This is a genomic window from Mesorhizobium sp. EU05-FHT14A09 (assembly GCF_058790995.1).
This window is the reverse complement of record NZ_JBYTDF010000005.1, coordinates 393,197-448,776: the sequence shown is the minus strand read 5'-3', so window position 1 is coordinate 448,776 and position 55,580 is coordinate 393,197. Positions and strand designations below refer to the sequence as shown.

Genomic DNA, 55,580 nt, shown 5'->3' with positions numbered 1-55,580 from the left:
GCCGGAACGACTGACGTCATTTCGCAGCAACGGGCAGACGCTCGACATCGACAATCCGCAACCGCTCGGCAACGGTACCCATGTGCTGAGCTGGCGTGTGATTTCCGCCGACGGGCATCCGGTCAGCGGCTCGGTGCTGTTTTCGATTGGCTCCGCCAGCGTCGCGCCGCCGATTGGCGAGTTGGCCGATCCCTGGCTGCATCGCGCGATCTGGGTGGCCAAGAGCCTGCTCTATCTTGGCCTGTTCCTCGGCGTGGGCGGGGCCTTCGCTCTCTTATGGCTGGCGGGCGAGGGACGTGGTGGCGACCGGTTCGTCATGGCGATGCTGTTCACCGGGCTGATCGCCGCCCCGGTGTCGCTCGGTCTGCTGGGGCTCGATGCGCTGGGGGCACCGTTTGAACAGTTCGCGCAGGCGATTGTCTGGAAGACCGCCTTTGCCACCAGCTTCGCCTGGACCGTACTGATTGCTGCCATCGGGCTGGGACTGGGGCTCCTGGCACTTGTCCTGCCGCGTGCCGATGCCAAGCCGTTCGCTGCCGCTGCACTGATCGCCGTCGGTGTGGCGCTTGGCGCAAGCGGCCACGCCAGTGCCGCCGCGCCGCAGTGGCTGACGCGGCCTATGGTTTTCTTCCACGGCGTCGGCATTGCCTTCTGGGCCGGTGCCCTGGTGCCGCTGGCGGTGACGCTCAAGCGCCAGGCACCTGGCGCCGACATGTTCCTGCGCCGTTTCTCAGCGGCAATCATGCCGGTGGTCGCAGCGCTGGTGGTTGCCGGCACTGTGCTTGCGGTGATCCAGGTCGAGACGTTTTCGGCGCTGATCGATACGGAATACGGCCGGCTGCTGCTGGCAAAGCTTGCGCTCGTGGTCGGGCTGTTCGCGCTCGCCGCTACCAATCGCTGGGCACTGACCCGCCCGGCGCAGGCCGGGCAGACCGCCGCGCGGCATCGGCTGGTTCGTTCAATCGCGGTCGAGGTCTTCATCGTGCTGGCGATCTTCGGCATTGCTGCCGGCTGGCGTTTCACACCGCCGCCACGCGCATTGGCGATTGCCGCTGCCGAGCCTGTCTCGACACATATGATGACGCTGCAGGCGATGGCCGATCTCACCGTGACTCCCGGCCGGGCCGGAACCGTGTCGGCCAGCATCATGCTGATGACCGGTGATTTCGGGCCACTCGATGCGAAGGAAGTGACCTTGGTTCTTTCACAGCCTGAAGCAGGGGTCGAACCGTTGAAACGCGTCGCGACCAAACCTGGCGACGGGACCTGGCTGGTCGACGGTCTGGTCATCCCATTTCCCGGGCGCTGGACGGTTCGGCTCGATATACTGATCTCGGATTTCGAGATGGTGAAACTGGAAGGACCGATCGACATCCGTCCCTGATGCCAGCGTGCAGTTTGTCGGTCGACGGAAGCTTAATCGATTGAAATTTCCGTTGAGTGGTCAACCGCCGCTTGTTGACGAAGCGGGTGCCTGAGGCCAATCATGTCACCTCTACGGCGACAGCCGTTATTCGCAGACAGGAACGACAGCATGGAAAAAGCCGAAATCGGCCTGATCGGCCTCGGTACGATGGGCTCCAACCTCGCCCTCAACATTGCCGAGAAAGGGCACCGCATCGCGGTCTACAACCGGACGCCGTCGAGAACCGACGACTTCGTTGCCAAGGCCGGCGAGCTTGCCAGCCGCGTCGTGCCTTGCGAAAGCCTTGCCGATCTCGCTGCCGCCATTCGCCCGCCGCGGCCGATCATCATCATGGTGCTGGCCGGCAGCCCCGTCGACGAACAGATCGCTGCCCTGCGCGGCGAACTCGCCGCCAACGACATCATCATCGATGCCGGCAACGCCAATTTCCGCGACACGATGCGGCGCTTCAAGGAACTGGAGGGCTCTGGCCTGACCTTCATCGGCATGGGCGTTTCGGGCGGCGAGGAAGGCGCGCGCCATGGTCCGTCGATCATGGTCGGAGGCAAGGAGGAATCCTGGCACCGGGTCGAAAGCGTGCTCACAGCGATCTCCGCCAAATTCAAGGGCGAGCCCTGCGCTGCCTGGCTGGGGCCGGATGGGGCGGGCCATTTCGTCAAGACCATCCACAACGGCATCGAATATGCCGACATGCAGATGATCGCCGAAATCTACGGCATCCTGCGCGACGGGCTCGGCATGGCGCCGAAGGAGATTGCCTCGGTTTTCGCCGAATGGAACAAGGGCCGGCTGAATTCCTACCTGATCGAGATCACCGCCGAGGTGCTAAAGGCTGACGACGTCAAGACCGGCCAGCCGGTGGTCGACATCATCCTCGACCGCGCGGGTCAGAAAGGCACCGGCAAATGGTCGGTGATCGAGGCACAGCAGCTCGGCATTCCTGCGACCGCTATCGAGGCGGCGGTGGCAGCACGCGTGTTGTCGTCGCTCAGGGATGAGCGGCTGGCAGCAGAGAAGGTCTATGGCGGCGGCGTGGCGCGCATCACCGCGCCGCAAGACACGCTGCTCAAGCAGCTGGAACTGGCATTGTTTGCCGGCAAGATCGCGGCCTACGCACAGGGCTTCGCCGTGATGGCCGGAGCTTCGAAGGAATTCGGCTGGAACCTGCCGATGCCGACGATCGCCAAGATCTGGCGCGCCGGTTGCATCATTCGCTCTCAGATGCTGGACACGATGGCTGAAGCCTTTGGATCCGGCGCCGCTTCGATCAATCTTTTGATGGCACCAGACTTCGTGAGGTTGATGCAGGAAGCTCACCCTGGGTTGCGGCGTGTGGTGGCACTGGCCTCGGAAGCCGGCGCGCCGGTACCTGCGCTGTCGTCAGCGCTTGCTTACTTCGACAGCTATCGCCAGGGCCGGGGAACCTCGAACCTCATTCAGGCGCAGCGCGATTTCTTCGGTGCGCATGGCTTCGAACGCATCGACGAGGCCGGCGCGTTCCATGGGCCGTGGGGACAGGGCTGAGGTCTTTCAGATAACGTATGTTCCCCATGCGCGGCGCTCACTGGACAGTGGCGTCGCGCATGCGTTCGTGTTTGGATGACGTCCGCTGGTTCCGGGCTGGAGGGCGCATGCGGGCGAAGTGGCTTCTGTCGGCTGTGGCCGTTGTCTGCTGGGTGATGACCGCGCAGGCTCAGAACAAGGCTGACAAAGAGTCCGTTGCCTACGAGGTGGTGAGCAAAATCAGGGAATTCGTCGAGCGAGATTTCTACAAGTCGGTCGAGTTTCCCTCATTTGCGGAAAGGCACCCGACAAATGCCGATATCGACAAGGCCCTGGCCGATCTGCATGCCTCGCACACACGTCGTTTCATGCCCGGAACCATTGATTATTATGAAGTGGCAGACGTCTATGGCCGTCGGTTGGGGATTAACCGTCGTTTCGTCTTCCCGCCTTACGGCGAAGTCAAATATGAAGGCATCGGCATTGCCTCCGCCATTATCGACGGCAAGCGATTTGTCACTGATGTCTATGATGGGGCGATTGCGCAGACGGCGGGCATACTGGTCGGTGATGAAATATTGGCCGTCGATGGCAGGCCCTTTGACGAGATCCAATCGTTCAAAGGACTTGCTGGAAAGGTTGTGGTTGTCACGATAAGGCGTTCTGCCAAGGCGCGTCCTTTGGACATGCCGGTGATGGTTACTTCCATCTCACCGGTCAGAATGTTTCTCGAAGCGATCAATGCCAGTGCCCGCATCATAGAGAGCCGCAGCCGAAGCATCGGCTACATAAGGCTGTGGACTCTTGCGTCTTCGCTGACCAACGAAACAGTGGAATCGTTGATGCGGGAGGGGATTTTGAGCGACGCTGCCGGTTTGATCCTCGACCTGCGGGGGAGATGGGGCGGCATCTCAAGCGAGCTCCCAGCAATCCTGACAGACGACTTCTCGGACATATCTTTCTCTGCTCAGGGCTGGAGCCGTTCCCAACGAGAAGCGTGGCGTAAACCCATTGTTGTGCTCATTGATGAGGGAACACGCAGCGCAAACGAACTGTTGGCGTGCGCAATGAAGAGGCGAGGTTTTACGCTTATCGGCAAGAAGAGTGCCGGGGCTGTGCTGGGCGGACATGCCTATCTGCTTCCTGACAACAGTCTGCTGATGCTGGCAACAGCGGCGGTGCGGATCGGCGGCGAGGAACTCGAAGGCAAAGGGGTTACGCCAGACAAGATCGTGGATGCGCCTGTTCCCTATGCGATGGGAGCGGATCCTCAGCTCGACGTAGCGCTCGAAGAAATGGTGGCACAGCTACCGAACGCCAGCCCTTGGGGGAGCTCTTCTTCTCTGCGAGACAGCCGTTGCGCGATGGAGAATGCCATCCAGTAGCAGCTGGACACACTACCTTGGCGCGATCACCTCGGTCGGCACCACCAGCTGCTGCATCGGGGCCGCCGATCTGTCGTCGATGCAGCTGAGCACGGCGGTCGCCAGGTCGTGTCCGGCGAGCCGGAAGTCTTCCTCGACGACGTGGATTTCGGGACGCACCAGCTGCAGCAGGTTGAACGGTTCCTTGGCGACGAGGTCGACATCGCGTCCAAGCTTGAAGCCTGCCGCCTCGATACCGGCAATGAGGGCGAAAGTCGGGCCACCGGCACCGCAGACGATGCCGTCGGGGCGGCCATTCCGTCGCATCAGTTCGATGGTGTGGCGGCGGATGTCGTCGATGACATCGTCGCTGCTGACGGCCGAGAAGGGAACCTCGCTCTGGCCATGCCGGTCCATCTCGTCGAGGAAACCACCGCGCATATGCTGGTGGTAGGTCAGGGCCGGCGGCGGCGCCAGAAGCGCCAGGCGCTTGCGGCCGAGCCCTGCCAGCCGCTGCACAGCCAGCCGTGCGAAGCCCTCATTGTCGAAGTCATGATAGGCATGCTCGATCCCCATCGCCGTGCGACCATGGGCGGCAAAGGGAAAGCCACGCTCGGTCAGATAGCGCACGCGCGCGTCGTTCGGTTGAGTGCGCGAGATGATGATGCCGTCGGCGGAGCCGGTTTCCACCACGTAGCGGATCGGCTCCATCGGATCGTTGTTGTGGGAGTAGGGCGCGACGACCAGGTGGTAGGGCGTCGCCGCCAACCGCTCTGAGATGCCGTAGATGAAATCGGACAGGAAGCCGCCAATCTGTTCGGTGGTGTTGAGCACGACGGAGATGACGTTGGTCTTGCCCGTACGCAGGCGCACGCCGGCCCGGTTCGGCCTGTAGCCGATCTGGCGGGCGACGAGCTGAACGCGCTTGCGTGTCTCGGCGCCGATCTCGGGAGCATCCTTCAGCGCACGCGAAACGGTTGTGACGCCGAGCCCCGTCATGAAGGCAAGCGTCTTGAGCGTCGGCCTGCCGGCCTCCGCTTCGTCCTCATCGGTGTTGCGGTTCGATTTTTCCATAACCCTGCCCGCAGCGCGCATACCAGCCTGTCTCGGCGGCGACAATGCGCCAATTCATCAACCCTGCTTGGAAGGCTGATCAAGCAAATATACTGAAACGTTACAGATATGCCAGATGAACCTTGGTCGACAGCTTCCGGGCAGTCGCCGCGATTGTGCCCAATCTGCCCGATTTGCGCTGCAAATGCCTATTTTTGCACTGCGGTATGACAGAATTGCCGGATTTTTTCGCCTATTTTGTCGAGCCTCGAAAAATATTTTGGCCTATCAATCAATAAGGGATTGCCACGAGGAAGCAATTGCCGTATCCAAAATCTGTAACGTTTCAGATTTTGGGAGGAATCGGAATGCGACGCACTTTGACGGCTGCTGCGCTGGCGGCCGGGACGGCTCTCGGTTTTGCCGGCCCTACTTTCGCTACGGATCTGGAAGTCACGCATTGGTGGACATCGGGCGGTGAAGCCGCCGCTGTTGCCGAACTCGCCAAGGCTTTCGACGCGACCGGCAACAAATGGGTGGATGGCGCCATCGCCGGCTCCGGCGGCACAGCCCGACCGATCATGATCTCGCGCATCACAGGCGGCGATCCGATGGGCGCCACGCAATTCAATCATGGCCGCCAGGCCGAGGAACTGGTGCAGGCCGGACTGATGCGCGATCTCACCGATATCGCTGCCAAGGGCAAGTGGACGGAGGTCGTGCGGCCGAAAGGACTGCTCGATTCCTGCACCATCGACGGCAAGATCTACTGCGTGCCCGTCAACATCCATTCCTGGCAATGGCTGTGGTTGTCCAATGACGCCTTCGCCAAGGCGGGCGTAGCGGTGCCGAAGACCTGGGACGAATATGTCGCGGCGGCCCCTGCGCTGGAAAAGGCCGGTATCGTGCCGCTCGCCGTCGGCGGCCAGCCCTGGCAATCTGCCGGCGCCTTCGATGTTCTCATGCTGGCAGTCGGTGGCACGGAAGCCTTCTTGAAGGTCTACAAGGACAAGGACGGCGCCTTCGCCGGCGGGCCGGAAATCGCCAAAGTGTTCAAGGCGGCCGATGACGCCCGCAAGATGTCCAAGGGCACCAATGTGCAGGACTGGAACCAGGCCACCAACATGGTCATCACCGGCAAGGCCGGCGGACAGATCATGGGCGACTGGGCGCAGGGTGAGTTCCAGGTAGCCGGCAAGGTCGCCGGCAAGGATTACACCTGCCTGCCCGGTCTCGGCATGAACAGCGCACTCGCCACCGCCGGCGATGCTTTCTACTTCCCATTGCTGAAGGATGCCGAGAAGGCAAAGGCACAGGAAATACTCGCCGAAACACTGCTCGATCCCAAGACGCAGGTGGCCTTCAACCTGAAGAAGGGTTCACTGCCGGTGCGCGGTGACGTTGATCTCGCTGCCGCCAATGACTGCATGAAGAAGGGGCTCGACATCCTCGCCAAGGGCAATGTGATCCCGTGGACGGATCAGTTGCTGTCGCAGGACACGCAGAAGCAGAAGGAGGACCTGTTCTCCGAATTCTTCGCCAAGCCGGAGCTGAGCGTCGGGGATGCGCAGAAGCGTTTCGCCGACATCATCTCCAGCGCCGACTGATCCTGTTCACCCGATCCTCCCGGGCTCCGGCTTCGCCCAGTGCTTGGCGGGCTGGAGTTCCCGGAGGTCCAGGACTAGAGCGTTTCCGTTTTTACGGAAACGCGGAAACGCTCTAAGTTGTTGTTTTGCCGCATTTTTGCAACGCCAAGTGTATCCACTTGGCTACAAAATGCTCTGGGGACGGCTCCTTCATGAGCACTGTGACCAAGCGACCAAGTCGGCTGTTCCGCAACCTCAGCGCCAAGCTCGCCTCGGTGCCGATGATCCTCACCGCGCTGGTGGTGTTCGTCGGCGGCACGCTGTGGACCGTGCTTTACTCCTTCACCAATTCGCGGCTGCTGCCGCGGCTCAACTTCGTTGGCCTCGACCAGTATGAGCGGTTGTGGGCAGCACCGCGCTGGCTGGTTTCGATCGAGAACCTGGCGATCTACGGCATCCTGTCCTTGATCTTTTCCCTGGTGATCGGTTTTGTGCTGGCGGCATTGCTCGACCAGAAGATCCGGTTCGAGGATACGTTGCGAACGATCTTCCTTTACCCGTTCGCGCTTTCCTTCGTCGTCACCGGCGTGGTCTGGCAATGGTTGCTCAATCCGGATTTCGGGGTGCAGGCCGTGGTGCGCTCGCTGGGTTGGGAAAGCTTCGCCTTTGATCCGCTCTACAATTCCAGCATCGTCATCTATGGCGTGCTGATCGCGGCGCTCTGGCAAGGCACGGGCTTCGTGATGTGCCTGATGCTGGCAGGCTTGCGCGGCATCGACGAGGACATCTGGAAGGCGGCGCGGGTGGACGGCATCCCGGCCTGGAGGACCTATCTCTTCATCGTCCTGCCGATGATGCGACCGGTGCTGGTTACCACACTGGTCATCATCGCCGCAGGTATCGTCAAGGTCTACGACCTCGTCGTGGCACAGACCAGCGGCGGGCCGGGCATCGCGTCCGAAGTGCCCGCCAAATATGTCTACGACTACATGTTCTTCGCACAGAATCTCGGCCAGGGGTTCGCAGCCTCGACGATGATGCTCCTGTCGGTCGCCATCGTCATCGTGCCCTGGGCCTATCTCGAATTCGGGCGGAGGCGCTGACCATGACGATGTCGCAGGCGCATGCCACCGACGGTCCACGGGGACCGAAACCGCACCATGCTTTCTCAAGGCGCAATATCTTCATCTACGGCACGCTGTTCGTGGTGGCCGTCTACTATCTGCTGCCGCTCTATGTGATGGTGGTGACATCGCTGAAAGGCATGCCGGAAATCCGGCTCGGCAACATCTTCTCGCCGCCGATGGAAATCACCTTCGAGCCCTGGGTGAAGGCATGGGCGACCGCCTGCACAGGGCTGAATTGCGACGGGCTGTCGCGCGGCTTCTGGAATTCGGTGCGCATCACCGTGCCTTCGGTGATCCTGTCGATCGCCATTGCATCGGTGAATGGCTACGCCCTCGCCAACTGGCGTTTCAAAGGTTCGGAGCTGTTCTTCACCATCCTGATTGTCGGCGCCTTCATTCCCTATCAGGTGATGCTCTACCCGATCGTCATCATCCTGCGTGAGATTGGGCTCTACGGCAGCCTGAGCGGGCTGGTCGTCGTGCATTCCATCTTCGGCATGCCGATCCTGACGCTGCTGTTCCGCAATTATTTCGCATCGTTGCCGGAGGAGCTGTTCAAGGCGGCGCGCGTCGACGGCGCCGGCTTCTGGAGCATCTATCTGCGCATCATGCTGCCGATGTCGGTGCCGATCTTCGTCGTCGCCGTGATCCTCCAGATCACAGGCATCTGGAACGACTTCCTGTTCGGTGTCGTCTACACGCGCCCCGACACCTATCCGATGACGGTGCAGCTCAACAACATCGTCAATTCGGTGCAGGGCGTGAAGGAATACAACGTCAACATGGCCGCCACGCTGCTGACCGGCCTCGTACCTCTCGTCGTCTACTTCATCTCCGGCAAACTGTTCGTGCGCGGCATCGCCGCCGGTGCGGTGAAAGGGTGAGCATGAACGCAATCGGCAATCCCAGCGTCTCGATCCAGGAACTGAAGCTCAATTTCGGCACGGTTTCGGTGCTGCAGTCGCTCAATCTCGACATTGCCGAGGGCGAGTTCATCGTGCTGCTCGGGCCGTCCGGCTGCGGCAAGTCCACTTTGCTCAACTGCATTGCCGGCCTGCTCGACATTTCCGACGGCCGCATCTTCATCAAGGGCAAAAACGTCACCTGGGAAGAGCCGAAGGATCGCGGCATCGGCATGGTGTTCCAGTCCTATGCGCTCTACCCGCAGATGAGCGTGAAGAAGAACCTGTCCTTCGGTCTGAAGGTGGCGGGAACGCCGAAGGACGAGATCGACAAGCGCATCGCGCGTGCCGCCGAGATCCTGCAGATCGAGCCACTCTTGCAGCGCAAGCCGGCAGCGCTTTCCGGTGGCCAGCGCCAGCGCGTGGCGATCGGGCGGGCGCTGGTGCGCGACGTCGATGTCTTCCTGTTCGACGAACCGTTGTCCAACCTCGATGCCAAGCTGCGTTCGGAGCTACGCGTCGAGATCAAGCGGCTGCATCAGCGGCTCGCCAACACCATGATCTATGTCACCCACGACCAGATCGAAGCGATGACTTTGGCCGACCGCATCGCCGTCATGCGCGGCGGGGTGATCCAGCAGCTGGATGCGCCGCAGGCGATCTACAACCGCCCGGTCAACCGTTTCGTCGCCGGTTTCATCGGGTCACCCGGCATGAACTTCATCGAGGGCAAGATAGAGGGGAGCGATGGCGGCTGGCGCTTCAGCGCCGGCGACCTGAACGTTCCGCTCTCGACCTATGCCTTCGAGCGGCACCCCGTGCCGGGGCAGGCGGTGTTCGGGGTGCGGCCTGAACATATCGGCCTGAATTCCGGCTCCGACTGGCCGTTCTCTGCGAAGGCGACCGTCGACGTCGTCGAGCCGATGGGTTCCGACACGCTGGTCTGGGTGCGGCTCGGGGCGCAAAGCCTCTCGGTGCGCGTGCCCTCCGAGCGGGCTCCGATGACCGGCAGCCAGGTCGAGATCGGCTTCGACCCATCGCGCGCCTCGCTGTTCGACGAAGACGGCAGCCGGCTGTGACAACAACCCCAACGACATCCCCCAAGCAGATGGACAGATAGAATGGACTGGTCATTTCAACTCTACAGTGCCCGCAATTTCCTGCCTTGGGACAAGGTACTGAAATTGCTGGGCAGCCTCGGCTATGCGCAGGTCGAAGGGTATGGCGGCGTCTATGACGATCCGAAAGCCTTCCGCGCCGAACTCGACAAGAACAAGCTTGCCATGCCGACCGGGCATTTTTCGATCGAAGCGCTGGAGAGCGATTTCGACGACGTGCGCAGGATTGCCGATGCGCTCGGCATCAAGCTGCTGATCTGTCCCTATCTCGTTGCCGAAGCGCGCCCTGTCGATGCCGCCGGCTGGCGCGGTTTCGGCGAACGGTTGGCCAAAGTCGGCGAGACGGCGAAGAAAGCGGGATACGGCTTTGCCTGGCACAACCACGATTTCGAGTTCAAGGCACTGCCGGACGGCTCGATCCCGCAGGAACACATCCTGTCGGCGGCCCCGGATATCGCCTGGGAAATGGACGTCGCCTGGGTCGTTCGCGGTGGCGCCGATCCGCTACCCTGGATCGAACGCCACGGCGGCCGCATCGTTGCCGTCCATGTCAAGGATATCGCCAAGCCCGGCCAGGGCCTGGACGAGGACGGCTGGTCGGATGTCGGCCACGGCACCATCGACTGGCCCAAGCTGACCAGGCAACTGCGTGAGCGCAGCAGCGCCAGCTATTTCATCATGGAACAGGACAACCCGAACGACATCGAGCGCTTCGCGCGCCGGTCGATCGAGGCTGCCCAGACTTATTAGGAGAACGACGATGGCAAAGAAACTCGGGATCGGCGTCATCGGCGCCGGCAACATTTCGGCCGCCTATTTCAGGCTGGCGCCGCTGTTTCGCGGCATCGAGATGCGGGCATGCGCCGACATCAACATGGACGCGGCAAGGGCGAGGGCGAAAGAGTTCAAGCTGCGCGCCGAGACGGTGGACGATCTGCTGAAGGCCGACGACATCGACATCGTCGTCAATCTCACCATCCCCGCCGTCCACTACGACGTGTCGAAGCGGGTGCTCGACGCCGGCAAGCATGTCTATTCGGAAAAGCCGTTCGTGCTGTCGCTGCAGGAAGGGCTCGATCTGCGCAAGCGCGCCGAGAAGAAGGGCCTGCGCATCGGCTCGGCACCCGACACCTTCCTCGGCGGCGCGCATCAGCTGGCGCGCCATCTCGTCGATGACGGCAAACTCGGCGCGATCACCGGCGGTACCTGCACGGTAATGAGCCACGGCATGGAACACTGGCATCCGAACCCGGATTTCTTCTTCCAGCCCGGCGCCGGTCCCGTGCTCGACATCGGGCCCTACTACGTCACCAACCTGATCCAGCTGGTCGGGCCGGTGAAGCGCGTCGCAGCCTTTGCCTCGATCCCGGCCAAGGAACGCGTCATCTCCTCGAAGCCGCGCGCCGGTGAAAGGATACCGGTCAACACGCCGACCACCATCCATGGCCTGCTAGAATTCGCCAATGGCGCGGTGGTCACGCTGAACACCAGCTGGGACGTGTGGGCGCATGGCCATGCGCCGATGGAGCTTTATGGCGAGAAGGGCACGCTCTATGTGCCGGATCCCAATTTCTTCGGTGGCGACGTCGCCTATACCAAGGAAAGCAAGCCGGCAAAGGCGCTGCCGAAATGGCCGCATCCGTTCGGCGTGCCCAATGAGAAGCATTCCCAGGGCATGATGGCGAACTATCGCACGGCCGGTCTGGCCGACATGGCGCTGGCGATCATGGAAGGGCGCCCGCATCGTTGTTCGATGGAACTGGCGCTGCATGCGGTGGAAGTGATGACCAGCCTGTTGAAATCGGCGGAAACCGGCAAATTCGTCTCCATGCAGACGACCTGCGAACGCCCGGCAGCGCTCGGCCTCAAGGAGGCAAAAGCGCTGCTTGCGAAAAAGTAGGCCGCCATCGAGCGGTGGTTTGTCTGCGCCGTCTCATCTCTTGCGTTGACGCAATTCCGAACGGAAAACCGCTGCACACTTTTCCTGGAATTGCTCTATAGCTGCGTCCTTCGAGCTTCGCCTCGAAGGACGCATTCGTTTGCGTGAAACCCGCCAAAGGACTGAGATATGCCTTACGCTCCCGCCGCCGACCGTTACCAATCGATGATCTACAACCGCTGCGGCCACTCCGGCCTGAAACTGCCGGCCATCTCGCTGGGGCTGTGGCACAATTTTGGCGAAGACACTCCGCACCGGGTCAAACGCGCCATCTGCCAGAAGGCGTTCGACCTCGGCATTACCCATTTCGACCTGGCCAACAATTACGGTCCGCCACCCGGTTCGGCCGAGATCGCGTTCGGCGAGATCCTGCGCACCGATTTTGCCGGCTATCGCGACGAATTGATCATTTCGAGCAAGGCCGGCTATGACATGTGGCCGGGACCGTATGGCGAGTGGGGCAGCCGCAAATATCTGCTCGCCAGCCTCGACCAGAGCCTCAAGCGCATGGGGCTCGACTATGTCGACATCTTCTACTCGCACCGTTTCGATCCCGACACGCCGCTAGAGGAAACGATGGGCGCGCTGGATCATGCCGTGCGCTCGGGCAAGGCGCTGTATGCCGGCATCTCGTCCTACAATTCGCAGCGCACGCGCGAGGCGGCCGACATTCTCAAACAGCTCGGCACGCCCTGCGTCATCCATCAACCCAGCTATTCGATGCTGAACCGCTGGGTCGAGGACGATGGCCTGCTCGATACGCTGGAAGGGCTCGGTGTCGGCTCGATCGTGTTCTCGCCACTGGCGCAGGGCATGCTCACCGCCAAATATCTGGGTGGCGTGCCGGAAGGCAGCCGTGCTACGCAAGGCAAGTCGCTGCGTCAATCCTTCCTCAATGAGCAGACGATCACCAACATCCAGGCGCTCAACGGCATTGCCGAGAAGCGCGGCCAGACGCTGGCGCAGATGGCGCTGGCCTGGGTTCTGCGCGGCGGCCGCGTCACTTCGGCCCTGATCGGCGCCAGCCGTCCCGAGCAGGTCGAGGATTGCGTCGGCGCACTCAGGAATCTCGACTTCAGCGACGCCGAGCTGGCCGAGATCGACGGTTACGCACGCGAGGCCAACATCAACCTCTGGGCCGCCTCGGCCGAGAGAACCGGGCCGACGCGCAAATAATCGGTGCCGGCCTGAGACAGGACGGTCCGGACGCCCTCCGGACCGTCACGTCACAAGGCAATGGCAAAACCAACGATTCATGCTTATTTCTGAGACGGACGGTCGGTTGCCATGGCCGCCGTCCGATGAGCGCATGAGGCGTGCAGGTATCGAAAGCGGAATCATGACGGCAAGGAATGTGCTGACCAAGAACCAGCAGAGCGTGCTGGAAAAACTGGAAGCGGCCAATGCGCCGCTCAGCGCCTACACGCTGCTCGACCAGCTGCGCGAACGTGGCTTCCGCGCGCCACTGCAGGTCTATCGCGCGCTCGATACGCTGATGAAGGAAGGTTATGTGCACAGGCTGGAAAGCCTGAACGCTTTCGTGGCTTGCTCGGACCCGCACGATCACGGCCATGCGCATGGGCACAGCCATGGCATGACTGCCTTCGCCATCTGCGACACCTGCGGACAGGTCACGGAATTCTGTGATGAGAAGATCGGCGAGCGGCTCGGCGAATGGGTCGGTTCCGCCGGTTTCGTGGCCAAGAAGGCAGTGATCGAATTTCGCGGCACCTGTGCCAAGTGCCGGGCGGAGGCTTAACGAACTCAGAGCAAGCAGAATGGAAACTGTCGCTTCTTCATTCGAGTTCTTATATCACATCTTCTATATCGGATATGGCCTGACCGTGCTGGCGATGCTGGCTGCTTTCTTCGTCCAGCTGTTGCGTGGAAGGATCACCCTTGAGGCCATGCGGAGCGGTCGCTGGAGCTGGTTTTGACCTGGTCTATTGCGGCGGGAAGCTGACGATGAGCGTGACAAGCGCTGTTATCAGGACCGGCCCCAACGCGTAGAGGAAGGTCCTTCTCGCACTATAACGTCCCTTGGCAGGGATCAGCGCCGACACGTTGCGCGCATAAAGCATGCCCATCACGACGCCGGCCGCCGCCATGCCGAATGTCACCAGAATGACCAGGCTGGCGAGACTCTCGCCTGAGGGTGGCGTCGGCGCCAATGCCGACCACAAGGCCACGGCCAGGAAGCCGAAGCCCAGGCCGAAGAAAGCGTGACCAAGGACAATCTCGAAGCGCCTCGTCATAACCACCCAAATCATTTCATGCTTGAAATAGGTCGCGCCTTCTACCAAACGGCAAAATAATTTCTAGTTAAGAGTGTGTGCCGCGGCACGCCACAATCACTCTTGGTGAATACAATATTGATTGGCGGAACCGTTGCACGCTCCGGAGCCATTCAAGGCCGTCGAGGAGCGGGCTCTTTCCCGTTCCGATCAATCGTCAATGCGCCTCATCCCAGTTGTTGGCGGCGCGGGCGTCGACCTGCAGCGGTACCGACAGTGAAACCGCCGGCATGGCTGCATTCTCCATGACTTCGCGCACCACCGGAATGGTCGCCTCGACTTCGTTCTCGACGGTTTCGAAGATCAGTTCGTCGTGGACCTGCAGCAGCATGCGCGCAGAGAGCTTGGCATCTTCCAGCGCCTGATCGACGCGGATCATGGCGCGGCGGATGATGTCGGCGGCCGTGCCCTGCAGACGGGCGTTGGTCGACGCGCGTTCGTTAAAGGCGCGGATGGATGGATTGGACGAACGGATTTCCGGATAGTGGATGCGGCGGCCGAAGATGGTCTCGACATAGCCGAGGTCGCGGGCTGACGCCTTGGTGGATTCGATGTAGTCGCGGATGCCCGGGAAACGCTCGAAGTATTTCCTGATGTAGTCGGACGCCTCTTCGCGCGGGATCGAGAGCTGGTTGGCCAGGCCGAAGGCCGAAATGCCATAGATGATGCCGAAATTGATCGCCTTGGCACGATTGCGGATTTCGCGCGGCATGCCTTCGACCGGCGTGTTGAACATTTCCGAAGCCGTGGCGGCGTGGATGTCGTCGCCATTGGCGAAGGCCTGCTTCAGCTGCGGGATGTCAGCGACGTGGGCGAGCACACGCAGTTCGATCTGGCTGTAGTCGGCCGAGATCAGCTTGTTGCCCTTGTCAGCGATAAAGGCGGTGCGGATCTTGCGTCCTTCGGCCGTGCGGATCGGAATGTTCTGCAGGTTCGGTTCGGAGGACGACAGGCGGCCGGTCGTCGTGGCCGCGAGCGCATAGGAGGTGTGCACGCGCTTGGTCGACGGGTTCACATATTCCGGCAGCGCATCCGTGTAGGTCGACTTGAGCTTGGTGACCTGACGCCAGTCGACTATCTTGCGCGGCAGTTCGTGGCCTTCCGCAGCCAGTTCCTCCAGCACCTGTGCCGTGGTGGACCACTGGCCCGACTTGGTCTTGGTGCCGCCCGGCAGTTTCATCTGGTCGAACAGAATATCGCCCAGCTGCTTGGGTGAGCCGATGGTGAAGCGTTCGCCGGCGATCTGGTAGATTTCGTCCTCAAGCGCCGCAGCACGCTGCGCGAAGTCCCCCGACAGCCGCGACAACATCTGCCGGTCGACGGAGATGCCGCGCTCTTCCATCTTCGCCAGCGTTTCCACCAGCGGCCGCTCGAGCCGCTCATAGACCGATGCGACACGCTTGGCAGGGAGCTGAGGCTTCAGCACCTGCCAGAGCCGCAATGCGACATCGGCGCCTTCGGCGGAATAGGCCGTTGCACGATCCACCTCGACGAACGCAAAGGTCACCAGTTTCTTGCCGGAGCCAACGATATCCTTGTAGGGGGGCATCGTGCGACCGAGCCATTTGTCGGCCAGCGAGGCGATGTCGTGGCCGCCCGCCGTGCCGCCGTCGAGCACATAGGACAACAACATGGCGTCGTCATAGGGCTGGAGCAGCAAGCCATGCCGGCGCAGGACTAGCCAATCGTATTTCACATTGTGGCCGATCTTGAGCACTGACGAATCGGCGAGCAGGGGAGCGATCGCCTGGCGCGCATCCTCGAAAGAGATCTGCTGAGGCGCCATGCCTCCGCCGAGCAAGTCGTCTTCGGCGCTTCGGTGCGTCAGTGGCACATAGGCCGCGCGGCCGGGGCGCGTTGCCAACGAAAAGCCGACCAGATCGGCCTGCATCGGATCGAGCGACGTCGTCTCGGCGCGGAAAGCGACGGTCCCGGCTTCCCTGGCCTCCGCAATCCAGGACTGCAGGGTGGCGACATCGCGAATGCAGGCATAGGCGGCCGGATCGAATTTCGCCACCGCCGCCTGCTGGATGCGGGCCGCGACGAGCCCGGCGACCGTGCCTTCGACATTGCCGCGGCCGAAGTCCGCCGACGTGGCCTGCTCCACGGCGGGCTGCTGCACCCGCGGAACCGCAGGGGCGCCCGCGCCGACATCCGGTCCATGTGCGCTGTCACCCGTCTCGACCGTCAGCGCCGCCGCGTCGATGGCGGCGACATCGGTATCGGTCGCCTCGGCGACGCGCCGTGTCAGCGTGGTGAACTCCATTGCCTTGAGGAAGCCGATCAGCCGCGGACCGTTCGGCGGCTGCAGCACCAGATCGCCCAGCCCCTCGACCACCGGGACGTCGTTCTTCAACGTCACCAGGTCGCGCGAGATGCGGGCCTTGTCGGCATTGTCGACGATCGACTGGCGACGCTTTTCCTGCTTGATCTCGCCGGCGCGGGCCAACAGCGTATCGAGGTCGCCGAACTGCTCCAGAAGCTGGGCGGCCGTCTTCGGGCCGATGCCGGGAACGCCCGGCACATTGTCGACCGAGTCGCCGGTCAGCGCCTGCAGATCGATCATCTTCTCCGGCGGCACGCCCCATTTCTCGATCACTTCGGGGATGCCGATCTGCTTGTCCTTCATCGGGTCGTACATGCCGACGGCAGGTCCGACGAGCTGCATCAGATCCTTGTCGGACGAGATGATGGTGGCGTCGGCACCGGCCTCGCGCGCCAGGCGCGCATAGGTGGCGATGAGGTCGTCGGCCTCGAAGCCTTCCATCTCGATGCAAGGCAGATCGAAGGCGCGGGTGGCTTCGCGGATGAGTCCGAACTGCGGAATCAGGTCTTCCGGCGGGGCCGATCGGTTGGCCTTGTATTCGGCGTAGAGTTCGTTGCGGAAGGTCTTGGACGAATAGTCGAAGATGACGGCGAAATGGGTGGGCGTGATGCCGACATTGGTGTTGCGCGCATCCTGCATCAGCTTCCACACCATGTTGCAGAAGCCGAGCACGGCGTTGGTGGGAAGCCCGTCCGACTTGCGGTTCAGCGGCGGCAGCGCGTGATAGGCCCGGAAGATGTAGCCGGAGCCGTCGACAAGGAAGAGATGATCGCCTTTTTTCATGGCGATACGGGTAGCTCGCCGACAGGCGGCTGTCCATGGTTTAGGCCGCTGTGCCGCCGTCTCCTGACATTCTGCGAACAGCTTTCCGCACGGCCGGTTCAGGCGGTCAGGACAAGCTCTTCGGATGCGACAATCACCTTGGCGGCCCTGCGTTGCTTGAATTTATGGCCGATCTCGATGATCGCCTGGATGGCGGGCATGAATTCGGCACCGAGATCGGTCAGCCCGTATTCGACCGAAGGCGGCGAGGTCGGCATCACGCGCCGCCACAACACGCCTTTCTCTTCCAGGTCGCGCAGCCTGGAGGTCAGCACCTTGGCCGAAACCGCCGGGATGTCGGCTCGCAACTCACCGAAGCGGCGCGGCTCGGCGCTGAGGCACCAGATGATGTTGGGTGTCCAGGCGCCGCCCAGCAGCGACATGCATTCGCTGAGCGGACAGGAGTAGGGCGGCGCGACGGCCTTGTTCTTGCGGACCTTGAGCATGGTCTTTTCCAGTTACCGCCGAGATACCCGATTCAGCCGATCACCTCAAGTTACATGGTATCCATAGGTTACCGTATTTGCTAGCCGTTCGGACGTTCATTCCTGAAAGGGGACCCTTCATGAAACTTTATTACTCTCCCGGTGCCTGTTCGCTGTCTCCGCATATCGTGCTGCGCGAACTTGGTCATGATTTCGAGCTCGAGAAGGTCGATATCCACGCCAAGGTCACCGAAAGCGGCAACGACTTCCGGGCTATCAATCCGAAGGGCTACGTGCCGGCGCTGCAGCTGGCAGACGGAGAGGTGCTGACCGAGGGTGTGGCGATCGTGCAGCATCTGGCCGATGCGGCCACTGCGCGCGAGCTGGCGCCGGAGCCGGGAACCCTGGCGCGGACACGGCTTGTCGAACATCTGAATTTCATTTCCGCGGAACTGCACAAGTCCTTCGGCCCCTTGTTCCAGGGCGCCTCGGACGAGGCCAAGCAAGCGGCCCGGGCAAAAGTGGGCAGCCGCCTCGATCTTCTCGAACAGGTCTTTGCTGACGGGCGCGATTTTCTGATGGGAGAGAATTTCTCGGTCGCCGACGCCTATCTGTTCACCATCGTCAGCTGGGCGCAGCCGACGGGAATCGATCTCGGCAAATGGCCGCGCATCGCCGCTTTCGTGGAACGTGTCGCGCAGCGTCCGGCCGTCCAGGCGGCCATTGCCGCCGAAGGTCTGGGAAAGGCGGCGTGAGCGCCGAGCTTTCCCATGGCTCGGCCCATGCGGTCGTCGCTGCAGCGCTCGCCGATTATTTCGACGGGCTCCATTTCAGCGATACGGCTAAGCTCGGCCGCATCTTCCATCCGCAGGCGATCTACGCCTGCGCGACGGAGGGCAAGCTCCTGCATCTGACGATGCAGGAGTATTTTCCGATCGTCGACAAGCGACCGTCGCCGGCCAGCCGAGGCGAGCCTCGCGCCGACCACATCGTGTCGATCGAGTTCGCCGGCCCGGTCACGGCGTTTGTGCGGCTCAACTGCACGATCGGTCCGAAGTTCTTCACCGACCTTCTGACCCTCATCCATGTCGACGGTCGCTGGCAGATCATCTCCAAGGTCTTTCATTTCGACCTGAAATCCTGAAGCGAGGAACACGGCCATGCCCTATGTCAACATCAAGATCACGCGCGAAGGCGCGACCAGAGAGCAGAAGGCGGCGCTGATCAAAGGCGTCACGGACCTGCTGGTCGATGTGCTGGACAAGAACCCGGCCACCACGGTCGTTGTCATAGACGAGGTCGAGATGGAGCAATGGGGCATTGGCGGGCTTCCGGTCGAGCAGTACCGGCAAAAAATCGCCGGTCCTTCGGCAAAGGGCTGAAACCGCCTGGCAGCGACGGCGATATCGTCGTCACCGGCAAAGGGTGGCCGCCTTTCGAATGGCTAACCCCGGGCGCTCACGGGCATGTTACGAAAGTGTAATGTTTGTGCCCTTGAATCGCCATGTTCGCCTACACAAATACAGGTCATCGGCAGTTTTCGCCGAAAGTCCGGAACAAGGCCCGTCCCCCGCCTATGCCGGACATCTGCGGCAGCCTTTCCCCCTCTCCGGGCTGCCGCATTGTTTCGAGTAGCGCCGCCGTGGTTCCCCCTCCACCACGGCGGCACTTTTTTGGGAGCAGGACCATCACCGAAGCCCAGGAAAAGACGGTCAGCCGCAAGACGCCGAAGCCGCGCAAGCGGCGTGCGCTGCTGCTCATCAATCAGAAGGCACGGCGCGGCGACATGCCGCTCGACGGCATCCTCGCAAGATTGCGGGCCGGCGGACTGGACGTGACGGTTGAACCGTTCTCGGCCTTGCCGGAACTCGCCCGCGACATCACCCGGCTGCGCGAACAGGCAGACTGCATCATCATCAGCGGCGGCGACGGTACGGTTTCCTCAGGCGCCATGGCGGTGATGGAAAGCGGACTGCCGATGGGCATCCTGCCGATGGGCACCGCCAACGATCTCGCCCGCACGCTCGGCCTGCCGATGGACATCATGCAGGCGGTCGACATCATTGTCGGCGGCTATGAGCGGCGCATCGATCTCGGCTCGGTCAACGGACACGCTTTTTTCAATGTCGCCAGCATCGGGCTCTCGACACAATTGGCGCAAGGCTTGCGGCCGGAGATCAAGCGCCGCTGGGGCCGTCTCGGTTATGCGATTGCCGCTTCGCGTGTGCTGTTCAAGGCACGGCCGTTTACAGCCTGGATCAGCGAGAAAGGCGATACTGTAAAGGTAAAGACCTTCCAGATCGCGGTCGGCAACGGTCGCCACTATGGCGGCGGCAACGTTGTCGAGGCAAGTGCCGCGATCGACGATGGCTTCCTTGATCTCTACAGCCTCGAAATGAGCAATGTCTGGAAACTGGCGCTGATGCTGCGCTCCTTCCGTTCCGGCACGCATGGTGCCTGGAACGAGGTGAGGACGGCACGCTGCGTGCAATTCGACGTAACAACCAAGGTGCCGCAACCCGTGAACACCGACGGCGAGATCGTCACGTCGACGCCGGCCTCCTTCCTCGTGCATCCGGAAGCCATCGCCGTCTATGCGCCTCCGGGCACCGACGACTGAAATTGCAGTTGGAGCCATTCTCGTCCGGAATTGCGTAGCGTTGCCGCGTTTCCGTGAAGAACGGAAACGCTCTTGGATTGAATGGTGAGCCAGACGGTCTCCACCGGTTCCCTTCGAAAGCCTCTTCCATTAGGGTCGCCGCGGAATCGCCCTTTCAGATCAGAAGGCCCGCAATGACCGCTCTCAACCCCGTCCTCGACCGTCTCGACAAGAACCTCGACCAGAGTCTCGATCGCCTGTTCGATCTTTTGAAGATCAGGTCGATCTCGACGGACCCGGCTTTCTCGGCCGACTGCCGCAAGGCCGCCGAATGGCTGGTGGTGGACCTGAAGTCGATCGGTTTCGACGCGTCGGTGCGGGATACGCCCGGTCACCCGATGGTGGTTGCGCATCACGAGGGCCCGGCAGGCGCGCCGCATGTGCTGTTCTACGGCCATTACGACGTGCAGCCGGTCGACCCGCTCAATCTCTGGCACGATGATCCGTTCGCGCCGGCGCTGAAGGAGATCGAACTCGGCCGCAAGGTCATCACCGGCCGCGGCTCGTCCGACGACAAGGGGCAGTTGATGACCTTTGTCGAAGCCTGCCGCGCCTGGAAGGCGGAGCATGGCACGCTGCCTTGCCGTGTCACCATCCTGTTCGAGGGCGAGGAGGAGAGCGGTTCGCCATCGCTGAAGCCTTTCCTCGACGCCAACGCCAAAGAACTGAAAGCCGATTTCGCGCTGGTTTGCGACACGGGCATGTGGGATCGCGAGACGCCGGCGATCTCGACCGCCCTGCGCGGTCTCGTCGGCGAGGAAGTCGTCATCAAGGCAGCCGACCGTGACCTGCATTCGGGCGAATTCGGTGGCGCTGCCGCCAACCCGATCCGGATCCTGGCCCGGATCCTGGCCGATATCCACGACGAGAACAGCCATGTGACGATTCCGGGCTTCTACGATGGCGTCGAGGAGACGCCGTCACAGGTGCTGAAATCCTGGGAAGCGCTGGGCGAGACGGCAGAGACCTTCCTCGGCCCGATCGGACTTTCGGTGCCGTCCGGTGAAAAAGGCCGTTCGGTGCTGGAACTGGTCTGGGCGCGCCCGACGGCCGAGTTCAACGGCATCACCGGCGGTTATACCGGCAAGGGCTTCAAGACGGTCATCGCGGCGGAAGCCTCGGCAAAGGTCTCCTTCCGCCTCGTGCACAAGCAGGACCCGGACAAGATCCGGGCGGCTTTCCGCAAGTTCGTCGAGGACAGGCTGCCGGCGGACTGCTCGGTCGAGTTCCATCCGCATGGCGGCTCGCCGGCGATCCAGCTTTCTTACGACTCGCCGTTCCTGACCAAGGCCAAGACCGCGCTGTCGGACGAGTGGCCGAAGCCGGCGGTGATGATCGCCATGGGCGGATCGATCCCGATCGTGGGCGACTTCCAGAACTTCCTCGGCATGGAATCGCTGTTGGTCGGCTACGGCCTGTCGGACGATCGTATCCATTCGCCGAACGAGAAGTACGATCTGAGCTCGTTCCACAAGGGACAGCGCTCCTGGGCGCGCATCCTTGACGCGCTGACCCGCTGAGAGCCTGGCCATGAGCACCATCCGCTTCCACAAGAACGATCTGCCCGATCTCAGCCACTATGATGTCGATGCGGTTGCCATCGACACCGAAACGCTGGGGCTCAACCCGCATCGCGACCGGCTTTGCGTCGTGCAGATCTCGCCCGGCGACGGCACCGCCGACGTGATTCAGATCGCGCCTGGCCAGAAGAAGGCGCCGAACCTGGTCAGCCTGTTGAAAAACCGCAAGGTTACCAAGCTGTTCCATTTCGGCCGTTTCGACCTGGCCGTGCTCTACAACGCTTTCGGCGCCATGCCGGAACCGGTGTTCTGCACCAAGATCGCATCGCGGCTGGTGCGCACCTATACCGACCGCCACGGGTTGAAGGACATCTGCCAGGAACTGCTTGGGGTCAGCCTGTCGAAGCAGCAGCAATCCTCCGACTGGGCCGCGGAGACGCTTTCGCCGGAGCAGCTCGAATATGCCGCCTCCGACGTGCTTTACCTGCATCGGCTGCGCGACGTGCTGGCTGGACGATTGGAGCGCGATGGCCGGGTCAAGGAAGCCGACGCCTGCTTCCGCTTCCTGCCGACCCGTGCCAAACTCGACCTCATGGGCTGGGACGAAGAGGATATTTTTGCCCACAGTTGAGCGCGGCGCTAACTGGGGCCGATGAAGTGTGGTTCCGGTTTTTGGAAAGATCACGCTCAAAACGAGGAGACTGGACCATGGCTGCGAGACAACCGATCGATACCGCTCCCAAGGACGGTTCCAAGGTGACCGTCTACTGGACGGACGGCGATGGCGTGCTGAACGAATCCATCGCGCAATACCGCTCCGCCGAGCGCCTCAAGGCGCTGGGCGGTGACGTCAACCCTGGCGACATCGGCTGGTGGGCGGCGATCGATGGCCACACCCAGAAGAAGATCGAACCGACAAGCTGGCGCCCGGGCTCCGACGACGAGGACGACGACGCCTAGGGCAATTCCAGCAAAAGTGCGTAGCGGTTTTGCGTCCGGAGTTGCGCCAAAACAAGGAGTTGAAGCGTGCCCGCATTTTCGTGAGAAACGGAAACGCTCCAGCGTCGGCCTGCCAGGATCCAATCATGTTCTCTTGCGGAGGGCGGCCCGACAAAGCATGCGCTTGGCTTTTCTCGTCCGGTTGAACTATCGTCGCCGCATTGCAACCGGGGCCTGATTCGCAGCTTCGCCTGGTTTCAGCCCATGTTCGAGAGGGACTGCCATGGGTGTCGAAAGTCTGATTGTCTTCCTCATCATCGGCGCGGTCGCCGGCTGGCTTGCCGGCCTGATCGTCAAGGGCTTTGGCTTCGGCCTGGTCGGTAACATTGTCGTCGGTATCGTCGGCGCCTTCATCGCAGGCTGGCTGTTCCCGGCGCTGGGCATCAGCCTGGGCGCGGGCATCATCGCCTCGATCATTCACGCCGCTATCGGCGCGATCATTCTTCTGGTGCTGATCAGGTTGGTCAAACAGGCCTGAGCGCCCGTTACAGCATTATCCATTCCCAGGGCGTGCCCTGGGAATGGTCTGCACTTCTCTGGAATTGCTCTAAGCGCTTCTGCGCATCGGCCTTTCATGGCTGTGATCAACCACATAGTGGCCAATCCTCTCATCGACGAGCATGCCGCTGATGCGGATGAAGCCGGCAAAGGAGCGGCGTGCATCATCGGTGCTTAGCTGGCCGGCATCGGCGGCGAGACAGCAATTCATGGCGCAATTGAAAACGGGGCCGCGACGCCCTGCAGGCCATTCACGTAAGAACGCAATCGCTTCGACAACGCCTTCGATTTCTTTGATCGGATGGCCTGGTCCACGCGAAAGCCGCACCGGCACGACAAATTGCAGGCGGTTCATTGGCTACCTCCCAGACATTAGAGCGTCGCGTCCAGTTGGACGCGCAAAGGACGCACTAACATTTTGAACCGGCGCAAGACCCTGTTCGCAACTCGATGACAATTCCAAGATCATGCACGGGAGCAATGCACTGTACTCCTTCCGGAGGAGGAGAAACAGGGCTGACACGCAGGATTGATCGTCGGATTCAAAAATTGAACGGCTCGCTGCAGGGGGTGTTGCAGCGAGCCGTTTACAGGACATGGAGGGACATGCCTGACTTCAAGCGGACGAAAATTCCTCAGGAAGTGCCCCTCAACGGGCTGCTCCCGGCAAAGTTCCCTGCAGGACCATCACGAAAGAGTGACGCGGTCTGTTTTTGAAGAGTAATTGACGGGGATGGCGCGCCTGAATGCCGCGACAATTGCATCGAAACTCAGAGACAAGCGGTTCGCCATCCTGACGAGGCCGTGAGCTGTTTTGGACGTATATACCGATACTCATTTCGGGGGAGCAAGCGCGCTCCCGATACTCCGGTTCCTATCTACCAGCCGCAGCTCTTGCCCCGGTTCTGTTCTTTCAGCCAGGTTTGAAGCGGTGCGAAATAAGCGATGATCGCGTCGCCCGAAATCTCGCGCTGGCCGGTGAAGGCTTCCAGCGCATCCGGCCAGGGTTTCGAGGCGCCCATTTCCAGCATTGCGTTGAATTTCTTGCCGACTTCCTTGTTGTTGTAGAATGAGCAGCGATGCAGCGGACCTTTCCAGCCACTTTGCTCGCAAGCGGCCTGATAGAACTGGAACTGCAGCACATTGGCGAGAAAATAACGCAGGTAAGGCGTGGTTGCGGGAATGTGGTACTTCGCGCCAGGGTCGAAAGATGTCTCGCTGCGTTCGACAGGTGGCTGGATACCCTGATACTTCAGGCGCAAATCGTTCCAGGCAGTATTGTAGCGCTCCGGCGTCACCGAGCCGTCAAAAACGCCCCAGCGCCATTTGTCGACCAGCAGGCCAAACGGCATGAAGGCGATCTTTTCCATGGCCTTGCGCAGCAGCAGACCGATGTCCTTGTCGCTGCTCGGCACCTTGTCTTTGGGCAGCAGTCCGATTTGAACGAGATACTCCGGCGTGATCGACAGCGCGATCGTGTCGCCGACCGCCTCGTGGAAACCATCGTTCGCGCCGTTCATATACAGGAAGTCCTGTGTCTTATAAGCGCGCTGATAGAAATTGTGGCCGAGTTCGTGATGGACTGTCACGAAATCCTGGCCGTTGACCTTGATGCACATCTTGATGCGCACGTCGTCCTGATTGTCGATATCCCATGCCGAGGCGTGGCACACGACGTCGCGATCGGCCGGTTTCACGAACATGGAGCGCTTCCAGAACGTTTCCGGCAATTTGGCGAAGCCAAGCGAGGTGAAGAACGCTTCTCCGGTTTCGACCATCTTCCTGTCATCGTAGCCGGCTGACTTCAGCAGTTCCGTCGGGTCGTAGCCGATATCGCCAGTGCCGGTGGGCGCGACGAAGTCATAGATGCCGGTCCAGTCCTGTGCCCACATGTTGCCGAGCAGGTCGGCGCGAATGGGGCCGGTCTTGGGTTGCACGGCATCACCGTATTTTTCGTTGAGCTTGCCGCGCACATAGCAGTGCAGGTCGTCATAGAGCGGCTTGGTGTCCGCCCAGATCTTGTCTGTCAGCCTGGTGACCTCATCGGCGGGCATGTCATATTGCGAGCGCCACATCGCGCCAACATTCGGGTAACCAAGCTCCTTGGCTCCGGCATTGGAGATCTCGACCAGCCGTTGATAGTCGGCGCGCATCGGAGCGCCGACATTGTCGTGCCAACTGGTCCACATCTCCTTCAGCTCTTCGGGATTGCGGTTGAGCGACATCTGCTCTTCGATGTCGGAGCCAGTGATCGTTTTGCCGCGCAGCGTGCCTTCGCCTTTGCCGTAAGCCGACTCCAGCTTGGTGGAGATGTTGTTCAACTGGTCAGCGGCGCCAGCCGTCGTTGGCGCCGGCAGTACGAGGAAGCCCTTCAGGAGGTTGAGTTTGCGTTTGACCTCGTCGCCAAGCCCTTTGACCTTGTCGAACTTCGAGGCTTCAAGGGCAAGACGGACTGAAAGCTCGGTCTGGCGGGCACCGGCTTCGGCGGAAAGCGCGTCGGTGTCTTCGGTGATGAACGTGCTGTTCACCCACTGGATCCGGTTGACCTGAACCGAATCGGCATTCAACACGATCTCAGCTTCCTTGAGGAATTTTTCCGCATCCTCGATGGTCGGGCCGGCCGACTGAGCAAAAGCCGGCGCCTGCAAGAACAGGCTGACCGCTGCCGCGGTCGTAACAACGGCGCATCGCATAGACATGTCCTCTCCTCCACGTCCCGGCCCGCTGCGGCCGAAGCTACGGCAAGCATGAACAGGGTCAAGGGTGCATGCCGCGGTATTTCACGAAATCACCAGCTTGCCTGTGCGCTGGCCGGGTACCTCCCTTAACCCGCCTTTAAACCGCCTTATCTAGTCTTCACCGGAGCGCCATCGGCATCGGGACTATCGGCAGCGCATGGCGGACCGCAGGGACAGACGCATCGAGCCCAGTTTCGACGGGCCGTCGCAGACGGCTTCGTCTTCGGGATTCTCGGTGCGGGAAGAGGACCGCGTCGTGCCGGGAAATCGCAAAACCTCCAGCAAGCGCGGCACGGCCAAGGCGAAGTCGGCCCGTGGCGGCCGGCGCAGGCGCAGCAAGACCGGCCTGTTCGGACGGTTGCTTTACTGGTGCTTCGTGCTCGCCATATGGGGCGGTATCGCCGTTGCCGGCGTCGTCGTCTACTACGGCGCCAAGATGCCGGCGGCCACCACCTGGTCGGTTCCGGACCGGGCGCCCAACATCAAGATCGTTGACGTCGATGACCATCTGATCGCCAACCGCGGCATGAGCGGTGGTGAGGCGGTCGGTCTCAACGAGATGTCGCGCTACATTCCCGAGGCTGTCATCGCCATCGAGGACCGGCGTTTCTACTCGCACTACGGCATCGACCCGATCGGCTTCACCCGCGCGGTGGTGACAAATCTCATAGGCGGTCACCTGCGCCAGGGTGGCTCGACCTTGACCCAGCAGCTTGCCAAGAACCTTTTCCTGAAGCCGGATCGCACCCTGGAGCGCAAGGTGCAGGAGGTGCTGCTCGCCATCTGGCTGGAGCAGAAACACACCAAGGATCAGATTCTGGAGATGTATCTCAACCGGGTCTATTTCGGCTCCGGCGCACATGGCGTCGAAGCGGCGTCGCGCCGCTATTTCGGCAAGAGCGCACGCGATGTGACGCTCTCCGAGGCAGCGTTGCTCGCGGGGCTGTTGAAGGCGCCGTCGCGTTTCTCGCCGGCTCGCGATCCCAAGGCCGCCGAGAGCCGCGCGCAACTGGTGCTGGGGGCCATGCGCGAAGAGGGCATGATCAGCGACAAGGAACTGAAGACGGCGATGGCTGCCCCCGCCGTGCGGGCGCCGTCCTATTGGACCGGTTCGGAAAACTATGTCGCCGACGCCATAGTCGAAGAATTGCCGACCTTGATCGGTGACGTGCGCGGCGACATCGTCGTGGAAACGACGGTCGATCTCACGCTGCAAAAACTGGCCGAGAAGTCGATCCGCGAGTTGATCGATGCGAAGGGCAGCAAGCTCAATGTCACCCAGGGCGCGCTGGTGTCGATCGACAATTCCGGCGCGGTGCGGGCAATGGTCGGCGGCTATGATTACTCGACCAGCCAGTTCAACCGCGCTTCGGAAGCGCGCCGGCAACCTGGCTCCGCATTCAAGCCCTTTGTCTACATGACGGCGCTGGAGGCAGGCCGCACGCCTGACAGCGTGCGCAACGATGCTCCGATCCGCATCGGCAACTGGTCGCCGGACAACTTCAAAGGCAAATATTATGGCAAGGTCACGCTGGCGACGGCGCTGGCCAAGTCGCTCAATTCGGTGGCGGCGCAGCTGACCATGGAAGTCGGGCCCGATGCCGTGGTCGATACCGCGCATCGCATGGGCATCCAGTCGGATTTGCAGAACAACACGGCGATCGCGCTCGGTACGTCGGAAGTGACGCCGCTGGAACTGACTTCGGCCTATGTGCCGTTTGCCAATGGCGGGTTCCGGCCGGAAGTGCATTTCGTGCGCCGCATCACTGATGGCAACGGCAAGGTGCTCTACAAAGCCAAAGAAGGCTCGGTGCCGCGTGTGGCGCGTACCGAGATCATCGGCATGATGAATTCGATGATGTCGGGCACTGTCGAGGTCGGGACCGCGAAGAAGGCGGCTTTCGGCTGGCCTTCAGCGGGCAAGACAGGCACCAGCCAGAATTCGCGTGATGCCTGGTTTGTCGGTTACACCGCCAATCTCACGACCGGGGTGTGGTTCGGTAACGACGACGGCACGGCGATGAAGAACGTTACCGGCGGTGCGCTGCCGGCGCAGGCCTGGCATGAGTTCATGATGGCCGCGCATCAGGGCGTGCCAGTGAAGCCGCTGCCGGGCACCTGGCGCTCGACACCTTCCGATACCATCGTGCAGGACGACGTCCCGTTTGACTTGACGCCGCCGGCACCAGTGCCAGGAGGCGTGCCATCGGCCTCCTCCGACCAGCCGGCGCCACAGCGCGCCGTACGCCAGCAGGTTCAGTACACCAGCCCCGCGATGCCGCGTGACAATGGCAGCACCGCTTCGATCGATCATCCAGTACCACAGGGTGACGTGGGTGGGCCTACCAAGAAGCGCAGCACCTCGATCTTCGATATCCTGAGCGGCGGCTGAGGCGCGCCAGTTTTTCCGACGGTGCCCGGGCTCTATTTCCTTTCGTTGGGAGTGGCGCTCAGCTTCGCCAGAATAGATACCAACTGCGGCGCCATCGAACTGATCTCATCCAGATGGATACTGGACAGCGATTGCAGGCGGTTTTCGCTTTCCGGCGTGAGCGTCAACAGCACGCGACGACCATCCTTCGGATCGGACTGCCGGCGCACAAGGCCTGCCTCCTCCAGCCGGTTGGCCAGTTCCGCGGCCGTATGCTGTCGCACCAATAATCTTGTCGCCAGATCGCCGATAGACAGGCCATTGGCCTCGCCGACGCCCTTGATGGTGAGCAAGGCCTGGTGCTGCTGCGCTGTCAGGCCGGCTTCGCTCGCTGCCGCTTCGCTGAAGGCGAGAAATTTGCGGATCGCATAACGGAATTCTGCAAGGGAACGATAGTCGACGGCCTGCCGGCCACCGGAATGCGGCCGCTGCGAGGCGGCTTTCGGGTTTTTCATCACAGGTCATTTCCTTTTTTGAATTTATATCGTAGTGCGATATAAATTCATCAGCAGCATAGACATCATGCCTACATCGACAGAGACCCACAAACCAGCCAATGCCGGGCAAGGGTACCCGCCTCATGTCTCGTCCAGGCACTCCGTGCCGCAGCCCGGCGACTTCACCGCCGATGCTCGCGTGCTGTTGCTGATGGCAATCGCCGTTATTGTCGGAACCGCTTCCGTGGGCACTGCGTGGATCCTGCTCAGGTTGATCACGCTGTGCACCAACATCGCCTATTACGGCCGTTTCTCTCTGGAAGCCTTGCCGATCGCCGGCTCGCCGCTCGGATGGGGAATGGTCGTCGTTCCGGTCATAGGTTGTCTGATCATCGGCTTGATGGCGCGTTTCGGTTCTGAGAAAATCCGAGGCCACGGCATACCGGAGGCGATTGAGGCGATCCTGATCGGCAAGAGCCGCATCAGTGCCAAGGTCGCCGTGCTCAAACCACTTTCGTCGGCTATCTCGATCGGTACTGGCGGTCCGTTCGGCGCCGAGGGCCCGATCATCATGACGGGCGGTGCGGTTGGGTCGCTGATCGCGCAGACCATCCATCTCAGCTCCAGCGAACGCAAGGCCCTGCTGGTGGCGGGGGCCGCCGCCGGCATGACCGCGATCTTCGGAACGCCGCTTGCCGCAGTGCTGCTTGCCGTCGAGCTGCTGCTGTTTGAATGGAAACCGAGGAGCTTCCTGCCGGTGGTCGTCGCAGCAAGTGTTGCCGCTGCCGAACGCACGATGCTGCTCGATCCGGCACCGCTGTTTGCCTATGCAGGCCAGATGACGCCTTCACTGCCGGCCTTCCTGTCGTGGATGCTGGTTGGGCTTGCAATGGGATTGGGCTCCGGCCTGCTCACCGCCATGGTCTACGGCTCCGAGGACCTGTTCCAGAAACTGCCAATCCACTGGATGTGGTGGCCGATGCTGGGTGGCCTCATGGTCGGCATCGGCGGCCTGATCGAGCCAGCGGCACTGGGGGTTGGCTACGACAACATCCGTCACCTGCTCGCCGGCGATCTGGTTTTCAAAGCCGTGCTGCTGCTGCTTGTGGTGAAGGCGATCATCTGGGCTGTCGCGCTGGGCTCGGGCACATCCGGCGGTGTTCTTGCGCCGTTGCTGATTTTCGGCGGCGCCCTGGGGGCGCTATTGTCGCCGATGTTGCCACAGGCCGACAGCGGTTTCTGGGCACTTCTCGGCATGGCCGCCATGATGGGCGGCACGATGCGCGCGCCACTGACGGCAACCCTCTTCGCAATCGAGCTGACAGGAGACCAGCACGCACTGCTGCCGTTGCTGGTTGCCTGCGCGATCGCCTACGCCACCACGGTGCTTCTGCTCAAGCGTTCCATCCTCACCGAAAAGATCGCTCGCCGTGGTCTTCACATCACGCGCGAATACCAGGCCGATCCCTTCGAACAGGCCTGGGTGAAAGACGTGATGGTGAAGGAGCCGGAGGCGATCGCAGCATCATGGAGTGTGGGCCAGACGATCGACCACTTCATGAGTGCTGAACATCGCCACAAAAGTTATCCCGTCATCGCGCCGGATCGGACCGTTGTGGGCATGGTTTCGCGGGGAGATGTGCTGGCCTGGCTCAGCGAAAACAGCAGCGTCGATCGTGCGGCCAACCTTGGCGATATGCTTGTCGAAGAGCCGCTGTTCGGCTGGCCGGACGAACTGGTCGGCCACCTGGCGGACCGCATGGCGGAAAACGGCATCGGGCGTGTGCCGGTGATCGACGCGTTGGGCAGGCTGGTAGGCCTGGTTGCCCGCAAGGATCTCCTTGCTGCCAGGGCGCGTCGCGTCGCAGAGGAACGCGACCGCACACGCCTGCTTGTGCGGCAGCCGAAGGCTCGCCAAGCCCGGCAGAAGAAGGCGATCAGTTCAAACTAGCTGGAGCCAGGAGCGTTTCGTTGCCTAGGCCGTTGTCGCGGCTTCGGCTGGCTGGTCCTGCCGGTCCGGTGCGGGTTTCAGGACGGCCTCGACAATGCCGCGCGCGATTTCGCGCTCGCCCATGATGACCGTGTTGGCGCCAAGTCCTTCGAGATGCTCGACCTCGGCATCGGAGTGGGCGCGGGCGACGATCTCGATCGTCGGATTGGCAGCGCGGGCGAGCAGTGCGATGCGGCCGGCCTCGAAGGCATTCGGAATGGCCAGGATCAGGCGCTTGGCCAAGGTTGGATTGGCTGCGGCGAAGACATCTTCCTTGGCGGCATTGCCCGTCACGGTTTCGATGCCGTCCGCCTTGAGGCGGGAGATTGTCTTGTCAGCGTCCTCCACGACCAGGAATGGCTCATTGGCCTGTCTAAGAGCGCTGCCCACCAGGCTACCGACACGGCCATAGCCAATCAGGATGGTGTGGTTGGTCAGCGTCGTGGGTGTCGGGGCATCGTCTTCCTCGAGCTTTTCGCCCGTGGTGGCAACCTGCCCGACGGTCGTTGCCGGACCGATCGGAGCAGCTGCGGCCATCGCGCCGTCGCCGCCACGCCGCTGCTCGAGCCACGGTTTCAGCCTGTCGACCAGCAGGAACATCACCGGGTTCAGGATGATGGAAAGGATGGCGCCGACCAGGATCAGGTCGCGGCCTTCTTCAGGCAAAAGTTTCAGGCCGACGCCGAGTTCGGCAAGGATGAAAGAAAATTCGCCGATCTGCGCAAGGCTGGCCGAAATGATCAGCGCCGTCGCGATCGGATAGCCGAACAGCAGCACGATGGCGAATGCCGCCAGCGACTTGCCGATGACGATGATGAACAGCGTGCCGAGCACCGGCCAGATATGCTGCATCACGCTGAACGGGTCGAACATCATGCCAACCGAGACGAAGAACAGCACGGAAAAGGCGTCGCGCAGCGGCAGCGATTCCTCAGCGGCGCGATGACTGAGCTCGGATTCGCTCATCACCATGCCGGCGAAGAAGGCGCCGAGCGCCAGGGAAACCCCGAACAGCTTGGCGGCCCCAAAGGCGACGCCGAGCGCCACGGCCAGCACAGCCAGGCGGAACAGTTCGCGCGAACCCGTGTGAGCGACATAGTGCAGGATCCAGGGGATGACCCTGCGTCCGACCACCAGCATCAGCACAACGAAGGCGACGACCTTGGCGAGGGTGACGCCAACCACCCCCCAGACACCATAGCTGGCAGTCAATCCATAGAGGCCTCCGGGGGGAGGAGCCTGATCCACCCCACCGAGAACGCCAGCCAGCGCCGGCAAAAGCACCAGCGTCAGGACCATGGCCAGGTCTTCGACGATCAGCCAGCCGACGGCAATACGGCCACGTTCAGTCTCGACCAACCGGCGTTCCTGCAGCGCGCGCAGCAGCACCACGGTGCTGGCCACCGAAAGCGCCAGGCCGAATACCAGCCCGGCGCCAAGCGACCAGCCGAGCATCCAGGCCAACCCCCAGCCGAGCAGGGTGGCGAAGCCTATCTGCACCACGGCGCCGGGCAGCGCGATGGCGCGCACTGAAAGCAGGTCCTTCATCGAGAAATGCAGGCCGACGCCGAACATCAGCAGAATGATGCCGATCTCGGCGAGTTCGAGCGCAAGGCCCTGATCGGCAACGAAGCCGGGCGTGTTGGGGCCGACCAGTATGCCGGCCAGCAGATAGCCGACCAGAGGGGGGATGCGGAAACGATTGGCTATGGCGCCAAAGACAAATGCCAACCCCAGACCGACGACGATGGTTGCGATAAGGGGAGTGTCATGCGGCATGGTCGATGGAGCGCCCTTCTGGTCTAATGATGTTGGATGAGCGCCGCCCTGAGCCGTCGCCTTCTAGCACTATGGGGATGGCAACGATGCCGTGCAACCCCGCGAGGTCATTGAAATGCATGCGAAATGCGCGAGCGGAGAAATTCCTCGGCGCCAGCGTGGCCTTCAGCGTTCCGAGGCTTAATTCTACTAAATAGATAGAAATTAGAAAAATGTGGTTTGCTGACGGGCTCGGCGGACGCTAGAAGAGCCGCCATGATAGGAAAGGACTGACCCCGCAGGTCGGCTTTTCGCCGTTGGGAGAAAAATTTTTCTCCGACCTCTCATGCTTTCAGAAAAGAGATTGCCTCCAAAACGAAGGCGCGCGAGTGCGTTCCTTCTGATCTTTGCCGCATGCGCGTAGAAATGCCAGCCTGTTCAGGGTCTTACCGCAATGCCGCATGCCACCCCCAAGCTCAATGCCTTTCCCGTCTTCATGCGGGTGGAGGGCGAAGCCGTGATCATCGTCGGCGGCGGCGAGGAAGCGCTGGCCAAGGCAAGACTGATTGGCCAGTCCAGTGCCCACATCATCATCGTCGCCGAACAGGTGGAGCCGGCGCTACGGGCCTGGATCGCAGAAAACGGCGCCCGCCACATTGCCGAAGCCTATCGCAGCGGGCATCTCGCTGGTGCCGTACTGGTTTTTGCCGCCACCGGCGAGGGAGCTTCAGACCGCCAGGTTTCCGAGGATGCCCGCGCGCTGAACATCCCGGTCAACGCGGTTGACCGGCCGGAGCTGTGCGATTTCTTCACGCCGGCCCTGGTCAATCGTGCGCCCGTCGTCGTTGCCATCGGCACGGAAGGCGCCGGCCCGGTGCTGGCACAGATGATCCGCGCCCGCATCGATCAATTGCTGTCGCCATCGCTTGGGCCGCTGGCTGCCCTTGCCGCAACCTTCCGCGAGGCGGCCGAGCGCATCCTGCCCAAGGGCAACCGCCGCCGTCGGTTCTGGGCCGATTTCTTCGGCGGTTCGCCTGCACGGGCCGTCGAGGCCGGCAATCTGTCGGCAGCGCATGACGCTGCCTCCGGGCTGCTGCTCTCCAACACGGCCTTCAGCGGCCACATCGCATTGGTCGGCGCCGGGCCAGGCGCGGAAGATCTGCTCACCCTGCGCGCCCAGCGTCTGCTGATGGAAGCCGATGTCATCGTTTACGATGCGCTGGTCCCGGAAGCCGTCGTCGCCATGGGCCGCCGCGATGCCGAACGCCTGCCTGTCGGCAAGCGCAAGGGCTGCCATTCCAAATCGCAATCCGAGATCAATGCCCTGCTGGTTTCGCTCGGCCGCGAAGGGCGGCGCGTCGTTCGGCTGAAGAGCGGCGATCCGCTGGTGTTCGGCCGCGCCGGCGAAGAGATGGCCGCATTGCGTGAAGCCGGCATTTCCTATGAAGTCGTACCCGGCGTCACCGCCGCCTTTGCGGCCGCCGCCGATTTCGAACTGCCGCTGACCTTGCGCGGCGTGACCTCTTCCATGGTTTTCACCACCGGCCACGACCTCAAGGGCGGAACGCTGCCGGACTGGGCGAAGCTCGCCATCTCCGGTGCAACCGTCGCCGTCTATATGGGGCGCAGCGTCGCCGCCGACGTCGCCGGTCGCCTGATCGAAGCCGGGCTCTCACCCGATACCGCGGTCGCAGTTGTCGAAAATGCCAGCCTCGCCAACCGGCGCCGGTTCCACGGCACGCTGGCAGACCTGCCTTCGCTCGAGGCACGCAGCGATCTCACCGGTCCGGTCATGACCGTTATCGGCGACGCTGTCGCGGGTGCCAATTTCAGCCACTCCGAGCCGCTCGCGGCAGGCAAGTATCAAGAGGCCGGACAGCCGGTCATCCAGGGAGCCGTATCATGAAGATCCTGACCGCAAACCGTCTCACCGATGGCGAAGCCGTCTGGTATGCCGGTGGCGCCTGGGCCGAAACGATCGACAGCTCGGAACTTGCCACCGACAAGGCGGCCGAGGAGCGGCTGGAAGCGATCGGTGCCGCTTCTTTTGCCGCCAACGAAGTGGTCGACGTCAACCTGATCGATGTCGAAGTCGTCGACGGCGTCATTCATCCGCTGCGCCTGCGCGAGAGAATCCGCGCAGCCGGCCCCACCAATCGCAACGATCTCGGCAAACAGGCACGCCCGACCGCAGCCTGACCACGACAAGCGGATGCTTCGGCGTCCGGAGGACAAGACATGTATCGCTACGACGAGTTCGACCATCAGTTCGTGCAGGCCCGCGTCGCCCAGTTCACCGATCAGGTGGAGCGCCGCCTGGCCGGCGAAATCACCGAGGATCAGTTCCGGCCCCTGCGCCTGATGAACGGCGTTTATCTGCAACTGCATGCCTATATGCTGCGCATCGCCGTTCCCTACGGCACGTTGTCGTCTAAGCAGCTCAGGATGCTCGCCCATATCGCGCGCAAATACGACAAGGGCTACGGCCACTTCACCACGCGCCAGAACATCCAGTTCAACTGGCCCGCATTGTCCGACATCCCGGCGATCCTGTCGGATCTCGCCTCGGTGGAGATGCACGCCATCCAGACCAGCGGCAATTGCATCCGCAACGTGACCGCCGACCATTTTGCAGGCGCTGCAGCCGACGAGGCTGCCGACCCGCGCCCCTACGCTGAAATCCTGCGCCAGTGGTCGTCGGTGCACCCGGAATTCTCCTACCTGCCGCGCAAGTTCAAGATCGCGGTGACCGGTGCCGAACGCGACCGTGCTGCCATCCAGACCCATGACATCGGCCTGCACCTCAAGAATAACGCGGCCGGCGAACTCGGCTTCGCTGTTTATGTCGGCGGAGGGCAGGGGCGGACGCCTCTGGTTGCGAAGAAGATCCGCGACTTCCTGCCGGAAGAGCACCTTCTGTCCTACTGCACGGCGATCCTGCGCGTGTACAATCTCTATGGGCGGCGCGACAACAAGTACAAGGCGCGTATCAAGATCCTGGTGCATGAGACCGGCGTCGAAGAGTTCACGCGCCAGGTCGAGGCCGAATGGGCAGAGCTGAAGGATGGCGAGCTGACGCTGCCGGAGGCCGATATCAAGGCGATCGACGCCTATTTCGCACCGCCGGCACTGCCGGCGCGGCCCGAAGGAGACGAGGCGATCAAGCTGGCGCGGTTGGATTCGCGCAGCTTCTCAGAATGGCTCGACCAGAATGTCGTGACGCACCGCAATCCAGACTACGCGGCGGTGACGATTTCGCTGAAGGGCATCGGCGAGGTGCCGGGCGATGCTTCCGACAACCAGATGGATGCGGTTGCCGATCTTGCCGAGACTTATGCATTCGACGAAGTGCGCGTCAGCCACGAGCAGAACCTCATCCTCCCACATGTGGCGCGCGCCGATCTGAAGGCGGTCTACGACCGGCTGGCGGAGATCGGACTGGCGACCGCCAATTCGGACCTGATCTCGGACATCATCGCCTGCCCCGGCCTCGATTACTGCGCTCTGGCCAATGCGCGCTCGATCATCGTGGCGCAGAACATTTCCAAGCGCTTTGCATCATTGGAACGGCAGCGCGACATCGGCGAGCTCAAGCTGAAGATTTCCGGCTGCATCAATGCCTGCGGCCATCACCATGTCGGCCACATTGGCATTCTCGGTGTCGAGAAGAAGGGCGCGGAACTCTACCAGGTCACGCTCGGCGGGTCGGCCGACGAACACACCTCCGTCGGCGAAATCATCGGCCGTGGCTTTGGACCGGACGAGATCACCGACGCTATCGAGACCGTCGTCGAAACCTATCTGGCCATTCGCCTCGACAGGTCGGAAAAGTTTCTCGATGCCTATCGCCGCGTCGGCCCTGCGCCATTCAAGGAGGCGCTCTATGCTGGCGAAGCCAAGGCCGCTTGATCAGGCCATTCCCGGAGAAAGCGGCGTGGCAGCGCAGGCTGCCGCGTTCGATGCGCTGTACGGGCATCTGAGCGCACACGAGATCATCGAGCGGGCTGCCGTGGAGCTGTTTCCCGGTGAACTCGCCGCCGTGTCTTCCTTCGGTGCGGATTCAGCTGTGCTCCTGCATCTGATCGCCGAGGTCGACAAGCAACTGCCGATCATCTTCCTCGATACCGGCAAGCATTTCGAGGAAACGTTCGATTATCGCGACGCGCTGGCTGCCGATTTCGGCCTGACCAACATCCAGGTTGTGACGCCCGACGAGGCAGCACTTGCCCGCATCGATCCGACCGGCAAGTTGCACGAAACCAACACCGATGCCTGCTGCGACGTGCGCAAGGTGGAACTAATGGCGCGCGGCGTCGAGCCGTATCGTGCCTGGTTCACCGGCCGCAAACGCTTCCAGGCCTCGACCCGTACGGCGTTGCCGGCATTCGAGGCGGTCGGCTCGCGCATCCGCATCAATCCGCTGGCGCGCTTCACGACCGCCGACCAGGCTGATTACATGCGCCAGCATGCGCTGCGCGAAAATCCGCTGGTCGCCTACGGTTATTTGTCGATCGGCTGCTTCCCGTGCACGCAACCTGTGCAGCCCGGCGAAGACGCCCGTTCCGGGCGCTGGGCCGGCCATGCCAAGACCGAATGCGGTATCCATCTTTCCGGTCTGGAGAAGTCGCTGACGGATGCGTCGTTGTGAGACGAAGAGAATAGGGCAGTAGGGGCAAAAGCCACCACTGCCTTACTGCCTAATCCCCTACAGCCTTCTCCGCTCAGCAATCACTGGAAATTGACAGAAGAATAAGCCATATGCTCGCCTTCATGACCGAGACCGCAAAGCCCGAGAAGAGCGCCGCGCCGGCGTCACGCCTGTGGACCCCCACCGGGTTCCGCGAGGATGACTGGACGCATGCCGAGACCGCCGACGCGCTTTCCGGCAATGGCCGTTTCATTCTGCCGCTGCAGGCCTTCCTCGATCTCGATCCGCAGGTGAGGACTTCGGCGAAGGAGCGGCTCGGTGTTTCGCTACAGCCGGGTGACCAGCTGGAGAAGATCGTCGACCTGCTCGATCAGCTTTCGCTGGTGGCATTGGCCTTCCCTTCCTTCACAGACGGACGCTCGTTTTCCAAATCCTCGCTGCTGCGCAGCCGCCATGGTTTCGAAGGCGCTGTCAGGGCAACGGGCCAGGTGCTGATCGATCAGCTGCCGCACATGTTGCGCGTCGGGTTCGACGAGTTCGAGATCTCGCATCCGGTACTGCTCAAGCGCCTGGAGGAAGGCCGCCTGGACGGGCTTCCGGTCTATTATCAGCCGGCAGCCGAGACTACGGCACCAGCTGGCGGCTACAGCTGGCGCCGCACCCCAAGCAACTGACCGCATATCGACGCGACGCGACCGGCCAAAGGTCCTATCCGCCACGCCGGTTGCATCTCTTTACAACCCTGAGGTTTGAGGTTTCTCTGAGCTGGCGGACGGAAACATCCGCCGCCATCCCTGGGAGGCTGCCATGAAGTTCGACTACGTCATCGCCGGCGGTGGCTCGGCGGGTTCGGTGCTGGCCGCGCGGCTCTCGGAAGATCCATCTGTCAGCGTCTGTCTGCTCGAGGCCGGCGGCGAGGGCAAGGACATGCTGATCCGGGCACCTGCCGGCATCGTCGCGCTGCTGCCGGGGCGCCCGAAGATCAACAACTGGGCTTTCGAGACGGTGCCCCAGCCGGGACTGAACGGGCGCAAAGGCTATCAGCCGCGCGGCAAGGCATTGGGCGGCTCGAGCGCCATCAATGCCATGCTGTATATCCGCGGCCATCAGGCCGACTACGACGATTGGGCTGCAGCCGGTTGTGCGGGGTGGTCGTGGGATGATGTTCTGCCCTACTTCAGGCGTGCAGAGGGCAACCAACGCGGCGCAAGCGATCTGCACGGTGACGACGGTCCGTTGCGGGTGGCGGAACAGCAGAACCCGCGTGCGCTCAGCCAAGCATTCGTAGCGGCGTGCGGGGAGAATCAGATCCGGCAGAATGAGGATTTCAACGGCCCGGAGCAGGAGGGCGCCGGGCTCTACCAGGTCACCCAGTTCTGGGGCGGAAAACGCAATGGCGAACGCTGCTCGGCGGCCGCTGCCTATCTGCATCCTGTGATGAACCGCAAGAACCTCGCCGTGATCACGGGCGCGCGTGCCACCGGCATCATGCTGGATGGCAAGCGCGCAATTGGCGTCCGCTACCGGACAGCCAATGGCGAGGCTTTTGCCCAGGCAGGCCGCGAGGTGGTGGTTTCAGGCGGGGCCTTCGGTTCGCCGCAACTCCTGCTTCTGTCCGGCATCGGGCCCGGCACGGAGCTGGCGGCCCAGAACGTCGCGGTGGCTCACGACCTGCCGGGTGTCGGCAAGAACCTGCAGGATCATCTCGATTTCGTCATGAGCTGGAAATCGAAGGAAACCGACATGATGGGCCTGGGCCTCAAGGGCACCATCAACCTGGTGAAACATATACTGCAGTGGCGCAAGGACGGCACGGGCATGATTGCGACGCCCTATGCCGAAGGTGGCGCTTTCATGAAATCGGAGTCGGTGCTGGAGCGCCCCGACCTGCAACTGCACTTCGTCATCGCGATTGTCGACAACCACGGCCGCAAGATGCATATGGGCTACGGTTTCTCATGCCATGTCTGCGTGCTCAGGCCCTTTTCACGCGGCGAGGTGACGCTCGCGAGCGCCGATCCGCTGGCCGCGCCGCGCATCGACCCGCGCTATCTTTCGGATGAGCGTGATGCAGCGTTGATGCTGAAGGGAGCGAAGATGATGCGCAACGTGCTGGAGGCGCCGGCACTGGCGAAGTACCGCCACAAGGAGATTTATACCGCTGGGGTCAGCAGTGATGCCGACCTGATGAACCACATCCGTTCCCGCGCGGACACGATCTATCATCCCGTCGGCAGCTGCCGAATGGGCACCGACGACATGGCGGTGGTCGATACACAACTGCGCGTGCGCGGCATTTCGGGTCTGCGCGTGGTCGACGCCTCGGTGATGCCAACGCTGATCGGTGGCAACACCAACGCGCCGACGATCATGATCGCAGAAAAGGCGGCCGACCTGATCAAGGTCGCCGCCGCCTGACGGGTTCGCTGTTTGATCCCGAGTTGCTTTTGACCGGAGCAACTCAGGTCTTCCGCGTTTCCCCGACTGGAATCGCCCTAGCGGGGGCGTGTGCTTTCTTCCTGTGCGTCGAGCCTTTCGAGCAGCGTGCGCAACGGCTCAGGTAATTCGTTCACCACCTTGAAGGTCGGCAAGCTGTGCAGGAACCGCTGGTTCGAGCGATCGGAAAACTAACGCCTGATCTGCGTCGGCAACTGATCGTGCTTGACTGCATTGGTACGGGACATGGCCTCAAAATCCTTAGTCGGCCTTGAAACTTCCCCGCCGGTGAATCGTTCCCATATTGCGTCAATTTGGCAAGCGGGGATCGAAAACAGCGTAAAATTTGATTTAATTCGTCTGTATCGGCTGCTTTTGAACTAGGACACTCCAATGCCGGCCATAAATGCCCTTTCCCCTTGATTTTTGAGTCCCAAACCTCGATATCGGGCACAAATCCAGAACCAACCGGCATGACGGGAAATGGCGATGAGCGACCAGGCAAAAGACGAACGCGCGCCTGAAGATATCGAGGCGATGGAAGCCGAAACAGAGCGCACCGAAGGTGGTGTCGACGGCGACTATGAGGCGCTGGTTCGACTGCTTAAGGAAAATGAGGAACTGAAGGACAAGGCGCTGCGCACCGCAGCCGAGATGGAGAATCTGCGTCGTCGCACAGCGCGTGATGTTCAGGATGCCCGCACCTACGCGATCGCCAATTTCGCGCGCGACATGCTTTCGGTGTCGGACAATCTGGCCCGCGCGCTGGAGGCCATTCCGGCAGAGGCCAAGGCGTCCGCCGATGCCGGCCTCAAGGCCTTGATCGAGGGCGTCGACATCACCGAACGTGCCATGCTTGGCGCGCTCGAGCGTCACGGCGTGAAGAAACTCGAGCCGCAAGGCGAGAAATTCGATCCGAATTTCCATCAGGCGATGTTCGAGGTGCCGAACCCGAGCGTGCCGGCCAACACGGTCGTCCAGGTCGTGCAGCCCGGCTACTCGATCGGTGAGCGCGTGCTGCGTCCGGCCATGGTCGGCGTGTCCAAGGGGGGCCCGAAGGCCGCTGCCGAAGGCATCGAGCCCGGCCCGGTCAACGAGCAGGCCGAGAAGGATGCCTGAGTAAGGCAATAGGGGTTGGGGCAGTAGGGCAGGCAATATTCGGCAAAGCTGACGGCTCTGGCTATGGCCACGAGCTGCATGTATGTTCGGGTATATTGCCTTGGCGCCTTATTCCCCTGCTGCCCCTCATTCCGGCTTCCGATGTCCGCCATCACCTTCATCGACTATGCCGGCGTTGCGGTGTTCGCGGCTACGGGTGCGTTGGCGGCCTCGCGCAAGCAGCTCGATATCGTCGGCTTCATTTTTCTCGCCGCAGTGACGGGTATCGGTGGCGGTACCTTTCGTGACCTGATCCTCGGCGTGCCGGTGTTCTGGGTCGCCAATCGCGACTATGTGCTTATCTGCACCGCCGTGGCGCTTGTGGTCTTCTTCGGCGCGCACCGTGTCGAATCCCGCTACAAGCTTCTGCTGTGGCTCGATGCCATCGGCCTTGCCGTCTTTGCGGTGATGGGCGCTGCGAAAGGCATGGCGATCACCGGCTCGCCGGCCGTTTCGATCATCATGGGCATGCTGACGGCCTGCTTCGGCGGGATCCTGCGTGATCTGCTGGCCGGTGAACCTTCCGTGCTGCTTACTCCGGAAATCTATGTGACGGCAGCAATCATCGGAGCCGGGGTCTATACCGCTGGCGAGCTTCTGAACCTGCCGGGCCAGATTTCCTATCCGGCGGGCGTTCTTGCTGCCTTCGCGGTGCGAGGCGGTGCGCTGAAATTCGGCTGGTCGTTTCCGCCCTATAAGAGCCGCCCGGGACGACGACCCGAAGACATCCCGTAAGCGCTGTTTGAAGTCATCTGTCAGAAGATGCTTCCCGCTCAGCCAGCCAGGCTTTCGCCTTCGTCTTAGGGACCTGCGTCAGCCAGGTCCGTTCCAGGCGATGACGCAGCTCATCGTCCGACGCCGCTTCCATGCGTATGAGCAAAGCCGGCCAGCCCTTGTAATGGTCCGTTTCGAAATAGATGCCGGGCGCAGCCTGCAGCAGCATCTCCTTCTCGTCGAGCGGGCACATCACCACCGCCGTTTCTGCATCCTTGACCCGGGTGAGCAGCTTCTTGCCAGTCTTCAGCGCCGGCGTGCCGTAGGACGTGCTCTCGACAACATCCGGCAGGCTCCGAGCCGCCTGCTTCAGGCGCTCGAAGACGGCGGAAAAATCGTCGGCCATGGCGATTGCTAGACGTTTCCGCTTTTAGGGGAGACGTTCTATCCCTCTGCTTTTCATGCAATTCCGGACGCAAAACCGCCGCGCATTTTGCTGGAATTGCTTCAGGCAGCGAAACGTTGCCCTTCGCCGCCGTAATAATTCACGTAGCGGGCACCGATTTCACGCACCGGCAAAACGATGAAGATGTCCACGGTCTTGAAATCGTGATCGATGACGCAACCGTCACCGATGCGTGCGCCGACGCGCAGATAACCCTTCACCAGCGGCGGCATCGCGGCGATAGCCGCCTTGGCGCTGACCGCCTCGATCGGCATCAGGTCCATGGAGCAATAGCGCCCGTCATTGGCGCGAATGTCCCAGGCCGGGCTGGTGCGGCAATGATGCGCAAGGTAGGTGAGCGCTTCGGCATGTGCCGCCGGAACGATGCCGTGGAAAGAAGCGCAACCCGTCAGGACACCGATGTCGTAGTGGGTGAAGTAGGCCCACAGGCCCTGCCAAAGCGCCTCAATGGTGCGTTTCGAACGGTATTCGGGCAGGACACAAGAGCGGCCGAGTTCAAGGAAGCGCTGGCCGGGGTGCTTGGCGATCAGCCGCCGCAGCTCGAATTCGTCCTCGGAATAGAAGCCGCCTGCGCTGACCGCCGTTTCCTGGCGCAGCAGTCGATAGGTGCCGACGATGCGGCGATGGTCCGGGCCGGGCAGGGCGTTGTCGAACACCAGCAGATGATCGCAGAGCGGGTCGAAACGGTCGGCGTCCCGCCGTTCCAGCGACTGCAGGCGGCTCTTGCGGGCGCCAAGCTCGTCGTAGAAGACGCGATAACGGATTTCCTGGGCAGCGGCGATCTCAAGCTCGTCGCGAGCCAGCCGCACTTCGAGGCTGCCGATCTTGCCCAAGGTGCCGGTGATGGACTCGATCGTCCTCATCCTCTGGATCGCGCTGCCTCCGGTGTTCCCCTGCATCTCACCTTGCGGCATCGCTGTATGCACGAGTGATTCTCCTTCGAGCCATCCCTCTTGGCGTCGGGATACGATGTAGGTGCTACAGGATTGTGACAGTACCGTGATACATAGTGAGGAGCAAGGGGAGGACGGCAGACGATCCGTCGCTAGCCGGCTTACCTAAGGGCTGGAAATCGCGGAATCAGGCCGCTGCCTGGCTCTCCACGGCATGCACCAAAGCCTGTGGATCAAGCGGTTTGGTGACAAAACCAGAGGCGCCGTGGGCAAGAACGGCGTGGCGGGTGCGTTCCTGGCTGTCCGCCGACAGCACCATGATGGGCACTGGCGCCGCGCCGGAAGCCTCCTCATGCCGGCGAATCGCCGCGATGGCATCCATGCCGTCCATCAGCGGCATATGCAGGTCCATCAGCACGACATCGTAACGCTTGGCGGGGCTGTCCGTGGCGACGGCTTCGACAGCGGCCCGGCCATTGTTGACGATGTCGACATGATGTCCGGCCTTCTGCAGGGTGGCGCGGGCGAGCATCGCATTGATGTCATTGTCCTCGGCGATCAGCACCGAAAGGCTGCCTGCCATGCCTGCCGGCGCGACCGCGGCATGGCTGGGGCCGGTCAAAGGGCCGCCAACGGCGGCCTGGCCGGCGAGGAGCACCCGCAGCAAGGTTTCGCCGCGGACCGGGCGAGCCAGGAAGGTTGCGTATCCCCCGGCACGGAATTCGACCAGTGCGCCGCGATCCGCCGGAGCGATGAGCGTCACGGCTTCGCAGGCCGCAAAACCTGCCTGCCGCAGTCGTTTCAGGGTACGGCAATCGCCGTCTTCCTGGCGCGCATCAATCAGGAGCACGTTGCAGAAGCCGGCGAAAGGCAAGGCCTGGCCGGCATTGGCAACGATCTCGGCGCGGCCGCCATGCGCGCGGATGGTGCGGGCGATCGCTTCGGCCTCGATGGTGTTTTCCGAAACGATGACGGCGCGGCGATCGGCCAGGACATCGATACGGTCATCGATTGCCTCGATTGCTTCCCGTGCCGGCAGTTCGAAGGTGAATTCCGAGCCTTCGCCGGGCGCGCTGGAAACGCTGATAGTGCCATTCATGGCTGCCGCCAGCCGCCTGGAAATAGCCAGCCCGAGCCCGGCACCGCCATGCTTGCGTGTCGACGTGCCGTCGGCCTGCTCGAAATCCTCGAAGATACGGTCCATGTCGGCCTCGCTGAGGCCGGGGCCAGTATCGGTGATGGAGAAGACGAGGCGATCGCCGGCTTCGGCGCGGCGACGGGTGACGCTGACCAGTACCCCGCCTGTCTCGGTGAATTTGACGGCGTTGCCGATCAGGTTGAGCAGCACCTGCCGAACGCGACCGGGATCGGCCGTGATGATCTGCGGTACATCGGGCGCGACATGGCAGGCCAGGCCAATCGCCTTGCCGAAGGCGCGCGCGGCGAGCAATTCCACGACATTGTCGGCGATCTCGCGCGGCGACATCGGCTGAGGTTCAGGCGCGAAACGGCCGGCCTCGATCTTGGAATAGTCGAGCAGGTCTTCGATCAGTGCCAGCAGAGCGCTGGCCGATGTGGAGACCGCGCCGACGTAGGTGCGCTGTTCCGGCGTCAGCCTGGTGTCAGCGAGAAGCTTGGCCATGCCCATGATGCCGTTCATCGGCGTGCGGATTTCATGGCTGACAGTGGCCAGGAAGCGAGACTTGGCCTGGCTGGCATATTCGGCGCGTTCGCGTGCGTTGATGAGCGAGGATTCAGCCTGTTTGCGCGCCGTGATGTCGCGCGCGATCGCCCGGTGGGACACTTCGGCGCTGTCCTTGTCGCGCATCGACAGCTCGATCCACGAAAACCAGCGCGGTCCGCTCTGGGTGCGGACGGCGACGTCGGTCGAACTCAGACAATCGTGATCGGAAAATGCTGCGTCCGGAACGATGCCGACGTCGATGCCGAGCTCCGCCAGCGTCATGCCCGCCAGATCCGTCAGGTTCTGCCCGATCAATTCGGCAAAGACACGGTTGGCATAGACGATGCGGCCGTCGCGGTCGCGGTGGACGACCAGGTCGCCGAGCGCGTCAATAAGGCCACGAAAGCGCTCTTCGCTTTCCTGCATTTCCCACATGCGGTCGGCCAAGGTTTCGATTTCGGCGCGGCTGCGGGCGGCGGTGTCGTCGAGGATAGCGACGGTGTGATGTTCGCTGCGCTGGTTGCGCAGGAAAAGGGCCAGGCCGGCAATGCCGGTGATCAGAACGCCGATGGCGATGAAGGGTGGCGCGCCGGTAAGATGGGAGAGGCCAGCGAGCACGACAAGCGCAACGAAGACCGCGAAAGCCAGGCCTTCGTGTTCGCGCCTGTCCAGTGCCGGTACCAAGGGTGGTGTCGTGGCCAGCACGCGGCGCTGCGTTGCCGGCTGACGCTCAGTTCCCACCTCTGTTGCGGCCTTGTCCCCAATCATGCGGCTATCTTAGCCACAGATAAATTATGGAAGGCTGCGCCGAACCTTTCGAATTTTAGCGATCGGCCGGTTTTCCCCCGTGCGATCGACGCTATGTCAGCGAACACGGATATGGAGGAGTTCCGCAATCGTTGTAACGTCGGACCGATGATCGAGATTCGTTTGCTTCGTCAGTTCATCGCCGTTGCCGAGGAGTTGCATTTCCATCGTGCCGCGGAACGACTGCATATGGCGCAACCTCCGCTCAGTCAGGCCATCCGGCGATTGGAAGCCGAAATCGATGCGCCATTGTTCGTGCGCAACAACCGCAACGTCGCTTTGACGCCGGCGGGCACCTCGTTTCTGCAGGCGGCGCGTGCCACGCTGGAAACGCTCGAAACGGGTGTCGAGCAGGCGAGGCGGGTCGCGTCCGGAACGAGCGGCAGCCTGAAGATCGTGTTTGTCGGCACGCTGCATTTCAACTTCCTGCCCAGGGTGGTGCAGGCTTTTCGCTTCAGCCTGCCCAAAGTCGAGCTGACGCTGCGGGAGGCGACGACAGCCGAGCAGGTCGCCGCGCTGACAGCGGGGCTGGCGGATATCGGCCTGATGCGGCGGCCAGGCATTGCGGTTCCAGAACTGACTTTCGAGCGCATCGCCCGCGAGGAGATCGTGGCGGCGTTGCCGGAAAGCCATGTCCTGGCATCAGAGGAACAGGTTTTCCTGGCTGATCTGGCGCGGGACGACTTCATCGCGACGCCTCGTTCCGAAGGCATGGGGTTCTACGACCAGATGATCGCACTTTGCAATGCGGCGGGATTTTCTCCTCGTATTGTGCAGGAAGCCAGACAGATCGAGACGATTACAGGACTGGTCGCGGGTGGGCTGGGCGTTGCGCTCGTACCTGCCTCCGTCGGCCATGGACGACGTGAGGGCATCGTCTTTCGCCGCATCGCCGTGGAGGGGGCGATAGACGCACTGTTCCTGGATGTGCTTGCAGCCTGGGACGTTTCGCGGGTTGCCCCTGCCCGCGACAAGTTCCTCGAAATTGCACGGCAGTCCAGCGATTTGATATCTCCAAAATATCAAACTGTATAAAATAATATATTTTACCCGCTCGACCTGATCGCTCATTCTCGCCGCCAAGCCAGAGCGGAGCGAACCATGAGTATTGGTGAAAGACCCCGGCAGCGCGAGCAGGCCCAGGCAAGGGTCGGTCACCGATTGGCTTCCAGCCGCAGGGAAATCCTGGCGGGCATGGCGGTCGTGGCGTGGTCTGCGTTGTCTCCGGCCCTGGCACAAAAGCTGAAAGGAGATATCCAAGTGATCCACCAAATGCGCATCTATGAAATATTCGAGGCGAACAAGGCCGCGTTCCATGCGCGCTTTCGCGACCACGCGGTCCGCATCATGAAACGATATGGCTTCGACTTCGTCGCCTTGTGGGAAACGCAGCAGCAGGGGAGAACGGAGTTCGTCTATATGCTGCGCTGGCCGGACGAGCAGTCGATGACTGACGCCTGGGCGAAGTTCATGGCGGACGACGAATGGTCCGAGATCAAGGAGAAAACCGTGACCGAGTCCGGCAATATGGTCGGCCAGATCACCGAGCGCGTGCTGCGTCCGACCGACTATTCGGCGGTGATCTGACGAAGACCCGTCTCGTCACTGATTGGTATCGTCATAGACGCGCCGGCTTTCCTCGATATGAGGCAGATTGTCCTGTATCCAGAAATTGAGACCCTCCAGCGCCGATAAAATGCCCGCGCCCATCTCGGTCAGCTCATATTCGACACGGGGTGGCACTTCGGGAAAATAGTGGCGCATCACGAGGCCGTCACGTTCCAGATTGCGCAGCGTAAGCGTCAGCATGCGCTGCGTGATCCCGTCGATCTCGCTCTTGAGCGCCGAAAAGCGAAGTCGCCCTGCAGGTGCAACCGAAAGGCGCCACAGAACCTGCACGGTCCATTTGTCGCCAAGCCGCGCGCAGACACCGTTTGATGGGTACGGCCTGAAGCGGCGTTCCACAATCCTGTCCGGATCGGCCTGAAGCGGCTTGTCCAAGCGTATCATCCTTGTGCCTGAGGCTGGAAAATGTGCCGTCTTCCAGCGGCGTTCCAGCAGTATATATGGGTACCCGTGTTCAACACGAGGGTTCCTGAATGACAAACGACAAACGTCCAATCCTGGTGTTCGGCGCGACCGGGCGGCAGGGTGGAGCGGTTGCCAAAGCGCTGAGACAGGCAAGGTGGCCGATGCGCGCACTCGTGCGGGACGCTACCGCGCTGAAGTCGCTCGCGCTTCGTGCTGCCGGCGTTGAACTGGTGCAAGGCTCGCTTGACGATATCGACGCAATCCGTGCCGCGATGAGGGACGTGCATGGCGTCTTCAGTGTCCTGCCAGGCAATCTGGCCGAGGAAGAAGAAGTGCGGACCGGCATTGCCGTTGCTGACCTCGCCGTTGCGAACCGCATCGAGCATCTCGTCTATTCCTCGGGCGCCAGCGCCGGAGACACGCTGACGGGCGTGGCGCGTTTCGACGCCAAACCGCGCATCGAGGCGCATATCCGCAGCCTATCCATAACCGCAACCATCGTCAGGCCGATGATCTTCATGGAGATGCTGGTACAGCCCGGTTTCGGTCTGGAAAAGGGGCGCTTTACTTTCTTCCTGCGACCGGATCAGGCGATGCAACTCATCGCCGTGGAGGACATCGGCAAGTTCGTCGCCGCCGTTTTTGCCGACAAAGCGCGGTTCGGGGGCCAGACGCTGAAGATCGCCGGCGATACCGTTACGGGCAGGGATCTGGAGACCATTTTCACGCAGGCCGCCGGCAGGCCGATCGCCTATGCGCGGTTTTCCGAAGAGGCCCTGATGGCCAATCCCGATCTCGGGCAAATGGCAACAAGCCTGGACGCGGGCCCGCTTGCCGATCACGTCGACCTGAACGCCATGCGCGCGATCAATCCGGAGATTCTCTCATTTCGATCCTGGCTTTCCGGGACCGGACGCAAGGCTTTCCAAGAGACCCTCGGATTGAGGGCGCGATAAGCGGTCCTGCCAGCGCGAGGCTACATGTCGACGACGACACGCCCGCGGATCTTGCCGTCAACAATGTCGGTAGCCGCGGCGATGATGCCGTCAAAGCCGATCGTTTTGGAAATCGCCCCGAGCTTGGCCAGATCGAGGTCTTGGCCGATGCGCCGCCACGCCTCGAGCCGGACCTCTTTCGGCGCCATCACGGAATCGATCCCGAGCAAGGAGACGCCGCGCAGGATGAAGGGTGCTACCGACGATGGCAGGTCCATGCCGCCGGCCAGGCCGCAGGCTGCAACAGCACCGCCATAGGCGGTCATCGACAGGACGTTGGCCAGGGTGGTGGAGCCGACAGCGTCGACACCGCCGGCCCAGCGTTCCTTGGCGAGCGGCTTGGCCGGCCCGCTCAACTCGTCGCGTGCGATGATTTCGGCAGCGCCGAGGTCGCGTAGCCAAGCTTCTTCCGAAGTCCGGCCCGTCGAGGCGACGACGTGGTAGCCGAGCTTCGACAGGATCGCGACGGCGACGGAACCGACGCCGCCAGCAGCACCCGTCACGATCACGGGCCCGCGCTGCGGCACGATGCCGTGACGCTCCAGCGCCATGACGGAGAGCATCGCCGTATAGCCTGCTGTGCCGACAGCCATGGCATCATGCGCGGTGATGCCGTCCGGCAGCGGCACCAGCCAGTCGCCCTTGACGCGGGCACGCCCTGCATAGGCGCCATAGTGGGTTTCGCCGACACCCCACCCGTTCAGGATGACGCGGTCGCCCTTGCGCCAGTCAGCGTGATCGGAGGAAAGCACCGTGCCGGCGAAATCGATGCCCGGCACCAGTGGCCAGCGGCGCACGACCGGGGCCTTGCCGGTGATCGCCAAGCCGTCCTTGTAGTTCACCGTCGTGGCCTCGACCGCAACGGTGACATCGCCTTCCATCAGATCGGCTTCGGTCAATTCGGTGACCGCGACCGACTGCTTCTTGTCTTCGTCGCGAGAGACGAGAATGGCTTTGAAGGTGTCCGGCACTGGCTGCTCCTCGATCCTTGAGGAGGTCAGGCTAGTTGGAAAACAGGCACGGTCAATCGCCCAAGGGCATTTCCATTTTGCCAGGAAAGCCGGAAGTGCTCCAACTGATTGTTTTTATGCAATTGCAAACGCAAACCGCTGCGTCCTTGATCGCCTCAAGGCTGCGGTTGCCGTCGCCAGGACAGGAATTCGTCAAGCACGACCGCGGCTGCGCCCACTGAAATGAAGACATCTGCGAGATTGAAGATCGCGAAGGACCAGACCGGCGTGTGGAACAGGATGTAGTCGATGACATGTCCGTAGACGGTGCGGTCGATGACATTGCCCAGCGCGCCGCCGACGATCAGCGCGAAGCCGATGCGGGCGAGCACCTGATTGGGCGGGGTCTTCAACGCGAGATACAGCACGAAGACAACCACCACCGCCGCCACCGCGATCAGGCCGGTGTCGCTCAAGGATGAAAACATCGAGAAGGCGATGCCGGTGTTGTAGGTGCGAAAAAGTGCCAGGAAGGGCAGGAGATCGATCTTCTCCTGAAAAGGCAGGCCGGTTTCGACCCACTGCTTGATCCACTGGTCGAGCGCGATGGCGACGATGGTCAGCAGGGCATAAGGCGTCAGCGATTTCAGGACCGATCCTCCAGCGTGAGCGCGCCGCGGCGAATTTCGAACAGCATGACACCGGTGGCGACCGCGAGATTCAGCGAATCCGCGCGCCCGGCTTGCGGAATGCGCAGCAGCCTGTCGCAACTGGCGGCGAGCTCGTCCGGCAGGCCCTGTTGTTCGTTACCCATCAGGAGCAGCACCGGGCGGTTCGAAAAATCGACCGAGCGGTAGTCGACAGCACCCTTGAGATGGGTGCCGACCACCAGCCCGGGAAAGCCCTTGCGCCAGGACAAGAAAGCATCCGGCGTTGCCCTGGCGACCGGCACGGCGAAGACCGAGCCCATGGTGGCCCGCACGGTCTCCAGCGAGAACGGGTCGGTGGTGTCGCCGATCAGGATGACGCCCTTGGCGCCGACGGCGTCGACGGTGCGCAGCACGGTGCCGAGGTTGCCGGGGTCGCGGACGCGGTCGAGCGCCACCCAGACATCGCCATTCTTCGGGCGGACGTCCTTCAACGTGACGTATTTCTGCGAGAAGACCCCCACCACCATCTGCGGATTGTCTCGGCGGGTGATGGCGGACAGCACTTTTTCGGAGACTTCGAGCACGGTGCCGCCAGCGGCGACAGTGCGGGCCGCAACCTTTTCAACGGCCTGGTTGCCGCGCCCTGTCTTGGCGAAGACCAGCGTTCGGATCTGCCAGCCGAGGTCGAGCGCATCGATGATCAGCTTCAGGCCTTCGGCCATGAAGGCGTTCTGGCTGTCGCGGAATTTCTTCAGCGACAGTGCCTTGATGTCCTTCACCAACGGGTTCGCCAGGCTGGTGACTTCCTTGACCTGGCCGACGGCGCGGCGGTTCTCATACTCTGTCATTTCGGCCTCTTCGTTTCCGCATGATCCTGTCCGAAAAACCGGCTTCCACTTTGCGGGATCATGCCGAGACCCAACGCGAGAAGAGAGAAGTGGACAGCGCCCGTCCGGCCGACTGCTCGCGGATGATCAGTTCGCCCGATTCCACACGTCCGCCCATGCCGGCGAAAGTATCGCGCATCAGGGCATGGGTGGCGAAGAAGGAGGAGCGGATCGAGTAGGCGGTCAGGACCACGGCCAGCGGCTTGGGCGTCAGGATCGAACGGCAGATGTCGGTCAGCGCCGGCAGGTGCTCGAACAGTTGCCAGACCTCACCCTTTGGTCCGCGACCGTAAGCCGGCGGATCGAACAGGATGATGTCGTAGCGGCTGCCGCGCCGTTCTTCGCGCTCGGCGAACTTCATCGCGTCCTCGACGATCCAGCGGATCGGCTTGTTGCCGAGGCCGGCCATCTCCTGGTTCTCGCGCGCCCAGCCGATGGCTTTCTTGGAGGCATCTACATGGGTGACCTCCGCGCCGGCGCGTGCCGCCACCAGCGAGGCGAGGCCGGTATAGCCGAACAGGTTCAGCACCTTGACCGGACGTCTGGCGTTCTGGATCAGGCCCGCCATGTGATCCCAGTGCGAGGCCTGCTCGGGAAAGACGCCGACATGGCGGAAAGAGGTGAAGCGGCCGAGATAGTCGATGCCGTCATGCTTCATCGGCCAGGTTTCGCCGAGCGGCTGGCGTGGGAACCGCCAGCGCCCCATGCCTTCTTCGTCGGTGTCGCCTGTGAAGATGGCGTCGGCGCGATCCCAGTCCTTCGGTGGCAACGCCGGTTGCCAGATCGCCTGGCCTTCGGGCCGAACGATCCGGTAAGGCCCATACTGTTCCAGTTTCTGGCCGTTGCCGCTGTCGAGCAGCGCATAGTCGGCATTGGGCGTGACTTCGAGGATCAATGGCAGTTTTTCGACCGGCAGGGTGCCTTCACGGCGTGTCAGCATGCGCGGCGCGATTTCGATCCTGGCTTCGGTTTCGCTTCTCGGTTCGCCTGGCCGTGGCGCCCGGCTCTCCTGGCGTTCGGCCTTCGGTTCCGGGCGCGATGTGTGCTTCTGCGGCTGGTGATGCTCGGCCTTCCGCTCGGGACGTTTGTCCGTGCGTGCTTCCTGTGCGCGCGGCTGCTGCGGGCCGCCGTCTCGGCGGCCAGGTTTGTCCCGGCGTTTGTCGCGCGTGAATTTCAAGAAAGACGCTCCGCGTTTCGCGCTGCTTTTGGCATAGGGGCTGGAACCGCGCAACATGAAGGGCCTGTGACGCTACAGCTGCAGGCACACTTGACGCCGAAGCTGACAATTCAAAGGCAACGGCTTCCCTTGTATAAGGTCACAATGTCGCGCTCCGAACGCCTGCTCGATCTCGTCCAGACCCTGCGCCGCCATCGTCTGCCGGTCAGCGGCCGCACTCTGGCCGGCGAACTCGGCATATCGATCCGCACGCTCTACCGCGACATCGCCACGCTGCAGGGCCAAGGCGCGCCGATCGAAGGCGAGGCAGGGCTGGGCTACGTGCTAAAGCCCGGCTTCATGCTGCCGCCGCTGATGTTCACCGACGAGGAGATCGAGGCGATCGTGCTCGGTTCGCGCTGGGTGGCGAAGCAGCCTGACAACAGACTGTCCAAGGCGGCTGCCGATGCGCTTGCCAAGATCGCCGCCGTACTGCCCGAGGATCTGCGCGAGGATCTCGATGCGTCGACACTCCTGGTCGGTCCGCGCGTGGAAGCCAGCGAAGGCATTGATCTGGCGGCGGTGCGCCAGGCAATCCGCGACGAAAACAAGCTGGCCATCACTTACAGCGATGCTGGTGGTGCCGGCAGCCGACGTATCGTGTGGCCCTTCGCGCTCGGCTTTTTCGACAAGGTGCGGGTGATGGTGGCGTGGTGCGAGATGCGGCAGGATTTCCGGCATTTCCGTACCGACAGGATCGCGACGCTCGATGCGACCGGCCTGCGTTATCCAAAACGGCGGCAGGCCTTGCTCAAGCAATGGCGGGCGACATTGCCGGACGCGCCACGGCGCTGATTTGCTGCTGCCAGAATCTGACAGTGGTTTCGACTACGCTCTCTCCATTCGCAACATTGGAGAGCCATCATGCAAAGCCCCAACTTCGTCATTCTCTTTGTCGATCAGCCGCAGGCCAGCGGTGCTTTCTATCAGGCGCTGTTCAACCGCACGCCTGTCGAGTCCTCACCAACCTTCGTGCTGTTCGTGCTGGACAACGGCTTCAAGCTCGGCCTCTGGTCGCGCCACACGGCGCTGCCTGCGCCAGCCGCGGTCGGCGGAGGATCGGAGATCGTCTTCCAACTGGACGCTCCCGAAGCCGTCGACGCAGCGCATGCTGACTGGGCGGGCCGGGGGCTTTCCATCCTGCAGACGCCGACAGACCTGGATTTCGGTCGCACCTTCGTGGCTCTCGATCCCGACCAGCACAGGCTGCGCGTCTACTGGCTGAATGACGCGGAAAACGCGCAGCCATGACGCGGTACTGGCTCACGGTGGCGTCGGCCGCGCATGTCAGGCGCGGCCGGGCCGAAGGCTTCATGCAGGTGAACCATGGCAAGGCAGCCCCTCTGCGCCGCATCAAGCCGGGCGACGGCGTCGTCTATTATTCACCGAGCACAGTGCTTGGTGAAAAGGACGGCCTGCGTTCCTTTACCGCCATCGGCCGGGTCCGGATTGGCGAACCTTACCAAGGCGACATGGGCGACGGCTTCCAGCCGTTCCGGCGCGACGTGGCCTGGGAACCGTCGCATGAGACGCCGATCATGCCGCTGCTCGACAGGCTGGAACTGACTGCCGGGAAATCCAACTGGGGCTATCAGTTGCGGTTCGGTCTGGTCGAGCTCAGCGAGGATGATTTCCGGCTGGTTGCCGGAGCGATGGGCGTTCCTGAGATCAGCTATCGAAACAATCCCTGAGGGACGCTGGGGGGGCCGATCACTCGACCAGAATACGAGCTTCGCGAGCGGCTTCGATGAAAGCCTCTCTGGCCGTATCGCCGGCAGCATTGCCGTTGATGACGGCCTGCGAGGCGCGCGTGGCATCGAGATGCTTGCGCGTGCCCGCGTCCGGCCAGTGATTGGTCAGCAGGTCGATCGCTTGCCTTGCGTTTGAAATATGACGAATGTCACCCAGTATGCCGGTGGCTACCGGTACGACTTTCGAAAACCAGCCTTCGTTCATGGCTTCGGTCCTTGGCTGTTGCTGCCGGCAACAAACGCGCGGCGCGACAGCCGGTTTCCCGAAAACAGACAGAATAACCGAAGCGTGATCGTGGATCAGGGTTTCAGGGCCTTGTAGACGGCGATACCGGCTGCAAGATCCTCGAGCGCCGCGCCGACCGATTTGAACAGCGTGACTTCGTCCGCGCTTTGGCGACCTTTCTTGTGGCCGCGCGCCAGTTCGTGCAGGTCCGCGATGATGGCTTCGTGGCTGAGCACGCCGGAGGCGAGCGGCTGGACGATGTCACCGGCCTCCTTGGTGGCGCCAGCACGGGTGTCGACATAGACACGGGCGCGGGTAATGGCGTCGTCGTCGGCCTCGCGCATGGTCGGGGTGAAGCCACCAACCAGATCGATGTGGGCGCCCGGCTTGACGCAAGCGCCCCTGACCAACGGTTCGTTGGAAATGGTCGCGGAGGAAACGATGTCTGCAGCGGCAAGCTCTGCCTCGAGGTCGGCCGCCGCTTCCGCGGGCAAGCCTTCGGCGCGGAGATCGGCCGCCACTTTTTCGGCATTCACCGGCGTGCGGTTCCATATCCGGATCGACGTAATCGGTCGCACCGCCGAATGCGCCTTGGCTAGGAATGGCGACAGCGCACCAGCACCGATGATCAACAGCCGCGATGCATCCTCGCGAGCAAGATAGGAGGCAGCGAGCGCCGAAGCGCATGCTGTGCGCCACTGCGTCAGCCGCTGGCCGTCGATCAAGGCCTCCGGCTCGCCGGTCTTGCCGTCGAGAAGCAGGTAGAGCCCCATCACCGCGGGCTTGGCGATGGCGTTGTTGTCGGGCGAGACGGTGACGATCTTGACGCCGATATGACCATCCTTCGAGGTGCCGGCGGCGTTGAGATCGGTCCAGGCGGGCATCAGAAGCAGCGTGGAAGCAGCGCCGTCGGGCCGCTCGACGGTGTGATGGTGACGCACCGGCTGAACGGCGCCATCATGGAATGCGGTGCGCAGCGTCTCGACCAGGCTGGAAAAGGTCAGCGCGCGATCGACCTCGGCAGCCGAGATGGTCAGCATGGGTAGTCTCCGTTCTATCTCTTGGTTTTTCGTATGATCTGTTCTGAACGTCTGCAGCTTTTTGCTACGCTGCCCTTCGGTGCGGGATCACGCTCCTTGGAATGCCGATCAGG

General features: G+C 62.3%; 55 protein-coding genes (2 of these 55 running past the window's edge). 36 read left to right on the top strand and 19 right to left on the bottom strand.

Annotated features, from left to right (window positions below; translation table 11 throughout):
- The 3 genes from AC3WTO_RS20170 to AC3WTO_RS20160 form a co-directional block, all read left to right on the top strand.
- Positions 1 to 1,384 carry the 3' portion of a copper resistance CopC/CopD family protein gene (locus AC3WTO_RS20170; protein ID WP_492462671.1) on the top strand. It extends 239 nt beyond the left edge of the window, so only the last 1,384 of its 1,623 coding nucleotides appear in the window; the start codon falls outside the window, past its left edge; the stop codon is at positions 1,382 to 1,384.
- A gap of 150 nt (positions 1,385 to 1,534) precedes the next feature.
- The gene (gnd, locus tag AC3WTO_RS20165) at positions 1,535 to 2,950 is read left to right on the top strand and encodes an NADP-dependent phosphogluconate dehydrogenase (protein ID WP_492462670.1); all 1,416 of its coding nucleotides are present in this window, start codon (positions 1,535 to 1,537) and stop codon (positions 2,948 to 2,950) included.
- 107 nt (positions 2,951 to 3,057) lie between these two features.
- Complete coding sequence (locus AC3WTO_RS20160) at positions 3,058 to 4,314, top strand: S41 family peptidase (protein WP_492462669.1); 1,257 nt, start codon at positions 3,058 to 3,060, stop codon at positions 4,312 to 4,314.
- 12 nt (positions 4,315 to 4,326) lie between these two features.
- On the opposite strand, the gene AC3WTO_RS20155 is transcribed toward AC3WTO_RS20160, so the two are convergent.
- Positions 4,327 to 5,367, bottom strand: a complete 1,041-nt coding sequence (locus tag AC3WTO_RS20155; RefSeq protein WP_492462668.1) for a LacI family transcriptional regulator — start codon at positions 5,365 to 5,367, stop codon at positions 4,327 to 4,329.
- Positions 5,368 to 5,714: 347 nt separating this feature from the next.
- On the opposite strand from AC3WTO_RS20155, the gene AC3WTO_RS20150 reads away from it, so the two are divergent.
- From AC3WTO_RS20150 to AC3WTO_RS20110, 9 genes are all read left to right on the top strand, one after another.
- A complete protein-coding gene (locus AC3WTO_RS20150) occupies positions 5,715 to 6,953 on the top strand; it encodes an ABC transporter substrate-binding protein (RefSeq protein ID WP_492462667.1) in 1,239 nt (412 codons plus the stop codon).
- Between the two features lie 191 nt (positions 6,954 to 7,144).
- Positions 7,145 to 8,035: a carbohydrate ABC transporter permease gene (locus tag AC3WTO_RS20145; protein ID WP_492462666.1), complete on the top strand. Its 891-nt coding sequence runs from the start codon at positions 7,145 to 7,147 to the stop codon at positions 8,033 to 8,035.
- Between the two features lie 2 nt (positions 8,036 to 8,037).
- A complete protein-coding gene (locus AC3WTO_RS20140) occupies positions 8,038 to 8,943 on the top strand; it encodes a carbohydrate ABC transporter permease (RefSeq protein WP_492462665.1) in 906 nt (301 codons plus the stop codon).
- Positions 8,944 to 8,945: 2 nt separating this feature from the next.
- Complete coding sequence (locus AC3WTO_RS20135) at positions 8,946 to 10,040, top strand: ABC transporter ATP-binding protein (RefSeq protein WP_492462664.1); 1,095 nt, start codon at positions 8,946 to 8,948, stop codon at positions 10,038 to 10,040.
- A gap of 42 nt (positions 10,041 to 10,082) precedes the next feature.
- Positions 10,083 to 10,829, top strand: coding sequence for a sugar phosphate isomerase/epimerase family protein (locus AC3WTO_RS20130; protein ID WP_492462663.1), 747 nt, complete (start codon positions 10,083 to 10,085; stop codon positions 10,827 to 10,829).
- A 10-nt stretch (positions 10,830 to 10,839) separates the two neighbouring features.
- A complete protein-coding gene (locus AC3WTO_RS20125; RefSeq protein WP_492462662.1) occupies positions 10,840 to 11,979 on the top strand; it encodes a Gfo/Idh/MocA family protein in 1,140 nt (379 codons plus the stop codon).
- 168 nt (positions 11,980 to 12,147) lie between these two features.
- Positions 12,148 to 13,194, top strand: coding sequence for an L-glyceraldehyde 3-phosphate reductase (gene mgrA / locus AC3WTO_RS20120; RefSeq protein WP_492462661.1), 1,047 nt, complete (start codon positions 12,148 to 12,150; stop codon positions 13,192 to 13,194).
- A gap of 163 nt (positions 13,195 to 13,357) precedes the next feature.
- Positions 13,358 to 13,777 (top strand): Fur family transcriptional regulator, encoded by a 420-nt coding sequence (locus AC3WTO_RS20115; protein WP_492462660.1) that lies wholly within the window; start codon positions 13,358 to 13,360, stop codon positions 13,775 to 13,777.
- Positions 13,778 to 13,796: 19 nt separating this feature from the next.
- Entirely contained in the window at positions 13,797 to 13,955 is a 159-nt protein-coding gene (locus AC3WTO_RS20110; protein WP_492462659.1) for a hypothetical protein, read from the top strand.
- 6 nt (positions 13,956 to 13,961) lie between these two features.
- On the opposite strand, the gene AC3WTO_RS20105 is transcribed toward AC3WTO_RS20110, so the two are convergent.
- From AC3WTO_RS20105 to AC3WTO_RS20095, 3 genes are all read right to left on the bottom strand, one after another.
- Positions 13,962 to 14,288 (bottom strand): hypothetical protein, encoded by a 327-nt coding sequence (locus AC3WTO_RS20105; protein ID WP_492462658.1) that lies wholly within the window; start codon positions 14,286 to 14,288, stop codon positions 13,962 to 13,964.
- Positions 14,289 to 14,469: 181 nt separating this feature from the next.
- The gene (gene polA / locus AC3WTO_RS20100; RefSeq protein ID WP_492462657.1) at positions 14,470 to 17,421 is read right to left on the bottom strand and encodes a DNA polymerase I; all 2,952 of its coding nucleotides are present in this window, start codon (positions 17,419 to 17,421) and stop codon (positions 14,470 to 14,472) included.
- A 98-nt stretch (positions 17,422 to 17,519) separates the two neighbouring features.
- Positions 17,520 to 17,906 (bottom strand): winged helix-turn-helix transcriptional regulator, encoded by a 387-nt coding sequence (locus AC3WTO_RS20095; protein ID WP_492462656.1) that lies wholly within the window; start codon positions 17,904 to 17,906, stop codon positions 17,520 to 17,522.
- Between the two features lie 119 nt (positions 17,907 to 18,025).
- On the opposite strand from AC3WTO_RS20095, the gene gstA reads away from it, so the two are divergent.
- The 8 genes from gstA to AC3WTO_RS20055 all read left to right on the top strand — a co-directional run bounded on the left by gstA (position 18,026) and on the right by AC3WTO_RS20055 (position 23,541).
- Positions 18,026 to 18,640 carry a glutathione transferase GstA gene (gstA, locus tag AC3WTO_RS20090; protein WP_492462655.1) on the top strand — a complete coding sequence of 205 codons (615 nt, stop codon included), beginning with the start codon at positions 18,026 to 18,028 and terminating at the stop codon, positions 18,638 to 18,640.
- Positions 18,637 to 19,029: a nuclear transport factor 2 family protein gene (locus AC3WTO_RS20085; protein ID WP_492462654.1), complete on the top strand. Its 393-nt coding sequence runs from the start codon at positions 18,637 to 18,639 to the stop codon at positions 19,027 to 19,029. Before gstA ends, AC3WTO_RS20085 begins: the two co-directional genes overlap by 4 nt.
- A 16-nt stretch (positions 19,030 to 19,045) precedes the next feature.
- Positions 19,046 to 19,267 carry a tautomerase family protein gene (locus AC3WTO_RS20080; protein WP_492462653.1) on the top strand — a complete coding sequence of 74 codons (222 nt, stop codon included), beginning with the start codon at positions 19,046 to 19,048 and terminating at the stop codon, positions 19,265 to 19,267.
- 260 nt (positions 19,268 to 19,527) lie between these two features.
- Entirely contained in the window at positions 19,528 to 20,505 is a 978-nt protein-coding gene (locus AC3WTO_RS20075; RefSeq protein WP_492462652.1) for a lipid kinase, read from the top strand.
- 173 nt (positions 20,506 to 20,678) lie between these two features.
- On the top strand, positions 20,679 to 22,064 hold the full coding sequence (locus AC3WTO_RS20070) for a M20/M25/M40 family metallo-hydrolase (RefSeq protein WP_492462651.1): 1,386 nt from the start codon (positions 20,679 to 20,681) through the stop codon (positions 22,062 to 22,064).
- A 10-nt stretch (positions 22,065 to 22,074) separates the two neighbouring features.
- Entirely contained in the window at positions 22,075 to 22,695 is a 621-nt protein-coding gene (locus tag AC3WTO_RS20065; protein WP_492462650.1) for a ribonuclease D, read from the top strand.
- Positions 22,696 to 22,772: 77 nt separating this feature from the next.
- On the top strand, positions 22,773 to 23,024 hold the full coding sequence (locus AC3WTO_RS20060) for a hypothetical protein (protein ID WP_492462649.1): 252 nt from the start codon (positions 22,773 to 22,775) through the stop codon (positions 23,022 to 23,024).
- 262 nt (positions 23,025 to 23,286) lie between these two features.
- Positions 23,287 to 23,541 (top strand): GlsB/YeaQ/YmgE family stress response membrane protein, encoded by a 255-nt coding sequence (locus AC3WTO_RS20055; protein ID WP_492462648.1) that lies wholly within the window; start codon positions 23,287 to 23,289, stop codon positions 23,539 to 23,541.
- 69 nt (positions 23,542 to 23,610) lie between these two features.
- Here the strand turns inward: AC3WTO_RS20055 and AC3WTO_RS20050 are convergent, their stop codons facing one another.
- Together AC3WTO_RS20050 and AC3WTO_RS20045 are read right to left on the bottom strand one after the other, a co-directional pair.
- Positions 23,611 to 23,916: a DUF982 domain-containing protein gene (locus AC3WTO_RS20050; RefSeq protein WP_492462647.1), complete on the bottom strand. Its 306-nt coding sequence runs from the start codon at positions 23,914 to 23,916 to the stop codon at positions 23,611 to 23,613.
- A 523-nt stretch (positions 23,917 to 24,439) separates the two neighbouring features.
- On the bottom strand, positions 24,440 to 26,260 hold the full coding sequence (locus AC3WTO_RS20045; protein ID WP_492462646.1) for a M2 family metallopeptidase: 1,821 nt from the start codon (positions 26,258 to 26,260) through the stop codon (positions 24,440 to 24,442).
- Between the two features lie 196 nt (positions 26,261 to 26,456).
- On the opposite strand from AC3WTO_RS20045, the gene AC3WTO_RS20040 reads away from it, so the two are divergent.
- Positions 26,457 to 28,691: a transglycosylase domain-containing protein gene (locus AC3WTO_RS20040; RefSeq protein ID WP_492462645.1), complete on the top strand. Its 2,235-nt coding sequence runs from the start codon at positions 26,457 to 26,459 to the stop codon at positions 28,689 to 28,691.
- 32 nt (positions 28,692 to 28,723) lie between these two features.
- Here AC3WTO_RS20040 and AC3WTO_RS20035 read toward each other — a convergent pair whose 3' ends face one another.
- Positions 28,724 to 29,185, bottom strand: coding sequence for a MarR family winged helix-turn-helix transcriptional regulator (locus AC3WTO_RS20035; RefSeq protein WP_492462644.1), 462 nt, complete (start codon positions 29,183 to 29,185; stop codon positions 28,724 to 28,726).
- 67 nt (positions 29,186 to 29,252) lie between these two features.
- On the opposite strand from AC3WTO_RS20035, the gene AC3WTO_RS20030 reads away from it, so the two are divergent.
- Positions 29,253 to 31,118: a chloride channel protein gene (locus AC3WTO_RS20030; RefSeq protein ID WP_492462643.1), complete on the top strand. Its 1,866-nt coding sequence runs from the start codon at positions 29,253 to 29,255 to the stop codon at positions 31,116 to 31,118.
- Between the two features lie 24 nt (positions 31,119 to 31,142).
- Here the strand turns inward: AC3WTO_RS20030 and ybaL are convergent, their stop codons facing one another.
- The gene (gene ybaL / locus AC3WTO_RS20025; protein ID WP_492462642.1) at positions 31,143 to 32,936 is read right to left on the bottom strand and encodes a YbaL family putative K(+) efflux transporter; all 1,794 of its coding nucleotides are present in this window, start codon (positions 32,934 to 32,936) and stop codon (positions 31,143 to 31,145) included.
- A 433-nt stretch (positions 32,937 to 33,369) separates the two neighbouring features.
- On the opposite strand from ybaL, the gene cysG reads away from it, so the two are divergent.
- The 8 genes from cysG to AC3WTO_RS19985 all read left to right on the top strand — a co-directional run bounded on the left by cysG (position 33,370) and on the right by AC3WTO_RS19985 (position 41,892).
- The gene (gene cysG / locus AC3WTO_RS20020) at positions 33,370 to 34,821 is read left to right on the top strand and encodes a siroheme synthase CysG (protein WP_492462641.1); all 1,452 of its coding nucleotides are present in this window, start codon (positions 33,370 to 33,372) and stop codon (positions 34,819 to 34,821) included.
- Positions 34,818 to 35,114 (top strand): DUF2849 domain-containing protein, encoded by a 297-nt coding sequence (locus AC3WTO_RS20015; RefSeq protein WP_492462640.1) that lies wholly within the window; start codon positions 34,818 to 34,820, stop codon positions 35,112 to 35,114. The genes cysG and AC3WTO_RS20015 overlap by 4 nt, the downstream gene beginning before the upstream one ends.
- Positions 35,115 to 35,153: 39 nt before the next feature.
- A complete protein-coding gene (locus AC3WTO_RS20010) occupies positions 35,154 to 36,824 on the top strand; it encodes a nitrite/sulfite reductase (RefSeq protein WP_492462639.1) in 1,671 nt (556 codons plus the stop codon).
- Positions 36,799 to 37,563 carry a phosphoadenylyl-sulfate reductase gene (locus AC3WTO_RS20005; protein WP_492462638.1) on the top strand — a complete coding sequence of 255 codons (765 nt, stop codon included), beginning with the start codon at positions 36,799 to 36,801 and terminating at the stop codon, positions 37,561 to 37,563. Before AC3WTO_RS20010 ends, AC3WTO_RS20005 begins: the two co-directional genes overlap by 26 nt.
- 122 nt (positions 37,564 to 37,685) lie before the next feature.
- Positions 37,686 to 38,237 (top strand): DUF934 domain-containing protein, encoded by a 552-nt coding sequence (locus tag AC3WTO_RS20000; protein ID WP_492462773.1) that lies wholly within the window; start codon positions 37,686 to 37,688, stop codon positions 38,235 to 38,237.
- A 133-nt stretch (positions 38,238 to 38,370) separates the two neighbouring features.
- The gene (locus AC3WTO_RS19995; RefSeq protein ID WP_492462637.1) at positions 38,371 to 39,981 is read left to right on the top strand and encodes a GMC family oxidoreductase; all 1,611 of its coding nucleotides are present in this window, start codon (positions 38,371 to 38,373) and stop codon (positions 39,979 to 39,981) included.
- A gap of 507 nt (positions 39,982 to 40,488) precedes the next feature.
- On the top strand, positions 40,489 to 41,118 hold the full coding sequence (grpE, locus tag AC3WTO_RS19990; RefSeq protein WP_492462636.1) for a nucleotide exchange factor GrpE: 630 nt from the start codon (positions 40,489 to 40,491) through the stop codon (positions 41,116 to 41,118).
- A 141-nt stretch (positions 41,119 to 41,259) separates the two neighbouring features.
- On the top strand, positions 41,260 to 41,892 hold the full coding sequence (locus tag AC3WTO_RS19985; RefSeq protein ID WP_492462635.1) for a trimeric intracellular cation channel family protein: 633 nt from the start codon (positions 41,260 to 41,262) through the stop codon (positions 41,890 to 41,892).
- Between the two features lie 13 nt (positions 41,893 to 41,905).
- Here the strand turns inward: AC3WTO_RS19985 and AC3WTO_RS19980 are convergent, their stop codons facing one another.
- The 3 genes from AC3WTO_RS19980 to AC3WTO_RS19970 all read right to left on the bottom strand — a co-directional run bounded on the left by AC3WTO_RS19980 (position 41,906) and on the right by AC3WTO_RS19970 (position 45,532).
- Entirely contained in the window at positions 41,906 to 42,277 is a 372-nt protein-coding gene (locus tag AC3WTO_RS19980) for an MmcQ/YjbR family DNA-binding protein (protein WP_492462634.1), read from the bottom strand.
- 101 nt (positions 42,278 to 42,378) lie between these two features.
- A complete protein-coding gene (gene olsB / locus AC3WTO_RS19975; protein WP_492462772.1) occupies positions 42,379 to 43,200 on the bottom strand; it encodes a l-ornithine N(alpha)-acyltransferase in 822 nt (273 codons plus the stop codon).
- 217 nt (positions 43,201 to 43,417) lie between these two features.
- Positions 43,418 to 45,532 carry a PAS domain-containing hybrid sensor histidine kinase/response regulator gene (locus tag AC3WTO_RS19970; RefSeq protein ID WP_492462633.1) on the bottom strand — a complete coding sequence of 705 codons (2,115 nt, stop codon included), beginning with the start codon at positions 45,530 to 45,532 and terminating at the stop codon, positions 43,418 to 43,420.
- Here AC3WTO_RS19970 and AC3WTO_RS19965 point away from each other — a divergent pair.
- A complete protein-coding gene (locus AC3WTO_RS19965; RefSeq protein ID WP_492462632.1) occupies positions 45,419 to 46,756 on the top strand; it encodes a LysR family transcriptional regulator in 1,338 nt (445 codons plus the stop codon). The genes AC3WTO_RS19970 and AC3WTO_RS19965 overlap by 114 nt on opposite strands.
- Positions 46,757 to 46,822: 66 nt before the next feature.
- Positions 46,823 to 47,308 (top strand): NIPSNAP family protein, encoded by a 486-nt coding sequence (locus AC3WTO_RS19960; protein WP_492462631.1) that lies wholly within the window; start codon positions 46,823 to 46,825, stop codon positions 47,306 to 47,308.
- Between the two features lie 15 nt (positions 47,309 to 47,323).
- Here AC3WTO_RS19960 and AC3WTO_RS19955 read toward each other — a convergent pair whose 3' ends face one another.
- Positions 47,324 to 47,731 (bottom strand): winged helix-turn-helix transcriptional regulator, encoded by a 408-nt coding sequence (locus tag AC3WTO_RS19955; RefSeq protein WP_492462630.1) that lies wholly within the window; start codon positions 47,729 to 47,731, stop codon positions 47,324 to 47,326.
- A gap of 89 nt (positions 47,732 to 47,820) precedes the next feature.
- Here AC3WTO_RS19955 and AC3WTO_RS19950 point away from each other — a divergent pair, with 89 nt between their 5' ends.
- On the top strand, positions 47,821 to 48,708 hold the full coding sequence (locus AC3WTO_RS19950; protein ID WP_492462629.1) for an NmrA/HSCARG family protein: 888 nt from the start codon (positions 47,821 to 47,823) through the stop codon (positions 48,706 to 48,708).
- Between the two features lie 20 nt (positions 48,709 to 48,728).
- Here the strand turns inward: AC3WTO_RS19950 and acuI are convergent, their stop codons facing one another.
- The 4 genes from acuI to AC3WTO_RS19930 form a co-directional block, all read right to left on the bottom strand.
- A complete protein-coding gene (gene acuI, locus AC3WTO_RS19945) occupies positions 48,729 to 49,718 on the bottom strand; it encodes an acrylyl-CoA reductase (NADPH) (protein ID WP_492462628.1) in 990 nt (329 codons plus the stop codon).
- Positions 49,719 to 49,873: 155 nt separating this feature from the next.
- The gene (gene lspA / locus AC3WTO_RS19940; RefSeq protein WP_492462771.1) at positions 49,874 to 50,347 is read right to left on the bottom strand and encodes a signal peptidase II; all 474 of its coding nucleotides are present in this window, start codon (positions 50,345 to 50,347) and stop codon (positions 49,874 to 49,876) included.
- Entirely contained in the window at positions 50,344 to 51,195 is an 852-nt protein-coding gene (locus tag AC3WTO_RS19935; RefSeq protein ID WP_492462627.1) for a TrmH family RNA methyltransferase, read from the bottom strand. Before AC3WTO_RS19935 ends, lspA begins: the two co-directional genes overlap by 4 nt.
- A 58-nt stretch (positions 51,196 to 51,253) precedes the next feature.
- Positions 51,254 to 52,411 carry an RsmD family RNA methyltransferase gene (locus tag AC3WTO_RS19930; RefSeq protein ID WP_492462626.1) on the bottom strand — a complete coding sequence of 386 codons (1,158 nt, stop codon included), beginning with the start codon at positions 52,409 to 52,411 and terminating at the stop codon, positions 51,254 to 51,256.
- A 144-nt stretch (positions 52,412 to 52,555) separates the two neighbouring features.
- Between AC3WTO_RS19930 and AC3WTO_RS19925 the strand changes: the two genes are divergently transcribed.
- The 3 genes from AC3WTO_RS19925 to AC3WTO_RS19915 all read left to right on the top strand — a co-directional run bounded on the left by AC3WTO_RS19925 (position 52,556) and on the right by AC3WTO_RS19915 (position 54,141).
- Positions 52,556 to 53,245 carry a helix-turn-helix transcriptional regulator gene (locus AC3WTO_RS19925; protein WP_492462625.1) on the top strand — a complete coding sequence of 230 codons (690 nt, stop codon included), beginning with the start codon at positions 52,556 to 52,558 and terminating at the stop codon, positions 53,243 to 53,245.
- A 69-nt stretch (positions 53,246 to 53,314) separates the two neighbouring features.
- Positions 53,315 to 53,701, top strand: a complete 387-nt coding sequence (locus tag AC3WTO_RS19920) for a VOC family protein (protein ID WP_492462624.1) — start codon at positions 53,315 to 53,317, stop codon at positions 53,699 to 53,701.
- Complete coding sequence (locus AC3WTO_RS19915) at positions 53,698 to 54,141, top strand: EVE domain-containing protein (RefSeq protein WP_492462623.1); 444 nt, start codon at positions 53,698 to 53,700, stop codon at positions 54,139 to 54,141. Before AC3WTO_RS19920 ends, AC3WTO_RS19915 begins: the two co-directional genes overlap by 4 nt.
- 19 nt (positions 54,142 to 54,160) lie before the next feature.
- Here the strand turns inward: AC3WTO_RS19915 and AC3WTO_RS19910 are convergent, their stop codons facing one another.
- The 3 genes from AC3WTO_RS19910 to AC3WTO_RS19900 form a co-directional block, all read right to left on the bottom strand.
- Positions 54,161 to 54,406 (bottom strand): DUF982 domain-containing protein, encoded by a 246-nt coding sequence (locus tag AC3WTO_RS19910; RefSeq protein ID WP_492462622.1) that lies wholly within the window; start codon positions 54,404 to 54,406, stop codon positions 54,161 to 54,163.
- A gap of 95 nt (positions 54,407 to 54,501) precedes the next feature.
- The gene (gene lhpI / locus AC3WTO_RS19905) at positions 54,502 to 55,467 is read right to left on the bottom strand and encodes a bifunctional Delta(1)-pyrroline-2-carboxylate/Delta(1)-piperideine-2-carboxylate reductase (protein ID WP_492462621.1); all 966 of its coding nucleotides are present in this window, start codon (positions 55,465 to 55,467) and stop codon (positions 54,502 to 54,504) included.
- A 108-nt stretch (positions 55,468 to 55,575) separates the two neighbouring features.
- Positions 55,576 to 55,580 carry the end of a DUF1049 domain-containing protein gene (locus tag AC3WTO_RS19900; protein WP_492462620.1) on the bottom strand. The gene runs 328 nt beyond the window's last position, so only the last 5 of its 333 coding nucleotides appear in the window; the start codon falls outside the window, past its right edge; it ends in the stop codon at positions 55,576 to 55,578.

Coding starts and splice junctions, on each gene's coding strand:
- AC3WTO_RS19950 (WP_492462629.1), top strand. CDS start 47,821: ATGACAAACGACAAACGTCCAATCCTGGTGTTCGGCGCGACCGGGCGG.
- AC3WTO_RS20010 (WP_492462639.1), top strand. CDS start 35,154: ATGTATCGCTACGACGAGTTCGACCATCAGTTCGTGCAGGCCCGCGTC.
- AC3WTO_RS20125 (WP_492462662.1), top strand. CDS start 10,840: ATGGCAAAGAAACTCGGGATCGGCGTCATCGGCGCCGGCAACATTTCG.
- AC3WTO_RS20015 (WP_492462640.1), top strand. CDS start 34,818: ATGAAGATCCTGACCGCAAACCGTCTCACCGATGGCGAAGCCGTCTGG.
- AC3WTO_RS20135 (WP_492462664.1), top strand. CDS start 8,946: ATGAACGCAATCGGCAATCCCAGCGTCTCGATCCAGGAACTGAAGCTC.
- AC3WTO_RS19910 (WP_492462622.1), bottom strand. CDS start 54,406: ATGAACGAAGGCTGGTTTTCGAAAGTCGTACCGGTAGCCACCGGCATA.
- AC3WTO_RS20105 (WP_492462658.1), bottom strand. CDS start 14,288: ATGATTTGGGTGGTTATGACGAGGCGCTTCGAGATTGTCCTTGGTCAC.
- AC3WTO_RS20040 (WP_492462645.1), top strand. CDS start 26,457: ATGGCGGACCGCAGGGACAGACGCATCGAGCCCAGTTTCGACGGGCCG.
- AC3WTO_RS20065 (WP_492462650.1), top strand. CDS start 22,075: ATGAGCACCATCCGCTTCCACAAGAACGATCTGCCCGATCTCAGCCAC.
- AC3WTO_RS20130 (WP_492462663.1), top strand. CDS start 10,083: ATGGACTGGTCATTTCAACTCTACAGTGCCCGCAATTTCCTGCCTTGG.
- AC3WTO_RS19960 (WP_492462631.1), top strand. CDS start 46,823: ATGAGTATTGGTGAAAGACCCCGGCAGCGCGAGCAGGCCCAGGCAAGG.
- AC3WTO_RS20060 (WP_492462649.1), top strand. CDS start 22,773: ATGGCTGCGAGACAACCGATCGATACCGCTCCCAAGGACGGTTCCAAG.
- AC3WTO_RS19955 (WP_492462630.1), bottom strand. CDS start 47,731: ATGATACGCTTGGACAAGCCGCTTCAGGCCGATCCGGACAGGATTGTG.
- AC3WTO_RS20030 (WP_492462643.1), top strand. CDS start 29,253: ATGCCTACATCGACAGAGACCCACAAACCAGCCAATGCCGGGCAAGGG.
- AC3WTO_RS20155 (WP_492462668.1), bottom strand. CDS start 5,367: ATGGAAAAATCGAACCGCAACACCGATGAGGACGAAGCGGAGGCCGGC.
- gstA (WP_492462655.1), top strand. CDS start 18,026: ATGAAACTTTATTACTCTCCCGGTGCCTGTTCGCTGTCTCCGCATATC.
- AC3WTO_RS20055 (WP_492462648.1), top strand. CDS start 23,287: ATGGGTGTCGAAAGTCTGATTGTCTTCCTCATCATCGGCGCGGTCGCC.
- polA (WP_492462657.1), bottom strand. CDS start 17,421: ATGAAAAAAGGCGATCATCTCTTCCTTGTCGACGGCTCCGGCTACATC.
- AC3WTO_RS19920 (WP_492462624.1), top strand. CDS start 53,315: ATGCAAAGCCCCAACTTCGTCATTCTCTTTGTCGATCAGCCGCAGGCC.
- AC3WTO_RS20050 (WP_492462647.1), bottom strand. CDS start 23,916: ATGAACCGCCTGCAATTTGTCGTGCCGGTGCGGCTTTCGCGTGGACCA.
- cysG (WP_492462641.1), top strand. CDS start 33,370: ATGCCGCATGCCACCCCCAAGCTCAATGCCTTTCCCGTCTTCATGCGG.
- olsB (WP_492462772.1), bottom strand. CDS start 43,200: ATGAGGACGATCGAGTCCATCACCGGCACCTTGGGCAAGATCGGCAGC.
- AC3WTO_RS20070 (WP_492462651.1), top strand. CDS start 20,679: ATGACCGCTCTCAACCCCGTCCTCGACCGTCTCGACAAGAACCTCGAC.
- AC3WTO_RS20150 (WP_492462667.1), top strand. CDS start 5,715: ATGCGACGCACTTTGACGGCTGCTGCGCTGGCGGCCGGGACGGCTCTC.
- AC3WTO_RS20115 (WP_492462660.1), top strand. CDS start 13,358: ATGACGGCAAGGAATGTGCTGACCAAGAACCAGCAGAGCGTGCTGGAA.
- AC3WTO_RS20005 (WP_492462638.1), top strand. CDS start 36,799: ATGCTGGCGAAGCCAAGGCCGCTTGATCAGGCCATTCCCGGAGAAAGC.
- AC3WTO_RS20145 (WP_492462666.1), top strand. CDS start 7,145: ATGAGCACTGTGACCAAGCGACCAAGTCGGCTGTTCCGCAACCTCAGC.
- AC3WTO_RS20000 (WP_492462773.1), top strand. CDS start 37,686: ATGACCGAGACCGCAAAGCCCGAGAAGAGCGCCGCGCCGGCGTCACGC.
- AC3WTO_RS20110 (WP_492462659.1), top strand. CDS start 13,797: ATGGAAACTGTCGCTTCTTCATTCGAGTTCTTATATCACATCTTCTAT.
- ybaL (WP_492462642.1), bottom strand. CDS start 32,936: ATGCCGCATGACACTCCCCTTATCGCAACCATCGTCGTCGGTCTGGGG.
- AC3WTO_RS19980 (WP_492462634.1), bottom strand. CDS start 42,277: ATGGCCGACGATTTTTCCGCCGTCTTCGAGCGCCTGAAGCAGGCGGCT.
- AC3WTO_RS19935 (WP_492462627.1), bottom strand. CDS start 51,195: ATGACAGAGTATGAGAACCGCCGCGCCGTCGGCCAGGTCAAGGAAGTC.
- gnd (WP_492462670.1), top strand. CDS start 1,535: ATGGAAAAAGCCGAAATCGGCCTGATCGGCCTCGGTACGATGGGCTCC.
- mgrA (WP_492462661.1), top strand. CDS start 12,148: ATGCCTTACGCTCCCGCCGCCGACCGTTACCAATCGATGATCTACAAC.
- AC3WTO_RS20140 (WP_492462665.1), top strand. CDS start 8,038: ATGACGATGTCGCAGGCGCATGCCACCGACGGTCCACGGGGACCGAAA.
- grpE (WP_492462636.1), top strand. CDS start 40,489: ATGAGCGACCAGGCAAAAGACGAACGCGCGCCTGAAGATATCGAGGCG.
- AC3WTO_RS19995 (WP_492462637.1), top strand. CDS start 38,371: ATGAAGTTCGACTACGTCATCGCCGGCGGTGGCTCGGCGGGTTCGGTG.
- lhpI (WP_492462621.1), bottom strand. CDS start 55,467: ATGCTGACCATCTCGGCTGCCGAGGTCGATCGCGCGCTGACCTTTTCC.
- AC3WTO_RS19915 (WP_492462623.1), top strand. CDS start 53,698: ATGACGCGGTACTGGCTCACGGTGGCGTCGGCCGCGCATGTCAGGCGC.
- AC3WTO_RS20095 (WP_492462656.1), bottom strand. CDS start 17,906: ATGCTCAAGGTCCGCAAGAACAAGGCCGTCGCGCCGCCCTACTCCTGT.
- AC3WTO_RS20080 (WP_492462653.1), top strand. CDS start 19,046: ATGCCCTATGTCAACATCAAGATCACGCGCGAAGGCGCGACCAGAGAG.
- AC3WTO_RS20045 (WP_492462646.1), bottom strand. CDS start 26,260: ATGTCTATGCGATGCGCCGTTGTTACGACCGCGGCAGCGGTCAGCCTG.
- AC3WTO_RS19925 (WP_492462625.1), top strand. CDS start 52,556: ATGTCGCGCTCCGAACGCCTGCTCGATCTCGTCCAGACCCTGCGCCGC.
- AC3WTO_RS20035 (WP_492462644.1), bottom strand. CDS start 29,185: ATGAAAAACCCGAAAGCCGCCTCGCAGCGGCCGCATTCCGGTGGCCGG.
- AC3WTO_RS19985 (WP_492462635.1), top strand. CDS start 41,260: ATGTCCGCCATCACCTTCATCGACTATGCCGGCGTTGCGGTGTTCGCG.
- AC3WTO_RS20160 (WP_492462669.1), top strand. CDS start 3,058: ATGCGGGCGAAGTGGCTTCTGTCGGCTGTGGCCGTTGTCTGCTGGGTG.
- AC3WTO_RS19965 (WP_492462632.1), top strand. CDS start 45,419: ATGTTCGCTGCGCTGGTTGCGCAGGAAAAGGGCCAGGCCGGCAATGCC.